The organism is Pseudomonas sp. FW305-E2, assembly GCF_058782925.1.
In genome coordinates, this window is the sequence record NZ_JBYSYE010000024.1 from 1 (window position 1) to 54,649 (window position 54,649).

A 54,649-nucleotide genomic window follows, 5' to 3' on the forward strand; every position below is an offset into this window, starting at 1 on the left:
ACTTGTACCTGCGGCGACAGGGCGACGACCTCGTTCCAATCGGCCTCGCGCACGGTGCGCATGTCGTAGCCCCAGCGCTCGAAATGCGCTCCCACGCCCAGGCCCACGATCACCTGCTTGACTTTGGGTTTGAGGGCCAGGATGGAGGGATAGTCCAGGTGGTCGTAGTGGTCGTGGCTGATCAGCAGCGCATCGACCTCGGGCATGTCGTCGGCCGTGTAGATGCTGGTGCCCTCGAAGGCCTTGTTCGCTGCCGGTATGGGTGCGGCGTTGGTGCTGAAGACTGGATCGATCAGGATGCGCTTGCCGTCCAGTTGGATGAAGTAGGCGGAATGGCCGAGCCAGACCACCAGGTCCTGCGCGGGGTCGAGCGCCTTGAGATCGGTCTTGATGGCGGGAATCGCGCCAGGCGGACGGGGTTGGCCCTTCTCCCCAAAGAGGGTCTCCATCCACATCGACAGCTCGGACTGGTCTGTCGTCTTCATGGGCGTGTCGATCTGGTTGCGGAACACGCCATCGGCATGGTTGGGCGAGTGTTCGATGCGCGCCAACCGTTCGCTGCTGGGCAGCTCCCCGAACACGGGTTGCTGCAAGTAGGCGAACACACCGACGACGCCGAGGATGGCGATACCGACAAAGGCCATGAGAAGTCGAGTCCAGAATCTTTTCATGCAGGGGATACCGTGGTGGGGGCCATCACGACAGCTTCGTGCCGGTGGCGCGGGCGAGTTCGGTCAGCAGCAGATCTTGGAACCGGGTGTCGTTGATGGCGGCATGCGGCTGCTCGCGCCGCTGGTGGTGCCAGTAGCCGCCGCTGGTCAGTGCTTCGGGATCGCCGCTGGTGGCGAGCCATTCCTGGGTCAGGTGGCCCAGTCTCAGGTCGTCGGGCGCGCTTGGGCCGCCCATCCTGGTCGGCACCCAGCCCGGATCAACGGCGTTGCTGTACACCTCGGGCCACAGCCGTGCGACGGCCGCTGCCAGCGTGGTCACGAAGAGCTTGCTGTCCGAGTAGCTCCCGGTGGACGTGCGGCCGGTCCAGTCCATGCCGGCCAGGCTGGCGCGTCCGCCCCGGTGCATGCTGCTGCTCAGGTAGATCAGGCGCTTGGGGCGCTGGATCAGCGACGTGAGCAGGTATGGTGCGACGACGTTGACGACCAGCAGTTGCGCGCCATTGAGGACGCCCGCGTTGTGGACGATGGCATCCATTGCGCCGATCGCATTGACCTGGCGGGCGAGATCGCGAATCTGCGCAAGGTCGGACAGGTCGCCGACCGTGGCGACGGCGCCATGGTCCACGAGTTCCTTCACGGCCGACATACGGGCTTGCGAGCGCACATGCACGACCACTTCGTGGCCCTGGGCCATCAAGGTCTTGGCCGTGGCGTAGCCCAGTCCATCGGCCGAGCCGGTAACGAAAACGCGCGCCTTGCCGCCTCGTTGTGCGTTGGGCATGAAAGCCTTATTTCGGGAGTCCGCCGGTGTCTGTGCCCTGGATGTCGCTGCACCCAGGAGTGAGCCGGCCATCAACGCCGAACCCAGTCCGACGCCTGCTGTGAGAAATGTTCGACGGTCCATGGGCATGTCCTCCTATCAGGCCGCCTGGGTTTGGATAGCCCGCGGCGGCATAACGTTATCGAGATGAAGCAGACGGCAGCCCCTTGCTGAACGCCTTGGCATGGAACACCGTCGCCCCTTGTCCTTTGTCCATGTCACTGGTGACGACGTACAGGTCGTTCCTGTCCGGGTGGATGGCCAGGCTGGTGGAGGCCAGGTTGTGGCCGCCATCGCGTCCGGGCAGCAGTACCTGGCCGATGGGAATGCCGTTGCGGTTGAAGACCAGCACGCGGCCTTGCCCGTAGATCGCTACGTACACATTGCCATCGGCGTCTGCGCGCATCGAGTCCGGTGCCGGGCCGACGAAGTGGTAGGCAATGGCCGAGCCGATGGGCGCGATGGTGGTGGCATCCGCCAGTTCGATTCGGTGCAGCAGGTTGCGACCAAACTCCGTTGCCCACAGCGACTTGCCATCGGGACTGAGCGCAAGGCCGTTCGCCATCGCAAGGTTGGGCAGGACGGGCTTGATGGTCAGGTCCGGCGAGGCGTAGTACACGCCGCCCTTGGGCTCGGTCGCATTCCCCTTGAAATCGGTGAAGTAGAAGCCGCCGCGCGCATCGAATACCAGGTCGTTGGGCATGTACCCGGCCACGGGCGGCACGATCGGCTGCAGGCCCGAGCCGTCCGGGTTCACCGCGTAGATCGCGCCCCGGTTCTTCTGGATGTCCAGTGCCGCGATGAAGAGGCGCCCGTCAGGATGGAAGGCCAACCCGCCCGGATGAAGGGCATCGAGGGTGACCACGGTGGACAACTGCTTGTCCGGCGTCAGGCGCAGCACGCGACGACCGCTCACGTCGCAGAAAAGCAGGTTGCCGCTGCCTTTGAAAATCGCACCTTCGAGGATCAGGCCCTCGTGGGAAACCTTGAACCAGGGTTCGGCCACGACCGTCTGCAAGGCGCGTTCCGAGGGTGGAATCGGAACGGCACTCTGCGTCTGTGCGTCGTAGGCCAATCCTGCGGCAGCGCCTTGCTGCGCCGATGCGGCCGACGTGAAGCCCATCCCGGCAACCAGGCAGACGGCGACCACCACTGCGCTTGCTCTGGATTTCTTGTTGGCGCCAGGCCTGCGCACGTGTGCGCAGGCCGGTTTGCAAATGGACGTCCGAATCATGGCGCCGCCCTTACCAAGGCTGGTTCGCAGGACCGATCGTGAACTCGTTGACTGTCGTGTCCTCGGGAAGATCGATGGCGAAGGCGACGACATCGGCGATCCGATCCGGGGAAATACCGTATTTGTCGTAGATGCCCTGCATCTGGTGGAGCGATTCCTTGTCGCTGAACGTGCTCAGCAGTTCGGTGTTGATGGCGGCGGGGTAGAGCGTCGCGGTGCGGATGTTCGTGCCTTCCATTGCTGACTCCATGCGCAAGACTTCCATGAAGTCACGCACGAACCACTTGGTACCGCCGTACACGGCACCGCCCGGGTAGGCCTTGAGCCCGGCGACCGAAGACACGGCGATCACGTGGCCAGACTTCTGCGCCACGAAGGACGGCAGCACTGCGGCCACGCCATTTAGCACGCCCTTGATATTGACATCGACCATTTGGTGCCACTCGGCGGTTTTAAGGGCCGACAGCGGCGCGTTCGGCATCAGACCGGCATTCAGGAAAACTACGTCCACGTGACCGAACGTGTCCTTGGCTAGCTTGACGATCGCGTCGTTGTCTTCCTGCTTGGTGACGTCCAGGGCCTGATAGATCGCCTGGCCGCCGCTTTGCTGGATCTCGTGCGCGATGCGCTTGAGGTTTTCTTCGCGGCGCGCACCTAACACGACCTTGGCGCCCTTGCACGCGAGCAGCTTTGCGGTTGCCTCGCCGATGCCGGCGGATGCGCCGGTGATGATGACGACTTTATCTTTGATCATGATGTTTCTCTGCCTCTGGTAGGTGCGCCCGCAAGGTCTGCCGGCGCGAAGAATCGTTGTTTCGCCTCAGTACACGGTGAAGCCGCCATCCACGACGAGGGCCTGGCCGGTCACGAAGCTCGAACCGGAACTGCACAGCCAAAGCACCGCGCCGGCGATCTCGTCGCCCGTGCCCAGTCGCTTCATCGGCAGGTCGCGCAGCAGGTCGTCCATCGCCAGCATTCCGCTGTCGAGCATCTTGGTGACCATTGGTGTGCTGATCGTGCCGGGGCACACGGCATTGACGCGCACGCCGCGGGTGGCGTATTCGAGGGCTGCGCTCTTGGTCAGTCCGATCACGCCGTGCTTGGTGCCGTGGTAGGCGGCCATCATGGCCCGCCCCGTGATGCCGCCGATGGACGAGCAGTTGACGATCGCGCCGCTGCCTTGCTTGCGCATCTGCTTGAGTTCGTGCTTCATGCAGGCCCACACGCCGCGCTGATTGATGGCGCTGATGAGGTCGTAGTCCTGCGCCGACTGATCGGCGATTTCCGAAGCAGGAACCTGGATGCCTGCGTTGTTGTAGGCGGCATCCAGGCGGCCGAAGGTGGCGACGGTACGCTCGACCATAGCCGCCACCTGGTCTTCATCAGCGACGTCGCAGACCACGGCGATGGCCTTGCCGCCAGCGGCGGTGATCTCTTCCACAGCCTTCAGCAGCGGGGCCTCCTCGCGGCCCGCCAGGGTGACAGCGGCGCCCGCCTTTGCGAACGCGCGCGCCGTATCCAGCCCCATGCCAGAACCAGCGCCGGTAACCAAGGCGACCTGCCCGGTGAAGTCGTAAGTGACGCTCATGGAAATCTCCTTGTCAGATCAAAAAATCAGGCCGCCAGCGATGCGTTATCGATCACGAAGCGGTACTTCACGTCGCCCTTGAGCATGCGTTCATAGGCGTCATTGATCTGGTCGGCACGGATCATTTCGATGTCCGCGACGATCCCGTGCTCGGCGCAGAAGTCCAGCATTTCCTGCGTCTCGGGAATCCCGCCGATCGCCGAGCCAGCCAGGCTGCGGCGCTTCAGGATCAGGTTGAACACCTCGGGCGACGAGTGCGGCGAAACCGGCGCGCCGACCAGCGTCATCGTGCCGTCGCGCTTGAGTAGCACGAAGAACGCATCGAGGTCATGAGGGACGGCCACGGTGTTGAGGATGAAGTCGAAGCTGTTGGCGTGCGCCGCCATCTCTGCGGGGTTGCGCGAAACCACCACCTCGTCGGCGCCTAGCGCCTTGGCCGCCTCGCGCTTGGATTCCGAGGTGGTGAACGCCACCACGTGCGCGCCCATGGCATGCGCGAGCTTGATGCCCATGTGGCCCAGGCCGCCGATGCCGACCACGCCCACCTTGTGGCCCGGTCCCACCTTGCAGTGGCGCAGCGGCGAGTACGTGGTGATGCCCGCGCACAGCAGCGGCGCCACGGCGGCGAGCTGCGCCTCGGGGTGGCGGATGCGCAGCACATAGCGCTCATGCACCACGACCTGCTGCGAGTAGCCGCCCAGTGTGTGGCCCGGCGCGTCGGACGTGGGGCCGTTGTAGGTGCCGACCATGTGGTCGCAGTAATTCTCCAGGCCTTCATCGCAGTCGGCGCAGTGCTTGCAGCTATCGACGATGCAGCCGACGCCCACCAGATCGCCGGGCTTGAAGCCCGACACGTGTGCGCCCACCGCCGAAACGCGGCCGACGATCTCGTGACCCGGCACGCAGGGATAGAGCGTCCCCGCCCACTCGGCGCGCACCTGGTGGATGTCGGAATGGCACACGCCACAGTAGGCGATGTCGATCTGTACGTCCTGCGCACCCGGCGCGCGACGGGTGATGGCTATGGATTCGAGGGGGTGGTCGCCGGCGGGGGCACCGTAGGCTTTGACTGTCATGTGTGATTCCTTGGATTGAGTGGGCTGGCCTCGCAGTGCTGGCCAGAATCAGTACGCCAGAAAGCGGCCCGCGACGATGACCCCCGCCCATACAAAAGCCGACACCAATGCGGAGACCTTCGCCGACAGCGGAGGAAGGGCATGCACATCCCAATCGGCCACCGTCCGGTAGATGCCCTTGTGGAAGACCAGCACATTGATGCCTGCGACAGCGATGAGTCCGAATTTCCATGGTGCAGCCTCGGCAGCGGCCACCACGGTCGCCTGGGCACTGAGCAGTGCGATACCCGTGGTCGCGACGATGGTCAGACCGATGTGGGAGACAGGCAGCAGACAGCGCGCGGCCATGGTCACGGGCACGATGCGGTGCCCGGTTCCCAACAGTCGAAGGTCGAAAGTGAAAGCTGGGCCGACAAGGAGCGCGATCCCAAGGATGTGGATTGACTCCAGCGCGGGATAGAGGTACTGGGCATTGCGTACCGTCTCGCCGAGTGCAGAGTCCTGCAGCACCATCAGCCACGCGCTGAGAAGTTCAGGCATACGCAGCAGCTCAGTTCCGTCCAGAGTTCGACAGCGGTGCGCGTACCGGGAGCGTGTTGCCGAGCACCTGGTTCACCGGCACGGCGTCATCCCCGTACCAGAACACGACCGGGCGAAACATGCCCTGATCCGTCCGATTGATGTAGCCGACCGCCTGGAAGCGCTCTCCGACGTTCAGCGCACGCCCCAAGCCCCATCTGCCCGACCAGGCCGGCGGGGCAATGATGACCTCCAGCTTCTGGCGGCTGCCCTTGTAGGAGGGCGCGGCGTTGACCCGCACACTGTCCTCGGGGTCCTGCAACTGCTCGGGAATCGCCAGCTTGGGCGTCTGGGCAGGCAGGTTGCGATCCAGGGTCACATCGAAAAGGGAGTGCGGGTTGCCCCAGACTCCTTTCGATGAGACCGTCCCGGAAATATAGACGAGCCGATCGGTGTCGAAGGCGGCCCAACCATGGTGCGCGAACGCCGGCGTTGTCGGCAGCAAGGCCAGGAAGAACGACGCGATCATCGCAAGCCTGGCGAGGCTGGGTAGGCGGTGAGTGTTCATGGTCTCTGCACTCCTGGCGTTCACTTGGCTGCGACCTGCTTCAGGTGTTCGCCGAAGAAGGCCGTCATCTTGTCGAAGGGGATCTTGTCCACGCGGTCGTACAGATCGATGTGGCTCGCTCCCGGGACGATCACCAGTTCCTTGGGCTCGGCAGCGGCGGCATAGGCGGTCTGGGCGAAGTACAGCGAATGGGCCTTCTCGCCATGCACGAACAGGATCGGACGCGGCGAAATCTCCTTGATGTAGGTCAGGATCGGCATGTTCATGAACGACAGCGGCGTGGTGATGGTCCAGGCATTGCCGGAGTTGACCGCGCGCGGGTGGTAGCCGCGCGGCGTCATGTAATACTCGTGGTAATCGACCATGAACTGCGCGTCGCCAGCCTTCACGTCCTTGTTGTAAGGCGGCTGGTAGGCAGGCTTGCCATTCGCGGCGTCCTCCCAGCGCTGCCGGCTCAGTTGCTCCAGCGTCTGCGCGCGCTGCTCCGGGGGCACGACGTCGTTGTAGCCCTTGGACATGATGCGGGTCATGTCGTACATGGTGCTGGCGACAACCGCCTTGACGCGCTTGTCGGCGGCCACCGCGTTCAAGGCGAAGCCGCCCCAGCCGCAGATGCCGATGACGCCGATGCGCTCGCGATCGACGTAGGGCTGCAGGCCGATGAAGTCCACCGCCGCCATGAAATCCTCGGTGTTGACGTCCGGCGAGGCGACGTTGCGAGGCTCGCCGCCGCTCTCCCCGGTGTACGAGCCGTCGAAGGCCAGCGTCACGAAGCCGCGCTCGGCCATGATCTGCGCGTACAGGCCCGAGGACTGTTCCTTTACCGCGCCGAACGGACCGCCGACGACGATCGCCGCCAGCCGCCGGTTCGCCCGGTTCTTGGGCAGGTACAGGTCGGCCGCGAGGGTGATGCCGTAGCGGTTCTTGAAGGCCACCTTCTTTTGATCGACCTTCTCGCTCTTGGGAAACACCTTGTCCCACTGCTGCGTAAGCCGTAAACCGCCAACGTCTTTGGTGGCAATTTCCGCAGAAGCTTGTGCCGTCTGTTCACCAAAAAACGCTGCCAAACCGACAAATATTGAGCCTTGGATAAGGCGCTTCAGAGACGGTCGTTGATCGCTATTCGAGATTTTCAGCGTGACTGTGTTCATGACTTCTTCCTATAACGTGAAGAGGTGTTTTCCAGGCGGCCGACACGGCTCATGTCTGGGATCAGTGATACCGTTTGGGCCGCCTGCTATCGGGATGCAGGCCTTGAGAGCGTACGCAGGTTGATTCGCGCGAGCGCCTTATGCAGAGCGATCTTTTCCATGAAGGGGCGTCGCAAACCGGGCTTTCTAGTTTTTGTCGAAAACGATTCGGACATCATCGCCACCAAGGACCTGGGCCATTCCGACAGGATCATCTATACGGCCGAGGCGTGTGTACGAATAAGGTGAGTCGAAGGTCAGATAGAAAACGACCAGTGTTTGTGAGCCGTAGAGCATCAGATCGCCGTTATGGATCGTGCCAGGTCGACTTGTACGGGTCGGAAGTTCTTTCGGCAGCTTCGCATGCTTTTCGTTACCATTTAGGTCGGCCATGTCGATCGTGAGCGGCAGTAAGGTGGCGAACACGGGCGGCTTCGGTATCAGCCAAGGTGATTGCGAATCGATGTTCACCGACCATCATCCACATATGTACCTCCGCTGATTGAACAGTGTCTGCGATGCCGGAAGGCGCAGCCGACATCTTGGGTTGGGCGGCGTCGCAGCTTCCAAGCACGATCAGACCAAACAACAGGCTCAGACCGTGTAGCGTTTGCCGATACGAGGCGTTGCGGCGCTTGGCGGGCATATGACGGCCACTGCAAGGAACACTATGCTTCATGCTCATCGCGGTCTCCTTGTGTCATGCGTGGTTCAGGCTGACGCTAGTCGGGTTTTCGATCGCGATGTCAGGAATGTCAGGAAGGCCGCGCCCAGCAGCATGGCTGCGCTTGCCACGAAAGTGCTTTGGTAGCCTGTTGAGTCAAACAGTAATCCGCCGATGGTCGAGCCCAACGCGATGGCCAGTTGAATGACCGCTACCATCAGGCCGCCGCCGGCTTCGGCATTTTCAGGCATGACCTGGGCAACCCAGCTCCACCAACCTACCGGTGCAGAGGTCGCCATCAGCCCCCATAAGCCGAGTAGCACCGCGACCGCTGCGGCCAGGGCACCGAATGGAATCAGCATCACTGCGACGCCTGCCATCAAGACAGGAATAGCGACCAGCGTCCCATACAGGCTGTGCCTGAGGACGTTGCCAATTAGTACAGTACCGATGAAACCAGCAATGCCTATCACAAGCAGGATGAGCGAGACCGCAGAGACGCTCACAAGGGGCACGGTCTCGAGGAACGGCCGTACGTAGGTAAATAGTGCGAACTGGCCCATGAAGAAAGCGCCGCATGCGGCCATGCCCAATGCAATTGATCGGTTCTTGAGCACTTTGAAGACATTGGCGGAACCCGTAGACCGGTTCGTATGTTTCATGGGGGGCAGACTGGCCCACTGCCAAACCAGGGCGATTCCTGCCACCGGTACCAAGCAAAAGAAAGCGCCACGCCAGCCTATGATCGAGCCGAGATAACTGCCTAAAGGGGCTGCGATTACCGTAGCGAGCGCATTGCCACCATTGAAGATCGCTAGCGCCTTCGGCACTTGCGCGGCCGGCACCAATCGCATGGCTGTTGCGGCGGACATCGACCAGAAACCACCAATCACCACGCCGATAAGCGCGCGACCGGCCATATACACTGCATAGTTCGAGGCCAGTGCGACCACGGCTCCCGATAGTGCCATGACACCAGTCAGCATCAGCAACAGGGTCTTGCGATTCATGCCTCCGGCCAATGCGGAGATCGACAGACTAGTGAGCACTGCGAACGCGCCGGAGATCGCAATGCCTTGACCAGCCATGCCCTCGGAGACATTCAGATCTGCTGCGATTGGGGTGAGCAAGCTCACAGGCATAAACTCGGATGCAATCAGTGCGAAGATGCACAAAGACATCGCAAACACGCCTGCCCAATTGGCGGGCTGGCCACTGGTGTCTTGCTGTATGTGGGTCGCCTTTGCGGCTACGGTACTTTTGGGGGAAGCCATGATCGTCTTCGTTATCTCGATTGACTGGTAATCCTTGCCACAGCTTGGTAATCCACGACCTTCGTGTGAGCTAGCCGTCCGGACGATGGGGGAGGGCGAATGGAGCTACTTAATCACTTCGATCCGAACGCTGAACTCGCCGTCCATACTTGCCAATTGCTTCAGCCCGGAGGTGAAGCGGCCAAGGTGGATCAGATCATTGGAATGTCGAAAGTCACGGTAATAGGCGACCAGATTTCCCCACGGCGCATACAAGGCGAAGTCACCCACTGATGGGGTCAACCCGAAAGTAGCGCTTGTGGTCGAGAGCTTGCGTGGCGGATAAGCAATCTTCTCGACGCTGTTGTAGTCGCTGAACTTCAATGTCAGCGGCAGCATGGAGACCAGGTCGCGGGTGCTCGGATTGTCTATTAGCTCCACCAGTGCTTCGCCGCCGTTGAAGCTCATCTTTATCGTGGTCACTTCATTCGTCCTGTTCGACAGGGTTGCATTCTCGTGAGTGGGCGCAGTCTGAACAGTGCCTGTATGGGTCTGATCTTGCCGTGCAACTGCGCCAAAACTCACAGACAGGGTGGCTGCAAGCAGGGCGCCGGTCAGCGCGTTGGTGCGCCTTCTCTTCGTTTTCACTCTCCAGGCTCCAGTGGCTTACGAGCTGATTACGCACCGCCCCCAATGCCTCGGCTAGGAGCTCCTAGTTCATGCAGGACGGGTACACTTCGGCCATGTCGAAAAACGGATGTCACGACCGGAAGCATCGCGAATTGTTCGCAGGCTCGTCGCACGGTCCGCGCCGCGATCGTAGTGACCGGGGCTGTTGCCCATCCAGTCAACGTCAGGGTCAGAGACCTGAAGGCTACGGGTAGGCAGCCAAGTGAAAAGGCCGCTCCTAAGGCTGCTATTCCCGTAGTTTCCTAAAAACCGCGGCGACCTGCCGTTACGGTAAATATTCTTGCAGCCTTTTGATCATTTGGAGGTGAAGTCATGTTCGATCCCTGCAAGTCATAAGGAAGCAGAAAAGCCTTCGGCCCTGCGGTACGCATGCTCCTGATTATGGGCCCATACGGTTCTGAGAATTCCAAGAAGGAGTTTTATGTAAACACTTACTTTGGCATGTCGCTAGCTAATCGATTCTTAAAGGGCCTATTAGCTGCACTAATCAGTATTTTGTGGGACACTTGAGCGATGGTCAGGCGTAATCTCAACGATCTTTTGTCATTCGTAACGATCGCTCGCGAAGGCAGCTTCACACGGGCTGCTTCGGTATTGGGCGTGACTCAGTCTGCCCTCAGTCAGGCGATCAGCGGGCTTGAGGCCAGGTTAGAGATTCGTTTGCTCACGCGAACCACGCGTAGCGTGTCGCCTACGGCAGCAGGTGAGCGCTTACTGAAAGCGATCGGTCATCGTTTTGACGAGATCGAGGCAGAGCTCGACGAACTGACCGAAATGCGCGATAAGCCTGCAGGTACTGTGCGTATCACCTGTGGAGAACACATTCTTAGAGCGTACCTACTCCCCAAGCTCACGCACCTGCTGCGCGAGTATCCCGATATCAAGATGGAATTCGATATCAATTATGGTTTTCGAGATATCGTGGCCGACCGTTTCGATGCAGGCGTACGCTTAGGAGATACCATTGACAAGGACATGATTGCGGTGCCAATAGGTCCTCGATTGCGGATGGCTGCTGCGGCCTCTCCGATGTATTTTGAAAGCCAGCCCATTCCCAAGAGTCCACGCGACCTGTTGAAGCACAGCTGCATAAATCAGCGTATGCAAACAGCGGGAGGGTTGTATGTCTGGGAGTTCGAGCGCCAGGGGCAGCAGTTGAATGTACGGGTGGATGGCCAGCTGGTTTTCAACACGTCTCCCAGCATGGTTGATGCAGCTTTGGCAGGTTTGGGCATCGCATTTCTCCCGGAGGAGGAATTCGCACCGCATCTGGAAAATGGCCGCCTCGTTCGAGTGTTGGAGGACTGGTGCGCTCCGTTCCCCGGTTACTTTTTGTATTACCCAAGCCGCCGTCAGCCGTCGCGTGCCTTCACTTTAGTGATGAATGCCCTTCGCATGTGAGGCAACGTGATCGAGGCGGTCAGCGTTCATGCTTACCACGGTTGGCGGAAAGCTCGAGCGGTGTGTCTACATCCAATCGCACGCCAGGGTCATCGACCTCGATCATGATACAAGCATGCAGGTTGCTCTGGATCACCTGTTTGCTGTCCTGATGCCCTTGCAATTGTGTCAGCGCTCGCCAGAACTGACGGCCGAAGATCACGGGATGGCCGCTTCCCCCGGTAAAGGGGAACGATGATCCGTGTGCTGCTGGCATGCCTGCGCAGACGTTGCAGTGTTCCAAGGCATATCCAGGGCACGTCCCCAGCATCACTGCTACTGCTTCGGTCTGGCTTGTAGCGAAGAACTTCAAAGGTCTTTGGGCGCCTAAGGATGACACCGATTCCAGTCTTCAGCAGGCATGTTCAGCCAGCGCATCCAGCGGCAGGTGCAAACTATCGTCAGCAGCAAATGCTTCTAAAAGATACTCCACCACCACGCGTACACGAGGGGCGATCAGGGCGCGATGGGGATACTGGATCACCATCTCATAGCTACCTGGATGATGCTGCATGTGGAGTACGACCTTCAACCTGCCGGCCATCAAATATTTCCAAGCCAGGTGAACAGCGACCTGTGCTACGCCAATGCCGTCGCATGCCGCTTCGACCAGAGTTTCCGGTGCGGAGAGCGTCAAGACCGCCGAATCCGTCGGGTCAAGGGTGGTGATGCTGCCGTCGGCTGCCCGGAAGCTCCAGGCATCCACCATGCCGCTCAGGAACCGCCGTGCGACCAGTCGGTGGTGCGCCAGATCCTCGACGGCGCGCGGCACTCCCTGGCGAGCGAGATACCCGTCAGACGCGACCAGCACCGTGTTGAGGTGACAAACCGGACGCGATACCAGCGCGGAGTCCCGGATGTGGCCACCACGCAGGCCCAGGTCATAACCGTCCCCCACGAGATCGACCACGCGGTCGTCGAAATCTACGGCGATCGACAATCCCGGGTAGCGCGTCAGCAGGCCGGGCAGGACGGGCATTAAATGCTCCCGGCCAAAGGCGGCGCTCGTGGAGATGCGCACACGTCCGTTAGGTTCGGCGCGCTGCGCAGCAACCGCATCGACAGCGGCATCGAGAGCTTCCAGGGCTACCCGTGCCTGGCGAAGAAATACGGTGCCCTCATCCGTGAGGCTGAGGGTTCGCGTCGTGCGGTTCAGCAGACGCACTCCTAGGGCGGCTTCCAGACTGGCGACGGTCTTGCTGACTGCGGCGGACGAAACACCCAGCACGCGCGCAGCGGCCGCAAAGCTGCCGGCGTCCACGGCCTGGACAAAGGAAAGGATGGCTCTTACCCGATGCGACGAATCCATGAAATCTCCCTTGCTGAGGCCGGTCCACGCGAAGCGGCCGCACTACTATCAACCCTAGGTTAATAGTACAACAACCAACTCCCTACTTACGGTTGATTGTTAAGGCCGGCACCATGCACACAGCATCTGCAAAAGGAGAGTTCCGATGTCTGTTTGCATCATCTACGACAGTGGCACCGGCCACACCAAGAAACAGGCCGAGGCCATCGCCCAAGGCGTCCGCAGCGTTCCCGGCGCTGAAGCCCAATTGATCGCCGTGGCTGACGGCCCGATCGACTGGGAAGCGCTGGCGGCCAGCGACGCCATCATCTTCGGCTCACCCACCTATAACGGCACGATCAGCGCCCGGTTCAAGAAGTTCATGGAGGACTCGACCCGGACTGCCTGGGTGCCGCAGACCTGGCGCAACAAGATCGCCGCCGGCTTCACCAATTCCGGTTCGATGCATGGTGACAAACTCAATTCGTTGATCGCTCTGGCGCTATTCGCGGCGCAGCACGGCATGGTCTGGGTCGGCCTGGACCTGTTCCCGGGCAAGAGCAACGACGAGCTGAACCGCGTGGGCGGCTGGCTGGGCGCGATGGCGTTCTCCAAGGACGAATCGCCCGAACTGTCCCCCATCAAGAGCGACTTGGACACGGCCCAGCACCTGGGCAAGCGCGTGGCCGAACTGGCCCAGCAATTCAATGCTGGACGCGGCTGATACAGAAAGGACCTCATTATGAAGACCTTGAGCTATGCAGCTCCATCCGCGACGGATGCCTTGGCTCCGTTCCAGTTCGAGCGGCGTTCACCGCGGCCCGATGACGTCGTGCTGGATGTCCTCTACTGCGGTGTCTGCCACACCGACCTGCACATCGCGCGTAACCACGGTGGATATACCCGCTATCCGGTCGTGCCCGGTCACGAGATCATCGGGCGCGTGACCCAGGTAGGCAGCGGCGTCACCCGCTTCAAAGTCGGCGACATCATCGGCGTCGGCTGCATGGTCGATTCCTGCCAGCACTGCAATCCGTGTCAGCAGGGCTTTGAGCAACACTGCGTGGAAGGTGCCACCTTCACCTACAACGGCACCGATCGACACGACCACCAGCCGACCTACGGCGGTTACTCGAAGCAGATGGTCGTGTGCGAAAAATTCGTCCTTCGCATCCCCGATGGGCTCGACCTAGCCGGCGCTGCGCCGCTGCTGTGCGCCGGTATCACCACCTGGGATCCGCTGCACCAGTGGGGCGCGGGTCCCGGCAAGAAGGTTGCTGTCGTTGGCCTGGGCGGCCTGGGCCACATGGCCCTGAGGCTGGCCAAGGCACTCGGCGCCGAGGTCACGCTGTTCACTCGTTCGCCCGGCAAGGAAGAGGATGCCCGTCGTCTTGGGGCCGGTCACGTCGTGCTGTCGAGCGATGCACAGCAGATGGCGGCCGTGGCCGGCCAGTTCGACCTCATCGTGGATACCGTGCCCTACGAGCACGACGTCAATCCCTACCTGCCGACGCTGACCTTCAACGGCACGCTGGTACTGGTCGGCTACATGGGGCCGCTGAATGAACCCGTGGCGGCGGGCGCGCTGGTGTTCGGCCGCAAGGCCATCGCTGGCTCCTTCATTGGCGGCGTCGCGGCGACGCAGGAGATGCTGGATTTCTGCGGCAAGCACGGTGTCGTGTCGGACGTCGAGGTGATCCCGATGCAGCAGATCAACGAGGCCTACGAGCGCATGCTCAAGAGCGACGTGAAGTATCGGTTCGTCATCGACATGGCATCGCTCCAGCAGGAAGAAGCGTGAGATGAGTACGGCGGCTGGCATCTCGGTACCGGCCCCGACCACAAGAAGCACAAAGCATGAGTAACAACCCTGACATCCAGGAGACCGACCCGTTGTTTCGGATGATCGGCGCCGTCACCCCGGTCCTGGTGCCATACACCAAGGGCCGGATCGTCGATGAACTCTGGAGCCGGCCCAGTCTCGCGGCACGGGAGCGCGCCATCGTCTCGGTGTCAATCCTGGTGTCGCGCAATGCCAGCAGCGCTTATGTCCACTACCTGAACAAGGCGCTCGACAGCGGCCTGCAGCCGGCCGAGCTGTCCGAGCTTCTGGCGCACCTGGCGTTCTATACCGGCTTTGGCTACGCCTTCGGCGCGGTCGGCGTGCTCAAGGGCATCTTCGATGAGCGCGGCATTGGCGTCGATCAGTTGCCGGGGACTGCGCCCGAACTGCTGGCGATGGAAGATGTCCTGCCCGATGCGGCCGAGCGCACTGCCGTGCTGGCGGCCGACGCCGCCCCGGCTTCAGAGGCATTGCAACACTTCACCGACGAGCTGCTGCATGGCGAGGTCTGGCGGCGCCCGAGCCTGGCAGCACGTGACCGCGCGCTGGCGACGATTGCCTCCCACTCTGCCCAAGGGCAATCGGCATCACTGCCGGCCTACCTGGGCCATGCGCTGAAACTCGGAGTGACCAAGCAGGAGATCGGCGAGCTGCTGGCTCATGTCGCCTTCTACAGCGGATGGGGCAATGCGATCCAAGCAGCTCGAGTCATCACTCAGCACTACGGAAGCGATTCTTTCTGAGCGAGTGGAAATCGGTACGCCGTCATGCTTGGGTGAGGCGGATGATCTGCTTCGCGCAGTAAGCACCAGCAAGGATCACTCCGAAGAGCCTTAAAGTTTGCATGGCAAGAACGAAACTCACGTCGGCATGGGTTTCGATCGCGATGATCGCCATTATGTCCATACCTCCCGGACTGGTAGCGAGGTACATGGAGAGAAAGTCTCTCTCGAGCATGTGGGCCAACAACCATGCGCAGGCCGCGCAGAGCAGGATAAGCCCCAGTGCGCTCACAATCATTGTCGGTAGAAGCTTCCATACATAACGCAACGTCGGCTGATCGAAACGCAGACCCACATAACAACCAATGACACCATAGGCAAAGGCAAGCAGCCAGTCGGGTAGGGCGACAGTCGAAATATCACTCAACTGCAGGGTGCTACCGAGCAATAGGGGCACTAGAAGTGACCCGGCAGGTAGTTTCGATCCCATCATGATGCCCACGATTATCACCGAAAGGCTGATGATTAGTTGGACCAGTCCGGGCGCAGTGGGCAGAGAGGAGACGTTGATGTTCGCCTGTGCAGGGCCGGTAGCGCCGAGCAAGTGACTGACGAGCGATCCTAACATGATGACGCAAATGACTCGTACGTATTGCATAGAGGCGACAACACGTGAATCCGCACCGTATTCTTCGGCCATGGACACCATCGCGGAGGCGGCGCCAGGGGCAGTGCCCCAAGCAGCAGTGCTGCCGGATAAACCACCAAAGCGTACCGAAGCCAATCCTACGATCATGCTCAGGCCCATCGTGACCACCGTCGCTGTCAGCATGATGGGCCACGATTTCGCCAGCGCTCCCAACATCGACCAAGTCACCGAGTGCGCTACCAGCAATCCTATGCAACCCTGGCCGAATCGGAATGCATAGCGGTGCAGAGTGAGGCCCATCCCACATACGCCAAAGATAATGGCTACCAACAAGGGACCGAGGAACAGGCCGGCTGGAATTGCGAAAGTATGGAGCAAATGGCCTGCAACGGCAGCGCAGACCGCCAAAGCCAACCATTTGGTGAAATGGCGATAGGTAGCCAAGCTAGGGCCCAAGGTCAGCAACGTCGATCACTCCAGGAGTGGGAAGGTATGAGAGTCGTGTGAAAAGTATCGACGTGTGAAACTTTGAAGTCTATTTTCTACTTTTGATTAATTCATAACTGGCATTCATGAATCATGGATCTCCGTGACCTGACCTATTTTGAAACGATTGCCGAGGTGGGGCACCTCGGGCGGGCGGCCGAAAAGCTCAACCGCAGTCAACCAGCTTTGACGAAAAGCATCCAGCGGTTGGAGGGGGCCCTGGGCGCTCGGTTGTTTCAGCGCGAAGGTCGTCGGATCAAGCTGACGGAGGTAGGAAAGCTACTTCTCATGCGCAGTCGACAATTGCAGTTGAGCATTGCGCAGACCCAACGGGAGGTCCGGGATTTTGCTAGTGGAGTAATTGGCAACATACGTTTGGGATGTGCGGCCAGCATGGCTGACTATTTACTGCCACAGCTCACTGCGTCTCTGCTGGAGCGAGCACCTGAGGTCACTTTGAAGCTGTCCATTGGCATGGACGATGTATTGAGGGAGTCGTTGAGATCGGGGCGGCTTGACGTCATCATTTGCCCGTTGGTCATGGAGGATTCGCAGTTCCGTACCTATCCGATTCTGCAAGACGAGGCCATTGTGGTTGCGAGTGCTGACCATCCCATTTTTTCGAGCGCCATTGGGCTAAAAGACTTATGTCAATACCGTTGGGTACTGCCAGCCCCTTCGGTTACTGCCAGGCGATGGATCGACAATATTTTTGTTTCGCGACAACTGCCTCCACCCGTTGTACAAATCGAGACCAACTCGATTTCCTTGCTTCCCCGTCTCATCGCGCAGACGCAGCTGCTCAGTTTCCTTGCGAGGGAAACATTACAGCAAGGTCAGGGGATGTCGAGATTGCGAGAGGTACCTTTGCTTGAAACAACGCGGACTCGAACAGTGGCTGTCACAGTAAGGGCCGATGGGTATTTATCGCCGGCGACCCGTGCTTTGGTCGAGCTTTTGACGGAAGGGGAAGGGCGTTTTTTTAGTGAGGGTTAAGCGCTCCCCAACGATAGGTATCTAATTTCTGAAAACGTTGTGAGCACCGCCTCCTTCTGAGGGCGAAAGAACATCACAGTCCCAGCTTATCCTTTCCCTGTAGCCATTGACTCAAATGCATACGAAAATCCTGTGCTGCTGGTGTCAGTGAGTGAATGCGTGAGTGATAGAGGCAAACCTTTCGTACGACGTGAGGTTGCATGATCGGTCGCATAATTAGATTGAGCCGACTGGCTAGTAGGCCGACATAAGCCGGGGCTATGAGCACTCCCAACCCTTCGACAGCCATCCCAAAGGCAGTTGTTATGTGTTCTACTATGTGCACAGGGGTGATGCGGTCTTTTTCATCGTATTCGCCATATGTCAACGAGATCGTACGTTCATAGTCTCGTCCGGCAACAATAAGTGCTTGATCTCTCAAATCTGACCATGACACGACTTGGCGATCAGCGAAGCTATGGCTCGGTGAAAACCAAAGTACCCATTGGCTTTCGAAAAGGTCAAAACGTTCGACATCGTCGTTGACTGGCCAATCGGGACCGATGGCCAGTTCTACGGAGCCGTTGCTGACATTCTCTACCAGGTTTTCAACCGAAGAGTCCCGGATGCGAATGAGCACATCGGGATTTCTTAATGTATAAGCTTTTACAGCGGCGGGTAAAACGGTGCTGGCCAGAATTAGAGGTGCTGCGACGCGGACGATTCCGGCGGTGCAGTCTCGCACATTATCCGCCACAGCTTGCGCGAGCTCCATATGCGCCAATACGCTTTTAGCGGAGGTGTAAAACTCTCCGCCAGCCAGAGTGATCGATACGCTACGCGTTGTCCGGTCGAACAAACGAAAACCTATGGCAGATTCCAGCTCGCTAACTAGCTGGCTGATAGCTGAAGAAGATAAGTTCAACTTTTGGCCCGCTTTTGCAAAGCTGCCCATGTCGGCGACAGCGATGAAAGCTGTTAGTTGTCTCGTCGTGAATCTAGGCAATGGCATAGGGGTTTCGTATTGTCAAAATTTTCTTAAGAATACATTAGAAAGCATTGCTTGTCGATCCGAGACGCTCCTAGCAGACTTGGAGTCAGCCCGCGGCAAAGAGCAAAAACACTCTGCTGTACGCTTGGCGCCACCGTCGAACGATCGGTGCGTGGAGCGTCTGTAATACCGCTGTGCATAGGCAAACTGTGTGAGAGCCGACTCTGTTCGCTCAATGAACGTTCTACAACAATAAGGAATAGATGCATGAGACGTTTCGAAGGTAAGACTGTTGTGGTTACAGGTGCCGCAAGTGGTATTGGGGCGGCCTGTGTGCGCCGTCTCTGGGAAGAGGGCGCATCCATCGCACTGGCAGATCGCGACCAAGCCGGTATCGAGAGCCTGCTGCTAGAACTCAATGACGACGCACGAGTCTTCGGATCGGCATTGGATGTCGCCGATGAGCAGCAAACCACGGCATTCGTCGAGCAAGCGAGAAATAAGTTCGAGCATTTGCACGGGCTGATCAATTGCGCAGGTATCAAGGGTGTCGGCAATGTCCTGGACTGCGATTCTGATAACTGGAAAAACGTGATGTCCGTAAACTTGGATGGTACATTTCTCATGTGCCAGGCGTTTGCACGTGCCGTACAGCACGATAATACGTCGCGCGCCATTGTGAATATTTCGTCAGGCGCGGGTGTAATGGGTGTGCCGAACCGGCTACCCTACGTAGCCTCGAAATTCGCTGTGTCGGGTATAACCCGTACCATGGGCGCGGAGCTGGGGGCTTACGGTATTCGTGTCAACGCCATAGCCCCCGGCATGATTCAGACTCCATTCACTGCCTACATGTTGGATGATCCTGAGAAAGCCAAGCGCATCGGTGCGGCTCATGCCGTAGGGCGAGTGGGGCAACCAGCCGAAGTTGCTGCGGTGGCGGCATTTCTCTTGACTGATGATGCAAGTTTTATGACAGGCGCTGTTGTTGCGGTAGATGGTGGCCAGACAGCTTGCCTTCCTGCGGTATGACGGTCGGGGGAAAGTTTGACCTTCACTTATGATCGCTACAGCTGCCCTTGCTGACTCACCTTGCTTTGGTTCGCAGCTCATGTGTCTCTTATTTGCGACCTGAGTTCACTAGCGGCAGATGGTAGTGATTTCATATGTTTTCTGATGAGGGATGGTTATGCCATATGTGATTACTTTTTTTGATGACCCTGGTGTGATCGAGAAGAAGCGAGAGCTTCGCGCAGTTCATTTAGAATATGTAGAAAAAAATTCGAGCCGTATCATTGCCAGTGGCGGTTTTTTTCCCGATGGCGATGATTTTCCGGTAGGAGGGCTGATCATTTTGGATACAGAAAATCGACAAGGGGCTGTCGAGTATATTGAAAATGATCCTTTCTATCTTCATGGAATATTTTCCAGCTATAAAGTTAATCGCTGGAAGAAATTTGTCTTTGATCACAAGCGCGTGACGCCTTAAATAGTTGGGCAGCACTGCGAGAAATAATAGAGTTGTGCAGTCCTGTACCTGCATGACCAAGAACAAAATCAGCAGGAAGGAGTGGGCACTGTGAAGACGTATTCGCACTGGATTGACGGAGCATTTCAAGCGCCGGCAAGTAATGCTTGGTTAGATACCTTTGATCCCTACCATGGAGAGGCATGGGCGAAGATTCCGAAAGGTAATGCCATTGACGCTTCGGCCGCTGTGGCGGCAGCCAAATACGCCATGCGCCAGGGGCCTTGGGCGTCCATGAGTGCAACGGAGCGAGGAAAAACCTTGCGCCGTATCGGTGATATCACCCTTGAGAACATCGAACGGCTTGCTGACCTTGAGGTCAAGGACAATGGCAAACTTCTAGCGGAGATGCGTGGAGCCATCCGCAACGTCGCCGAGATCTGGTACTACTATGCGGGACTGGCCGACAAGATCGAAGGTTCGGTCATGCCAATGGAGAAAGCCGGCATCATGGGTTTCACCATGCGTGAGCCGATTGGGGTTGTGCTTGCGTTGACTGCTTGGAATGCACCGCTCAATTTTTTGGCGCTCAAGTGTGCACCGGCTTTGGCGGCAGGCTGCTCAGTGGTTATCAAACCATCTGAGTTTTCCTCAGTTAGCTCTCTGGAATTCGCTGCGCTCACGAAAAAGGCGGGCCTCCCTGACGGTGTGCTCAATGTCGTGACAGGCTTGGGCCATGACATTGGTGCGCCTTTAGTGGAGCATTCGGATGTGGCCATGGTCACGTTCACTGGTTCTGATACGACTGGCGCTAAAGTTTACGCCGCTGCTGCGCAACATATGAAGCGCGTGACGATGGAGCTTGGAGGCAAATCGCCTAATATCATCTTTGCAGATGCAGACCTCGATTTGGCGGTCGGTGGGGCCATTTCTGGGATTTTTGGTGCGGCCGGTCAGATGTGCACCGCAGGTTCTCGGTTGTTGGTACAGAACTCTATCAAGGGGCGGTTCACCGATTTACTACTCGCCGCAGCACGTTCGGTAAAAGTTGGTGACCCCATGGACCCATCGACACACATGGGGCCTATGTCAACCGCTCCGCAGTACCAGAAGGTGCTGGATTATATCGACATCGCACTTTCCGAGGGTGCCAAGTGCTTGCTAGGCGGTAAACCTGCTTCTGGTCCAGGGATCAAAGGTGGACAGTTTATAGAACCGACTGTATTCACAGATGTTTCCAATGATATGCGAATTGCCCAAGAGGAAGTGTTCGGGCCGGTGCTGTCTATCATTGGATTTGAGGATGAAGCAGAGGCGATCGAGATCGCGAATACGACACTTTATGGCTTGGCTGCTGGTGTATGGACTGGTGATGTCGGTAGACTTTTCAGGGTTTCGAAAGCCCTAGACGTGGGAACCGTATGGGGAAATACATATCGGACCTATAGTTATATGATGCCCTTCGGAGGTATGAAGCAGTCAGGTATTGGTCGGGAAAGCGGTATCGAAGCCGTGAATGAATATCTGGAAACTAAAAGTCTCATGGTGTCGATTGCTGAAACTCGGCCGGAAAACAATTTCGTCCCTCGGTGAGCTCCCTAAGGCGCGTTACGCTTAAATGCTGTGTCTTGGTAGACCGGCTGCTCCCGCCCCGTAACGCGTCTATCATTTAACTGGTTCGGCCCGTTAGTGTTAGTTGGTGATGCACTTATCTTTCCATCATGGGCGATGACTAAGTCGGCTTGCCGTTGACGCATTTTCATATTGTGTTAGCAGATAACAATATTAAGGAAGATTGCTATGAGCTATTTTCGCTGTGTTGTGCTAGCTTCCTTTTCTGCGATGCTGTTTCCATTGCATGTCCACGCTGGTGATGTAATGCCAACACTGAGTTATCCACCTAGTGGGAAACAGCTATATGAAGTACCGTTTGCTGAGCGTCAATTGCCGGCCATTACAGCTAAACGTTGGCTCAAGGTTTCAGACAGCGAAATGCAGACAGAGTCCCCAGCTTTCGATCGAGAAGGCAACCTGCTCTTCGTCGAGGTATTTGGTGGTCAGGTACTGAAAGTCGACAAGCAAAAGCGTTTGAGTGTTCTAGTACCGAGAAACGCCCGAGGTTCTGCAGGGTTGGCCATCCACAAAGACGGTCAGCTGTATGTTGCGGGGCTAGGGAGTTCTCAAGAATCTGGCAGTATTACGGCATATTACCCTAATGGAGATCTTGCACGGTCCATAATTGATGTCGATAAGAATTTTGTCGTGGATGATCTGGTGTTCGATAGTGCAGGTGGATTCTATTTTACCGACTTCAAAGGTACTCCCACGCAACCGACAGGGGGCGTTTACTACAGCTTTGCTGATGGCAAAACAGTCGTTCCTATACTTCGTAATATGGCACTTCCTAATGGCATAGCGCTATCGCCTGATGAAAAAACGCTCTGGGTGACCGAATTCGCTACTGGCCTTTTGCACAGAGTCGAGTTGAGCGATCCACAAACGGTTGTGCCCTTCGGCGAAGCCGTCGTTTACAGATTCAATGGCCCATCTCCGGACTCCATGCGGGTGGATGCCGACGGCAATCTGTATGTTGCGATGTATACCCAAGGACGCGTGCTGGTACTTAACCAAAATGCGAATCCGATCGGCCAGATTCTTATTCCAGGGCGCGAAGAAGGGCATTATCTCCGAACTACAAGTCTTGCCATCAAACCCGGAACAAATGAGCTTTTTCTTATCGCGAATGATGGAGATAAAGGGGGTGGTGCCGCGATATTTCATGCGAAAGGATTTGCAAAGTCCCTGAGTTTATACTCTCATCAATGAGTCCCGTAGCAGTTAATGCCATCATGATATTTTTGTTGGAGCATTGACTGCTTGTTTTTGAGGGGGTAATCACATTTTTACTAAGGGGTATTGTGAGGTGTGACAATGATTGTGCGACTTTCGCTGGTGCAAGTATTTCCCTCGTTGCAATATTTGCAGCATCTGCTGCGCCGATTCCCCTTTACAATTTTTATCGTCTTGAAGATGGTTTAAGCTACAGTCATCTATCGCTGAGTGCGGTCTTTTATTTTGTAGGGGCGATATTTGCATTGCTGATATTTGGGCGCTTGTCCAGTTTCATTGGGCGCCGACTAGTTTCGTTACTTGCTATATGCCTTGCCGCATTGGCCTGCCTGATTCTCATGACTGTACACAGCCCTCAGCCACTGATGGTGGGCCGTCTTTTGCAAGGGCTAGCATGCGGATTGGCTTCAACAGCACTCAGTGCCTGGCTAATCGATACGGCGCCGGCTTCGCCGGCTTGGCTGAGCAGCTTCGTTACAAGCTGTGGACCCATGACCGGGTTGACGATCGGCGTGTTGGTTGCTGGAGTAATGGTCGACTTCAGTGGCCTCGCGCGGCATTTGATGTTCGCGATTATCTTCATGATCTTGTTGCTGTGCGTAGCGCTCGTCGTAAGAGGACGAGAAACCATTGCGCGGCAGCATGGTGCGTTGATCTCGCTACGACCCGAGTTCGCTCTGCCAATCTCTTCTCGCAGAGCCTATCCAGCAGCGGCTTGGGTTTTTGTCAGTACTTGGGCATTTGGGGGATTTTATCAAGCTTTTGGGCCTGCTATGGCCAAGGAACAAATGCATTCCGTAAGTGCGGTAGCTGCGGGTGCAGTATTTGCATCTCTTATGGCACCGAGTCTAGTGGGAGCGTACCTGGCAGGGCGCTTGAAAAGTGTGCAGGCTCAACGGTGGGGTATATCGCTTTTCGCCTTAGCTGTAGGTGGAACTGCGTTGGCGCTCGCGCAGGAACGACTATCTTATTTTCTTGTCGCGAGTACTTTGGCTGGTGTTGCTCAAGGCCTTACCCTGACTGGCAGCATACAAACGATGGTAGATGGTATTTCAGCTGAAGAGAGAGCAGGAGTGATGTCCGTGATTTATGCAACTTCTTACTGCGGCGCTGCTTTTCCAACCTTAGTTGCTGGACAGTTGGCGAACCACGTGAATCTCTGGCAGCTCGCCACAGTGTACTGTGTACTGGCCTTCGTAGGGAGTTGCGCAGTTATGTTGTTGACACGCACGAATAGAACTATATCAATCGTCCCTGATTGACGAAATGGCCGCTCACCCAGGCGGGGAGTGCAGACTGACGATTGCCGCCACTGGTGGTTGCGGGCTTCCAGTGGATGATCCCATCAGTAGGAGCTGCATCCCATCCACTGCGACCAATGTCACGAGCCGAGTCGGTCTTACGATTCTCAGGGATATTCGACGAAAAGCCGCTTCCGTCAGGTGCCGCGGTGTCCTCAACCGCACCTCAGGACGCAAACACCACACCCGTGCGCGCCGCCGCATTGCGGATATGCTCTTGCATGGCGCGTTGCGCCCCGGCCTGGTTGCCGCGGGCCAGCTGACGCAAGATCTTGCGGTGTTCCTGCCAGGTTTCCATGGCACGTTCCGGGCGAATGAACGGCAGTTTCTGGCTTTCCAGGAAAATATCCTGGCTGGCGGTGATTACCTGCAGCATGGCGAGATTACCGCTGGCTTCCAGCAAGCGGCGGTGGAAGGCGAAGTCCAGGCGCGCGGCGTCGATGAAACGGCCAGCGCGCAGCTCCTGGCGCATCGCGTCGACATTGGCTTCGAGTTCATCGATGTCGGCGGCGGTCAGGTACAGCGCGGCCAAGCCGGCGGAGAACCCCTCTAGGGCATAGCGCAATTGAAAGGTATCGACCGCAGAAACCTGTTCGGCATAGGGCCAGGAGAAGTCGGAAGCAGGGGGGGAAGGGGGCGCCTGGACGAAGACCCCTTTGCCCGGCTGAACACTCAACAGGCCCAAGGCACTCAAGGATGATAGTGCTTCGCGCAGCGAGGCACGGCTAATACCCAGCTGTTCCGCCAGGTCGCGCTGGGACGGCAGGGCATCGCCGGGCTGGTAGTTGCCCGCGTGGATCAGCTTGCGGATGGCTTGCAAGGCAATTTCCGGAACTGCGCGGGGGAGGGTATCGAGCATCGGTTCAGACCCGTTGGAAAGCGATCTGCGCTTTGTAAAGGCTTTACCCGCTGCCTGGCAAGTCTCGCCCCGCGCTGGCGCAGAGGAAACGAGGGTTGCGCGAAAGCGAGGCACCGATCTGGCGGGGTGCTTGACTGTTCAGACCAGTAAGACCTCGCGCGCCCCAGGCGGCAAAGGCCTTGGACGTGCCGAAGCGCAATGCTGGCATGGCCTGTGCAATTTCTGGGGAGGCAACTTCTTACATACCACGAGGGCTTTTCATAAAAAATATCCGTTTCCTGTTTCTGACGACCCTGCTGTGCGGCGGCGCCCTGGCCGTTTCTCCTGCGCAGGCCGACGCCCTGGCCGACATCACCGCCCGTGGCGTACTCAAAGTGGCGGTGCCCCAGGACTTCCCACCGTTTGGCTCGGTAGGACCGGATCTCAAGCCTCGCGGCCTGGACATCGACACCGCGCAACTGCTGGCGGACAAGCTCGGCGTCAAGCTGGCCCTCACGCCCGTCAACAGCACCAATCGCATTCCGTTCCTCACCACCGGCAAGGTCGACCTGGTGATCTCCAGCCTGGGCAAGAATACGGAGCGCGAAGCGGTGATCGATTTCTCCCGTCCCTATGCGCCGTTTTACCTGGCGGTGTTCGGGCCTGCGCAGGCGACGATCGAGCACATCGATGCCATCGCTGGCAAAACCATCAGCGTCACCCGCGGTTCGATCGAGGACATGGAGCTGTCTGCCGTGGCCCCGCAAGGAGCGATCATCAAACGCTTCGAGGACAACAACTCCACTATCGCCGCCTATTTGTCTGGCCAGGTCGAACTGATCGCCAGTGGTAGCGTGGTGATGGCCGTCATCGCCGAGAAGAACCCGGCCAAGGTGCCGGTGATGAAGGTAAAGCTCAAGGATTCGCAGGTCTACGTGGGCCTGGCCAAGCAGGAGCCGGCCTTGCTCGAAAAAATCAACACCACCCTCGACGCAGCCAAGGCTGACGGCAGCCTCAATCGCAATGCAGAAAAATGGCTGAAGCAGCCACTGCCGGCCGACCTCTGAACGGCCTCTGGAGTCGCTGATCCATGGCCTATCAATTCGATTTCGCTCCTGTATTAGCCCAGGGCAGCCTGCTGCTCGAGGGCGCGGTGTTCACTCTTCAACTGACGGTGATCGGTACCTTGTTCGGAGGCGCCATTGGCGTGCTCGGGGCAGTGGTGCGCGCCTGGCGGCTGCGGCCATTCGATGCCCTGTTCGGCCTGTACGTGGAGCTGATCCGCAATACGCCCTTCATCGTCCAGTTGTTCTTCATCTTCTTCTGTTTGCCAGCGCTGGGCGTGCGGCTGACTGAGTGGCAGGCGGCGGTGCTGGCCATGGTGATCAACCTGGGAGCTTACTCCACCGAGATCATTCGGGCTGGCATTCAAGCCATTCCCAAGGGGCAATTGGAGGCCGCTGCGGCCCTTGCCATGAGCCGCGCCGAGGCGTTCCGTCACGTGGTGCCGCAGCCGGCGCTGGCCAAGGTCTGGCCGGCCCTGTCGAGCCAGATCGTGATCGTGATGCTGGGGTCGGCGGTGTGCCCGCAGATCGCCACCGAGGAACTGTCGTTCGCGGCCAACTTCATCCAGTCGCGCAACTTCCGCGCGTTCGAGACGTACCTGCTGACCACCGCCTTGTACCTGGTCATGGCCATCCTGGTGCGCCAGTTGCTGGCCTGGCTCGGGCAGCGCTTGCTGATGGGGAGACGCTGAATGGATTTCACCTTGTGGGACATCGTGCGCAACCTGCTCGTGGGGTTGCAATGGACCTTGCTGTTGTCGCTGGCGGCCTTCCTCTGCGGTGGTATTGCTGGCCTGTTGCTGCTATTGGCGCGGATTTCCGACAACCCGCTCCTGCGTAACCTCGCCAAGGGCTACATCGAGCTGTTCCAGGGCACGCCGCTGCTGATGCAATTGTTCATGGTGTTTTTCGGCATCGCCCTGTTCGGCATTGATGTGTCGGCATGGATGGCGGCCGTCATCGCCCTGACGCTGTTCACCAGTGCCTTTCTCGCCGAGGTGTGGCGGGGTTGTGTCGAGACCATTCCGCGTGGCCAATGGGAGGCGTCCGGCAGCCTGGCCATGAGCCGCCTGGAGCAATTGCGCCATGTGATCCTGCCTCAGGCCTTGCGCATCGCCGTCGCGCCCACCGTGGGGTTCTCGGTGCAGGTGGTCAAGGGCGCGGCGGTCACTTCGATCATTGGCTTTACCGAATTGACCAAGACCGGCGGCATGCTCGCCAATGCCACCTTCGAACCTTTCCTGATCTACGGCCTGGTGGCCGTGGGTTACTTCACCCTTTGCTATCCGCTCTCGCTGAGCGCCCGTTACCTGGAAAGGAGGCTGCATGCCCCTGCTTAGAGTGTCCGCGTTGCACAAGTACTATGGCGACAACCATGTGCTCAAGGGGGTCGACCTGACCATCGAGGAAGGCGAAGTGGTCGCCATCATCGGCCGTAGCGGTTCTGGCAAAAGCACCTTCCTACGGACCCTGAACGGCCTGGAGTCGATCAGCGACGGAGTGATCGAGGTGGATGGCGAATACCTCGACGCCAGCCGTGCCGACTTGCGTGCATTGCGCCAGAAGGTTGGCATGGTGTTCCAGCAGTTCAACCTGTTCCCGCACCTGACCGTGGGCGAGAACGCCATGCTCGCACCGCAGGTGGTGAAGAAGGCCAGCCGACCCGAGGCGCTGCAACTGGCCCAGCAGATGCTGGCCCGGGTCGGCCTGGCCGACAAGTTCGATGCCTACCCCGATCGCCTTTCCGTTGGCCAGCAGCAGCGGGTAGCCATCGCCCGCGCCCTGGCCATGTCGCCGAAGGTCTTGTTGTGCGACGAGATCACCTCGGCGCTTGACCCGGAACTGGTCAACGAGGTGTTGGGCGTGGTGCGCCAATTGGCCAAGGAAGGCATGACGCTGATCATGGTCACCCATGAAATGCGCTTCGCCCGGGAGGTGGGTGACAAGTTGGTGTTCATGCATGACGGCAAGGTGCATGAAGCAGGTAAGCCTCAAGAGGTGTTCGCGGCGCCAAGGACGCCAGAGCTTATGAACTTTATCGGTAACGTGGTGGGAGAATGAGCCCTTGCAGAGGGCTCGAAACTTGGTGTCATCTACACACTGTGGAGGATAATCAGCGTTACCGGGCTGTCGAGCCAAGTTAGTCGCTACGGTCGCCCTGATTAGGATCGGCGAAGTACCTGGTCCTTTCGGACTAAGGCGCGTCCATTGTGGCCTAGTAGCATCGTCCGTATCGTTGGAGGAGGACGAGGCACATGCACTCAAGGCAAGATAAAGAGACTTGCATTTAGTTCTGGCGATAGTCTCTATGTCTCAAGGGTATTTGCAGAATCAACATCGCTATACTGTGATCGTTCGAGTTTATCAGAAGATGTGAGAATAGTTGTGAGCCGCTGCCCCAGGATGTGCCACGCCTCAGTTTTTTCCTTGGCATAATCATAATGGAGGTAATGTCGACGGACTTTCGAGCCACTCAAGAGGTGGTTCTGGCAGCGGTCGATGATTTCCAGTGTGATACCAAGCTCTTGCATCATTGTTGCGCCAGTCCGGCGAAGGTCGTGAGGGGTCCATTCGCCCTTCGCGCCGTGGCCGAGCACCAGCGAGTCGTTATGATGACGACCTGACAACGGTTTACTGCGTTTTTTGAAGCGGCACTGTCGGTCGCCTATCAGTTTACTCACCGTTTTGGTGTCTACATGACATTCACCATTTCTACTCGGGAAGCAGTACGGGCTGTCTCCAGTTTCTATCTTCAGGCGCTTAAACTGCCTCAAAGCGAACTCCGAAAGAAAGACATGGTGATCCTGGCGCTTGCCTTTACGACCTTTCGTGGTAAGCGCTGGGATAAGCCAAGTGCCTTTGCCCAGATCTACATTCTTCCATTCGGCCTTGAGTAACTCACCAATGCGGCAAAGGGTGCTCAGGCAGATCCATACCGCGCACTGCACGCGAGAGCTGACAGCTCGGATGCCGGAGTATTTTCTACCGGCGGGTAACGCCTCGTAGTCGTGCTCCAGGCGGACGAAGATATCTGCCAGTTCACGGATTTCGCTGGGGGAGAGCAGGCGGTCACGCTCTTCCTGATAGTAGTCGTCCAGTAGTGTCTGCACATCGACCAAGTCGATGGGGTTCCCGTCAATCATCAGCGATCGCCAGGGTTTGCGCTTTTCGGCCCAGCGCAGCATCTGTCCAATGTCGTTGTACAGGATCACCACGGTACGGTTAAGACCGCGCGCACGAACTGCACGCAGGACAGTCAATAAATCTCTTTCTGTCAGGGCACGCACCGGCTTCTTGCCAATGGCAGGAAGTACGTCCTTCTTGAAGCTGCGGTGTAACTCCGCGTTTCCATCCTGGCGAGAAACGCCGTCGATTACCCATTCGTTGAACAAGTCTTCAACAGTCTTATTTTCCGCTGCCTGCCGTTCGGCCTCGGCAATCGTGTCAGCAATGGCGGTTTGCGCTTCGATTTTGGCTGCCTTCTTGGCAGATGTCGGATCAATACCTTCAGCTACTCTTCGGCTCGCGTTCCTATGTTCGGATCTTATTTCGGACAGGGATTTACTTCTGCTACCAGTCTTGGCCCATGTACCGCAGGCGAAGTCTTTGAATTTTCCGTCCCACTTGAAACGATAATAAAAGCTCACCGAGACGCCTTTCTGACGAGCAATCACTTTGCCTATCAAGTTCCCGTCGTCGCGCAGGGTCTTCCCATTATCCTCAACGGTGAGCGATTCCAGTTCTCTGACGGTTATTTTGGCCATTCTCTACCCCTTGCACACCTAGAGGGAATCGAAAAATACCCCTACTTATACCCCTACCAAGGCGACGGCTCTCGGTGGAAAGCTTTGGGCTGAGGTAGATAGAATACTAGCCTGAAACCCCTGTGCTTGCTAGGTCAGTGACGTGCTTCTGTGTTCTGTCGATGTCCACTAAAAACCAATAAATAATCGAATGGGGTGCAAGGGGTCGAGTGTTCGAATCACTCCGTCCCGACCATATATTTCAATGACTTAGGCCATTTCCGAAAGGAGTGGCCTTTTTCATGTGCGTGACTTTTGCGTGACTTCTCAGGGTAACACCACCGCGAATTCGCATGCCGTCAACCTCGTCAGGATCGGCGTGGGTGTAGAGCGGAATGCTGTAGTCGTTGACCGCCGAGGCAGGCGCTCCACCGAATTTGAGGTTGTGCTGCTTAACCTCGTTCGAGATCGTGGCGTACGCCTGAGGTTAGCGTGATTCCATCCATGCCACCGGCTCGGCCCGGTGCTGGGCCGGCAGGTGCTAAACCGGAGATCGGTCCAAGGCCAATTACAGACTGGCCCATCGGCGCCGCATCCACCATGGCACTGGTACAGAGTGATACGTCCCCTCAGCTGCCAGCAGCCCACTGGCGCCGCTTGTCCATGATGAAGTCGACGAAGGCCCGCAGGCGCAACGGCATGTGCCGGCCTTGGGGATACAGCAGGGTGAACGGCCGCGAGCGGCCCGCGAAGGGCCGCAGCACCTCGACCAGCGAGCCCTCGGCCAGCTCGCGCTCGACGATAAAGCGGTAGGTCTGGAACAGTCCCGCGCCGTGCTTGGCCAAGGTCACGCCACCGAGCACGTCGTCCGAGCAGATGTAGCCGCCCTCGGTGAGTACTTCCCGTTCGCGGCCCTCCTCGTCGAACAGCCAGGCGATGCGCCGACCGCTGCTGGGCAGTTCGAACTGGATGCAGTCATGCTGCGCCAGTTCTTCAAGGCTCTGCGGTTCCCCCGCGTGTTCCAAGTAATCTGGAGTGGCCACCACCACCAGCCGGGCGTCTTCCAGCGGCCGGGCGATCAGAGTCGAATCCGGCTGTGCACGCACGCGGATGGCCAGGTCGTAGCCCTCGCCGACAAAGTCGATATTGCGGTTGCCCAGGTGGATGTCGACCTGCACCTTCGGGTAGCGCCGGCGAAACTCGGGCAGCAGCGGCAGGATGCGGTGGTGCCCGTAGGTCGTGGGCAGGCTGATGCGCAGTGTGCCCGAAGGCTCCTGCTGCTGCCCGGTCACCACCCGTTCGGCCTCCACCAGCTGGGTCAGCGCCTGACGACACTGTTCGTAGTAGCCTCGCCCGCCCTCGGTCAGACGGATGCTGCGGGTGGTACGGACGAACAGTCTGGAGCCCAAGCGCTCTTCCAGGCGGCTGATCGAGCGACTGACCGCTGCCGGCGTCACGCCCGCCGCGAGACCGGCCGCGGTGAAGCTGCCCAGCTCCGCCGCCAGGCAGAACAGCTCGATGCTGCCGAGTAGGACGTCGTCGAAATGCCGCTGCATTGATTACACCATGTATCAACTGAAGTTCTCGCTGCCATATTTATCCTTATCTAAAGCAAAAATATAGTCCTCCCAACGGCGCTCTTCTGCGTCACCTGATTGGGAGAAACGACATGAGCAACAGCAAAACGGTAGTGATCACCGGCGCCTCCAGCGGCATCGGCTTCGGCCTGGCCAAGGCTTTCCTCGCCAGTGGCTTCAATGTGGTCGGCAATGCCCGCTCCGCCGGACGCCTCGCCGAGGCCAAGGCACAACTGGACAGCCCCGCCTTCATCGGCGTGGCCGGTGACATCGCCAAGCCTGAGACCGCCCGCCGCCTGATTCAGGCCAGCATCGACGCCTTCGGCCAGGTCGACGTGTTGGTCAACAACGCTGGCTTCTTCCTGCCCAAACCCTTCGTCGACTACAGCCCGGAAGACATCCAAAGCATGCTGGAGACCAACCTCAAGGGCGTGGTCTACGCCTCCCAGGCCGCCGCCGTGCACATGATCGAGCGGCGCCAGGGTCACATCATCAACATCACCGCTGCCGTGGCGCTGCAACCCAACATCGCCGTGCCCGCCGCCTTGCCGGTGCTGATCAAGGGGGGCCTCAACCAAGTTACCCGCGCCCTGGCGCTGGAGCTGTCGTCGCACAACATCCAGGTTAACGCGGTGGCTCCCGGCATCATCGAGACGCCGATGCACGATCCGGCCAGCTTCGACTTCCTCAACGGCCTGCAACCGGCCGGACACATCGGACGCGTCAGCGACATTGCCGACGCCGTGCTTTACCTGGCCAACGCCGGGTTCACCACGGGCGTGGTGTTGCCGGTCGACGGCGGTATGAGTGTCGGCAAATGGTAATAGGCTGAACGTAACGGGGAGGCATCCCGCCTCCTTGCCCTGATTTCCCCACCCCATAGGAGTAATACCATGCCCTTCGTCAGCGTCCGCATCACTCGCGACGGCGTCACCCGTGATCAGAAAGCCCAAGTCATCAAGGAAATCACAGAGACCTTGCAGCGAGTGCTCGGAAAGAAACCTGAGCTCACCCATATCGTGATCGATGAGGTCGACACCGATAACTGGGGCTACGCCGGCATGACCACCACCGAGTACCGCAGCAAAAAAACTCAGGGATGAGCTCCGAACTGCCCCGGCGGCGCGAATCAGCGCCTCCAGGGCGGCCTTGGCTCGACACGCTTGCGAAGGAGAACCCACTTGGAGACCGGGGTGGCCAATACGCTAGCGCATCTCGTATAGGGAGAGTCTCGCCCCCATGTTACCGAGTCTCAACTTCCTCAGGATAACGCTGGCACATAGACAACCTGGTCACGCCCCCCATGTTTGGCCGCATAGAGACCGCCGTCAGCGCGCTTTATTGCATCATCAATCTGCTCACCCTGGGTGAGCAGGGCGCATCCGATGCTCATGGTCATCTTCCGAGGGACGCCGGGCAACAAAAACGGCGCGCTGCCAATTGACTGACGCAAGCGCTCCGCAATCTGCGTTAATTCTTGGCTATCTTTAACCCGTAGCAGGGCCACAAACTCCTCTCCTCCCTGGCGTACCAGCAGGTCATCTGGCCGCAGCGTAGCCCGCAGTCGGCGAGCACACTCGCAGAGCACTTTATCGCCGGCATCGTGGCCATGCTCGTCATTGACGGATTTGAAACGGTCGAGGTCTGCGTATACGGCACCTAGCTGTAAACCTCGCTCCTCAGCCAAACGAAGCTCTCGGTTCTGAAATGCTGCCAACGCCCCGCGATTCCATAGTTGTGTCAAAGGATCAAGTAAAGCCCTGCGCTGCCCGCGATCCATTTCAACACGCAGAGCGCGATTGACCTGCGCTAGGCTCCGCAGTTGCAAATAACCCTCGGTGAGCGTGGCTAAGTCCCGAAAATGAGCCTGTTGCGCCTCGCTGAGCTTCCGCGGCCGAGGATCGAACATGCACAGGGTGCCAATGGCTTTGCCATTTGAGGCACGTAACGGGTGGCCCGCATAGAACCGGATATAGGGTGGGTTCAGCACGAGGGGATTGTCCTCGAAGCGTGTATCGCACCTGGCGTCGGAAACCATCAAGGTATCTTCACCGAGAATCGCGTAGCCGCAAAAAGACACATTACGCTTCGTCTCGCTTACCTCGATACCGATTCGAGCCTTGAACCACTGCCGGTCCTGATCGATTAGGCTGACCAGAACGGTCTCCACCTGGGCTAGTTCTTGGGTGAGTCGTACCAAGGTATCGAGATAATGCTCGGCCGGCGTATCGACCAAGTCCATATCATCAAGTGTGCGCTGACGAAGTGCTTCATCAGCGGGTAGGGGACAAGCTGGCATATCTGTTACTCCACTCCTTGGTTCGTTTTTTCCACAAACGCGGATAGAAAACTCTCAAGCATCTTGACCAATGCCGCACACGCTCGGCGCCTTCAGGCCAGGCCAGCCGGAATAGAGAGCATAGCAAACCGGTTGGCTCTATCCCGGATCCTCCAGTGGGCATTACCTGTGGTGTTGATCGGCGCGGCTCGGTCGGTCGCCCAAGACCTCGACAAACTTCTCAGACCTACAGACGGCTTGAACAAACGGTTGAGGTTGTCGCCCCTGCCTGCCTTATTGGAAATCCGGTATTGACCTCGAGTTAAGTCAAGGTTTTAGAGTGGCGTCCGGACGCTCTCGCTGCTTTCGGAAACGAACTCACAAAGGACCCGGAATGGACACTCCGACTTCACTGCTGATTTTCCAGATCACCTGCTGCATTGGCTTGAGCCTGTGGCTGAGTATCAGCCTGATCAACAACCTGCAGGCCTTTGCCAGCTCAGTCGGGGCGATCGGGGAGACCATGTCGATGGCGCCGCTGGCCCAACCTCCCAGAATCAGCCTCCCTTTGCTGGTGCGAGCAATGACCTCTCACGCCATCCATCGCTTGGCCTTGTCGATCATCGTGCTGACACAGGCAGCCGCCGTTCTCGCGGCTTGGGTTGGCTGCTATGAACTGCTGCTTGGCGCCGGCCTGGAGGTGGCGCGGCCCTGGTTGAACCTGGCCTTGAGCGCAACGCTCGGGTTCCTGTTCGCGATGCTGCTGGGCGGGATATGGTTCGGCTACTGGATCCGCCAGGAAGGGTTGCAACTGACCCATCTGCTGTTGATGGTCTGGATCCTGCTGCACTTCGTCGTACTGAATGTCCGCTGGAGTTGAGCGGCCTAGGGAAGCTTGGAGCATTTCAGTTAAAAGGAGCAACAGATGAAGATGATGATCGTAGGCGCCGGCAGAGGTTTGGGCCGGGCTTTGCTCGAAGGGCTCGGCAAGCCAGGGGACACGCTGATCGGCGTATCACGCAAACAGCCGTCAGACTTGGCCCTTGCCCCGGGCATCGATCTGCACTGGGTCGATGCCGACCTTGCCAAGCCAACGGCGGCTGTGGCACAGATCGCGGATCGGGCACCTGCCGATCTGGATGTCCTGATCTACAACGTTGGCATCTGGGAAGAACACGCCTTCAGCGAGCACTATGCATTCCTTGACGACAGCGACGAATCGATCACCAGGCTGGTCGAGGTGAACATCACGGCCACGCTGCTTTTACTCAAGCGCCTGGTGCCCAAGTTGCTTGGTGCGCCCCGGCCGCAGTTGATCCTCACCGGTTCGACCTCAGCTCTTCGCCAGAGTGGGCGCCCGGAGGTAGCGTTCGGCGCCTCAAAGTTCGCCCTCAACGGCATGGCTGATGCGCTGCGCGAAAGTTTCAGGAATGACAACCTGGCGGTGACTGTGCTTCAACTGGGTTATCTCAATACCGACGACTCCCTGAACACGCCATTGGCGCAAGCCGCAGCACGTGGCGAGCGGCGCCAGGTACCGGTGCATGATGTGGTCACTATGGTCGACGCGCTGTTGCGCTTGTCCGGGGCTTCGTTCGTACGGGAGCTGATCTTGCCGGCTATCGGTGATGAGCGCTTCTGACGCCAAATCACTGGAGCCTTTGCGTGAGGGTTCGGCTTTGATGTCGCAATCGATGGAACTGAGTCTTGGATCACGTCTAGCAAGAACGGGGCAGGGGGTAGGTCGCTGAGTCGCCTTCAAAACCGGGAGTCGCATAGGTCTTGAAGGCACCCAGTCGATGATGAGTCATTCAGCGCATCATGCCCAGTTCAGCATCATCCATCAGTGCCTTGGCTAACGCGCAAAGGTAGTGCGAAGCCCAGATCAACTGAGGTTTATCTTCCATCAATCCATCCAGGGTCATGTCCCGTGCATAGCCCATCAGCTCGGACGCCTGTTCACGGGCGCTTTGGCAAGGGATGCCGGCTTCGATGCGGAAGAGGGGATGGGTCTGGTTTTTACCTTGGTAGAAGGTGGTTTTGCCGACGGTGAATTTGGTTTCTTCTGTGGACATTGTTCAGTTTCCCCAAGAGTGCTTCAGCCTGTACGGGCCTATTCGCGGGTGAACCCGCTCCTACAGGAGCACGGCAGTCTTCAAGGCTGAGGGAGTGCCTGGAAGGGGGTATCCGCAAAGACGCCGGCCCAGGCAGTGCATCAGCGAGACGTCAGTGCGTAGTGCGAGGCTCCGTGGGCATCTGCACTTGGGCTATTGCGGACTCGAGCAAGGCTCTCAAGGTCTCCAGTTCATGCATCGAGGTCATCATCAAAATCGACGCGGGGGACTTGGGCTGCAGCAGCATTGCCTGATGCACGACAGTTGCAGCGCAAAGCGCGTAATCCGTGGCCTGAATCAGGGTGTCTTCAAGGCAGAGGGTTCTGTGGGGTGGATCTGGAACGATCTTGAGCATGGCGTAACTCCAACGTCGGAAAGTGGAGCTACCTCAACCTTGCTGTCAAACAAGATGGTGGCAGCTGTACGCGGGTTGACAGACCGAGACGTTGGCACTCGGCGCACCACAGGGTGCCCACACGTACAGCCGCCATGAAAGCGAGCACATGAGGACAACGTCAGCGGTCTGTCAAAACCGGTCGCTGAATTGGCAGCGACAGGCCGAGACTAGGGCTGACTATTTCCATGTGCAACGAAAATCAGGCGCGAGGAGTATCTTTGGGAAATGGCCTACAAGGAAGGGGTTATTTCTGATTTTTCGACCCGCTCCCGTTCCCCAAAACGTCGACAGGAAACATGCGGGCAAAAGAAAGCCCGCCGAGGCGGGCTAAGTACTATCACGTAGGGATAGCTTCATCCTGCCCAAGCCACTGTGAAAATTGGGTGAAAGAAAGGTCCCCATAACGTGATCATCCAGAGCGCCCCGCGCCCTTTAAAGCTCGGCTTTCTGCCGCTGGTGGCGCTGAAAGCGGGTAACCGCGATCTGGACGGCAGCTGCAACGAGGCACAGTAGGCCGACTTTCCAGCTGCCCTCCAGGCCGTAATGCTCGGCGATCTTCCCTGTGATGATGACGCTAACGAAGATGGCGAAAGGCAGGATCAGTTTGTTCATCGGGTCTTCCAGCAGGCTGCAGATGGCTCGGGTGAACATGCAGTTCACCCAGCGGAAAGGCCGCGATCTTAGCAAATCCGGTTGCGGCGTTGTGGTCACTTCCAGAGCGGTTGCAAGGTGTGTTGTCTGTATCGCGATAATGGCAAAGGGTCAGTATGGACTTGCGCGACCCAGCCCTCGAAACTGATCCATTCGCATCTGGACCAGGGCCGGTCATGAATAACCTGCAACGCACACTCTCTCTCATGCTGCTGCTGGCAGCCGCTTCATTGACCGCCTGCGTCCCCTGGAAACGCGAACGCGCCGCCTACGCGGACCTTTGCGAATCCGAGTTCCAGTTCAAAGTGCCAGGCCCGCAGGGGGAGACCACCCTCTACCTGGAAACCTACCTCTACGACCACGCCGCCCTATGGGGCGAAAAGCGCTATGAGCAAAGCCTGTACGTGCAGTACCCGGGCGAGAAGTACTCGCGGCAGGAATTCTTTGTGCAAATGATCGCCTACAACAAAGACCGCCAACGCCCGTCGACCGATGCCAAGCGTGGCGAGCCGCCGATACCGGTGCTGTACGACAGCCGTCAGGCTTACATCACCTTCGAAGACGGCTTGCGCCTGAATGCGCGGCCCGAGGTGTACTTGGGCATCAACGAGACCTACGACTTTCCGTTGGTGAATGAGAAGACCGCCCGGCCATCGCCATACGACATCAACAGCGATGAAGTGCACCGGATGATTCCCAGGATGACCAACAACAAGCGCTATGGCTCGGCTTACGTGATCTTTCAGACGGACAAGTTCGAGGCAGATTCCAAGTGGACGATTCATCTGGGGGCACTGGATGTGCAGGGCCGCAAGGTGCAGATTCCGCCGCTGAAGCTCTGCTATCACCCCGTTAAGAAATGGATCGGGATCGAGCCGCTCATGCGGCCTTGAGTGGAAGGTGTCGGCCATGGGAGGTTTGGCGGCGCTCGATCTCACCGGCAATACAAACCCACCGGCGAACACCTCCCAGCCCCCATTGCGAATTTCCTGGTTTCAGCTAACTTATACAAAAAACTGTACAAGCATGAGGGGTTGTACATGTATTGCGAGTGGCCCTTCACCCTGTACTTTGACGGCGCCTGCCCATTGTGCGCTCGGGAGATCGCCTTCCTGCGCAGGCAATCGACCGGGGGAAAGCTCATCCTGGTTGACATCAGTGCTGATGATTTCGATGCAGGGGCATTGGGCTTCACGGTTGAACAACTGAGGTCGTGCCTGCATGGAAGGTTCGCGAGCGGGCACTGGGTTACAGGCTTGGACGCCACCTTGTGGAGTTGGCGTGCTGCGGATGTGGGCCTGTGGGTCGCGCCACTGGCTTGGCGTCCGCTACGTCCCCTGTTTTCAGTGCTTTACAGGCTGTTCTGTCGATTGAGGCCACACTTGGCCTGGCTACCACATCCCGATGGCGGGCACCGCTGTAGCGGTGAGGAGTCCAAATGTCACATTCGTTAGCCGAGCACTATCATGAAATCCTGGTCGGTATTGGTGAAAACCCGCAGCGCGAAGGGCTTCTGGACACACCCCAGCGTGCGGCAAAAGCGATGCAGTACTTGTGCAACGGGTATGCCCAGGATCTTCACGAGGTCGTAAACGGTGCTCTGTTCGAGAGTGAAAACGATGAAATGATTGTGGTGCGTGACATTGAGCTCTACTCATTGTGCGAACACCACATGCTGCCGTTTATTGGCAAGGCGCATGTCGCGTACCTGCCAACAGGACGCGTGTTAGGCCTTTCCAAGGTTGCACGCGTGGTGGACATGTTCGCCCGTCGTTTACAGATACAGGAAAACCTCACGCGGCAAATTGCGTATGCCGTGCAGGAAGTCACGGATGCCGCAGGGGTAGCGGTCGTGATCGAAGCCAAGCATATGTGCATGATGATGCGCGGTGTAGAGAAGCAAAACTCGGTGATGATTTCATCCGTGATGTTAGGTGCATTTCGCGACGCCCCCTCGACGCGGCACGAATTCCTTAACCTCATTGGACGACACAGTTGACGTCCGGTCCTGAACCGTCGCGAAGGGGCGCCCAGATGAGTTCCGTTGCTACCGCTTTATCTCCAAGCCGCTTCACTGTCCTGGGTTACGGCGGTCTGCTGCCGTTTATTGGTTTGACGGCGCTCATCCTCTTTTGGGCTGAATATCGAGCGTTTTTCTCGATCATGCTGGTTGGCTATGGCGCGGTGATACTGAGCTTCGTCGGTGCCCTGCACTGGGGATTTGCCATGACGTTGCAGGGTTTGACCGCGAAGCAGCGTCAAGAGCGACTGGTGTGGAGCGTTATACCCGCCCTGATCGGTTGGGTTGGCACGTTGCTGCCTGTGCCATTGGGGTGTCTGGTGTTGACCTTTGGTTTTGTCGGCCATCTTTGGCAGGATCGCAAACTGGCGCAAGCGATGCCTGGGTGGTATCTGCCGATGCGCGTGCATCTAACGGCTGTCGCGAGCCTCTGTTTGCTGGTCAGTGCACTTGCGGTGTCCATTCATTTTTGAAACCCCAAGCAACCATTGATGAGTCACTTCTGCGGCCCACCCCAAATATCTCGCCCGATGCACACAACCCCGTCAAACAGCAAACGCGCCGTCCTCACCAACCCGCACCCCTTGATCACGCCATGTTCCAGGCTGATTTCCACCGTAAATTCCCCACTCGGATGCTCCACCGCCAAACGCTGACGATCACCGCCGGACGTGCTGGCAAGGCCCTGTGCAACCGACCCTTCAATCAAACAGGCCGTAGCAACACTCACCGCACCAAACACCCCGATGGACGCATGGCAGCGGTGCGGGATGAACGAGCGCGTATTGACCGTGCCGCCGTTGCGCGGTGCTGACAGCAGGCACATTTTTGGCACATTGCGCTGGCTGACATCACCCAGGTTCATGCGTGGGCCCAGTTGCAGGCGGATGGCTTCCAGGCGTGTTTTCAGGGCGCTGTCGGCCTCCAGCGTTTCGCACGGCTCGTAACCGGTCACGCCAAGGTCTTCTGCACGCAGCAGCACCACGGGCATGCCGTTGTCGATGCAGGTGACTTCCACACCCTCGACACAGTCGCGGCTGTTGCCGGTGGGCAACAGGGCTCCGCAGCTGGCGCCGGCCACGTCGGCAAACGTGACCACCAGCGCCGCCCCACGGCCCGGCACCCCATCAATACGGGTATCGCCGGCATACTCCACCTGGCCATCGGCGGTCGGCACCTGGGCGACGGCGATCTGCCCGGTGTTTTCCATGAAGATGCGCACCGGTGTGCTCGCGCCGCTGGCGGCCACCAGGCCGCGCTCGAGGGCGAACGGCCCTACGCCGGCCAGAATGTTGCCGCAGTTTTGCCCATAGTCCACCCGCGCCTCGTCCACCACCACCTGAGCGAACAGGTAGTCCACGTCGGCGTCATCGCGCTGCGAAGCGCGGATGATGGCGACTTTGCTGGTGAGCGAGTCGGCGCCGCCGATGCCGTCAATCTGCCGGGCATCGGGCGAGCCCATCACCGCCAGCAGCACCCGGTCACGTAGCGGGCCAGGGGCGGGCAGGTCGTCATGCAGAAAATAGGCGCCCTTGGAGGTGCCGCCGCGCATCAGCAGGCAGGGTATGCGGGTCTGGCCCATGTTCAGCCTTCCAGGTCGGTGAGGTGGTCGACATAACGCAGGCCCTTCGCCGCCAGGCGCGGGCGCATCTCGTAGATGTCCAGGCCAAGCTCGCCGGCGGCCAGGCGCAGGCGTTTGCGTTCTTCCAGGTCGGCGCGCTGGGTGGCGGCTTCGAGTACTGCCTGGGCTTCGCCATGGCGCACCACCACTACGCCGTCGTCATCGGCCACCACGATGTCACCGGCATTGACGAGCTGCCCGGCACACAGCAGCGGCAGGTTCACCGAGCCCAGCACCTCTTTCACCGTACCTTGGGCGTTGATCGCGCGGGACCACACGGCAAAGCCCATGTCGCGCAGTGTCTGGCTGTCGCGCACGCCCGCATCGATCACCAGGCCGCGCACGCCGCGGGCCTGGAGCGAGGTCGCCAGCAGGTCGCCGAAATAGCCATCGCTGCACGGCGAACTGGGCGCCACCACCAGTACGTCGCCTGGGCGGCACTGCTCCACGGCAACATGGAACATCCAGTTGTCGCCAGGGGCCACCAGCACGGTTACCGCGCTGCCGGCCACCGCCACACCTTGCTGGATAGGGCGCACGGCAGTATTGAGCAGCCCCTTGCGACCTTGGGCCTCATGCACCGTGGCGACACCCAGGCGGCCCAGGGCATCGATGATGTGTGGCTCAACGCGTGGGATGTTACGCACGACGATGCCGGTCTTGCCGATCAGCCCGCTCATGCCAGGTTCTCCGTCACGCGTGGGAACACGCTCTGCAGGCCTTCGGCGTAGACGATGTTGCGTGCACTGGTGATGCCCACGTTACGCTTGGCTTGCACGCCGCGCTGCAGGGCCACGCGGGTGTAGTACTCCCAGAGGTGTTCCTGGCCGGCCATGCACTGGATGGCGGCATACTTTTTGTCCCACACCGGGGTAATGTCCAGGAACGTGTCCGGGCGCCATTCGCACTGCTCGGGCTGGTGCGGCTCAAAGGCGTACACCGGCGGTGCGCCAACGATCTTCTCGCCCGGCTTGTAGCCTTCAGCCTGCGCGATGATGCGGGCTTCCTGGGCCAGGTGCATGGCCAGCGGGTGGTCGTAGTTGTAAGGATCTTTGAGGGAGTGGCTGAGTACGAACTCCGGTTGTACCCGGCGATACACATCGGCCAGGCGGAACAGGGTGTCCTTGTCGGCGCGCATCGGATAGTCGCCGATGTCGAAGAACTCCACGCTGGCACCGAGGATTTCGGCCGCGGCCATGGCCTCTTCACGGCGTGCGTCCTTGACCTTGGCTTCGGTCATTTCACCCTTGCGCCACAGCTTGGCAGACTCACCACGCTCACCGAAAGACAGGCAGACCACGTGCATGGCATAGCCTTGCTTAGCGTGCAGCGCAATGGCGCCACCGGCACGCCAGACAAAGTCGGCCGAATGTGCGCTGACCACCAGGGCGGATTTTTGTGGGGTATTCATGGTTCGTTGGCTCCTGCAGTGGGGGTGGGCGCAGGATGTCATTGGCCTGTGCAGGGCACTAATGCGTTCATTTGCAGCGGCTATGCGTTTTATTTATTGCCGGGCAAGCGGGGTAGAGGCATAGTCGCCGCAGTCACGAGCCGAGCGCCGGGAGCCCTTATGATCGATGTCGAACTGCCCAACCTGATGCAAGTCCGCGCGTTCATCCGGGTAGCCGAGCTGGGCAGCGTTTCGCGGGCGACGGAGGTGCTGTTCCGTGCTCAGTCCGTGGTCACTCGCGCCATCGCCGAGCTGGAGGCGCGCTTTGCCGTGCCCCTGTTCGAGCGCCATGCCAATGGCATGCGCCTGACCGACTATGGCGAGTGCCTGCTGCCGCGTGCACAGCGCGTGCTGGCGGAACTGGACGGCGTGCCGAGTTTGCTGGGCACCGCGCAGGGCGAGCCCCTTTACCTGTTTCAGGCGCGGCGCCTGCAGGTGTTCGTGAAGCTCTGTGAAACACGGCACATGCAAACCGTGGCGCGGCACTTCGGCCTTAGCCAGCCGGCGGTCAGTGCTGCCTTGAAAGTGCTCGAAGGCGGCTGCGGACAGCCCTTGTTCGTGCGCACGTCGCGCGGCCTGCAGCCCACTGTGGCCAGCCGGGACATTCTGTTCCCCATCCGCCGGGCGCTGAACGAGTTGCGCCTGCTGGACAGTGACCTGAGCGCGATGCAAGGCACCCTGCGCGGGGTGGTGCATGTCGGCGCGTTGCCATTGGGCCGCTCGCGCATTCTACCGGACGCCATTTTACGCTTCACGGCCCAGCACCCACAGGTTCGGGTGGTGACCAACGAAAGCCCGTTCGACCTGTTGGCAACCGAGCTGCGGGTAGGGGATGTGGATTTTGTGCTGGGGGCCTTGCGGCCTCACGACTATGCCAGCGATCTGGTGGGCGAGCCGCTCATTAACGAGGAAATGGTGTTGCTGGCCCGTCGAGGGCACCCGCTGTTGCACACACACCTGACGCTCAAGGGCGTGCACCAGGCGCGCTGGGTGTTGCCGCGGGCGGGCTCGCCGGCCCGCCAGCTGCTCGACAACTGCTTCGCCGTCGCGGGCCTGACAGCGCCGTGGCCGGTGGTGGAAAGCGCTGATCTGGCGGTTATCCGTGGCCTGCTGGTGCGTTCGGACATGCTGGCGGCGGTGTCTGCGCACCAGTTGGCTTACGAGATTGCCAGCGGCGAACTGCAACGCCTGCCGCTGGCACTGCCCGGCACTGCCCGCGCCATCGGGCTCATGCAGCGCAGTGGCTGCCTGCAGTCACCGGCAGCAGTCGCGCTGATGACCTGTATCCGCCAGGTCATCACTGAGCAGGCGTAAGCTCGGGAGGGGCCTCAAAGCAGGCTCAGGGGGTAGCTGACGATCAGCCTGTTCTCATCGAAACTGTTGGTGCTGCCCCAGTCCCGGCGCTGGCTGGAGTTGCGCCACTTGAGGTTCAGGGCCTTGAACGGCCCGGACTGGATCACATAGGCCAGCTCGCTTTCGCGGCCCCACTCGGTGCCGTCCTGGGTGCTGGCGTTGTGCACGTTGTCGCCGTGGATATAGCGGTTCATCAGGGTCAGGCCGGGTATGCCAAGCACCACGAAGTTGAAGTCGTGGCGCACCTGCCAGGAGCGCTCGCGGGCGCTTTCGTAGCTGGAGCCGAAGGCGTCGTTGGCCAGCGTGCCGCCGCTGGTGCCGTTGACCCGGAACCATTCATCATCGCCCATGACCTTCTGCAAGCCGACGTAGAACGTGTTGCCACCCAGCTTCGCCGAGAACAGGCCCGAAGCGGTGCGGTTGTCCAGTTCGCCGGCTTTGGCGCCACCGTCATCCTTGCCCCAGAAATAGCCCAGGTTGGCGCCCAGTACCCAGTTGCCCAGCGGCTGTTGATGCTGCACCTGGAAGTAGCGCTGCTGGTAGATGTCTTCCAGCTGGGCATACCAGGCGCCGACCAAGGTGCGCTCCTGGTTGAAGCGGTATTCGCCGCCGGCGAAGTTGAAGCGGTCCGAGGTGAAGGCTGTGCGCGTGAACAGGCTCATGTCCTGCATGCTGGCGTCGTTGCGCGGGCTGTTCTGGCGGAACTGGCCGCCATACAGGGTCAGGCCGGCCAGCTCGTTGGAGGTGACCTGCGCGCCCTGCAAGGTTTGTGGCAGCGAGCGGCCGTCATCGGCGCGCAGGATGGGCAGGGTAGGCGACCACTCACCGACTTTGAGTTCCGTCTTGGACACCCGCATCTTGCCCGCCAGCGCCGTGCGGCCAAAGTCGTCCGCCGGGCGCCCGTCGTCATGAACAGGCAGCAACTGCGTGCCGGCGGTGCCCTTGCCGCCATCAAGTTTGATGCTGTAAAGGCCCAGCACGTCAACGCCGAAACCGACCACGCCGGGGGTGAAGCCGGACTTGAAGTCGAGGATGAAACTTTGCGTCCATTCCTCGGCTTTGCCTTGGCTTGCCGTGCCCGTGTAGTCGCGGTTCATGTAGAAGTTACGCAACGTCAGGCTTGCCTTGGCATCGTCGACGAAGCCTTCGGCCAGGGCTTGCAGTGGCAGGCTGGCTGCCAGTGTGAATGTGGGGACGAGCGGGTACAGGGTGCGGCATTTCATTATTTTTATTCTCCAGGGACGGGCAAAGCGCTGCCTGCCAGCGGCGCATCGGCGCTGGGCAGGTTGAATCAGGGAGCGGTGGGGGTGGCGGCGCGGGACGCGCCGTCACACGATCAAGCGGGTTGCATCGGTCAGTTGGGTGCTTTGCCGGCCACCGAGTAGCGAACCTGCTGGTTACGGGTCTTCATGAAGTCTTCGATGCTCTGCCCGCGCATGGCGGCGTAAATGTCCAGGTTGGACACACCCAGTACGGCGCCCAGCTTCTCCAGTACGAAGAAGATCACCCCGTAGTGGATCAGCCCACGCCAGTCGCGGCGGCGCAGCAGGTCGCTTTCCTCTTCGCTCAGGCCTGCCTCGCGGTACAGCGCTTCGGGTTCGCTCAGGAAGCGCTGGCGCCACTGCGGCTCGATCATGCGATGCAAGAACTTGTTCAGGCGGTAGCCTTTGGCACTGCGCTCCAAGGTGTAGGGATAGGTGCCCTCAAGCTGCTCAGCCCCTGCCAGCTGATGCTGCATGTGCTGGCGGTGGCGTTCGTTGACCGGTGCCGGCAGTGCCTGGTCGCGGTTTTCCAGCAGCAGGGTGGCAATGCCGGTCATCGACGGCAGGTAGTAGCTTTGGTGCTTGCGCTCAACGTTGGCAGACAACGCGCCACGCATGATCAGCCAGGTAATCACCTCGGCACCTTCCATGCCGCCGAGCGTGGCGTACTCGGCCAGTGTCATCTCGGTAAGGCGCTGTGGGTCGTTCACCAGCAGGTCAAGGAACTGCGCGTCCCACTCCGGGTTGTTGAAGCCGCAACGCTCGCCGTGCACCTGGTGTGACACCCCGCCGGTGGCGACGATCGCCACCTTGAGGTCTTCGGGGTAGCTCTCGATGGCGCGGCGCAATGCCTGGCCCAGTTTGTAGCAGCGCCGGGCCGTGGGGATCGGCAGCTGCAGTACGCCGACCTGCAGCGGCACGATCTGTACGGGCCAGCTTTCATCGCAGGGCAGCAGCGCCGACATGGGCGAGAAGAAGCCGTGGTCCAGCGGCTTGTCGCGGAAAAAGCTCATGTCGAACTCATCGGCCATCAGGCTCTGGCCGATGTGCCGCGACAGCGCTGCGTGGCCGCCCACTGGCGGCAGGTCCCGCGGATTGCCCCCTTCATCGGCCACGCCATACTGCTCGTCTACGCCCAGGGTGAAGGCGCTGTAATGGTCAAAGAAGAACGAGGTGATGTGGTCGTTGAAGATATAGAAGAGTACGTCCGGCTGGCGCTGCTGCAGCCACGTGCGGATCGGCTCGAAGCTTTCGAAGATCGGCGCCCAGGCGGCTTCTTCCTGTTTGTCGTGGTCGACTGCGAAGCCGATGGTTGGGGTGTGGGAGACGGCCAGGCCACCAATGATACGAGCCATGCGAAAGTCCTCTGTTACAGGTTACGGCGCGGTTACTGCGGGGGTCGCGCGCAGCCGGGCGTGGCCGTTGGCCAGGATCGCCAGGGCAGCGGCGAATGCCGGCAGGCCGAGGAGGGTGAACAGCAGCGGCAGGCCCAGCCCCAGGCTGAGCACGGCACCACCGATGAGGGAGCCGAAAATGGCCCCGAAGCGCCCGATACCGAGCATCCAGCTTACGCCTGTGGCGCGGAACTCGGTCGGGTAATAGCCAGGGGCGAAGGCGTTCAGGCCGGTCTGCGCACCGCTCATGCAGAACCCGGCAGCCGCCACGCCCACCACCAGCAGGCTCGACTCCAGGCTCAGGGCGCCCAGTGAGACGATGCACAGGCCGCCGAGGGCGTAGGCGATGGCGATGACCCGGTTGGGGTTGCGTCGGTCCATGATCCAGCCGACCACGATTGCGCCCACTGCGCCGCCAATCTGGAACAGGCCGGTAATGGTGGCGGCGCGCTCGATGGACAGCCCGCCATCACGCAGCAGCGTCGGCAACCAGCCCATGGTCAGGTAGATCACCAGCAGGCCCATGAAATAGGTCAGCCACAGGGCCAGGGTGCCCAACCGGTAGCGCTCGCTGAACAGCTGCCGGGCCGGTGCCTTGTGCTGCGTGGTTGGCTCACTGACGGTAAAGCGGGTGCCGGCAGCGAAGCGGCCGCCAAGCTTGGCCAAGGCTGCCGCAATCTGGCTGGCCGGTGCCTGGCGTGCAGCCAGGAAGCGGGCGGACTCTGGCAGCAGCCACCACAGCAGTGGCAGCAAGGCCAGTGGCAGCAGGCCGCCGGCCAGCAGTACCGACTTCCAGCCGTGATGAGGTATCAGCCAGGCGGACAGGAAGCCGCCCAGGCCCGAGCCCATGTTGAAGCCGGTGAACATGATGGTGATCATCAACGAGCGGTTGCGGGTAGGCAGGTATTCGGCGAGCAGGGTGGTGCAGTTGGGCATGGCCGCACCCAGGGCAATGCCGGTCAGCAGCCGTAACACAGCCAGTTCATAGGGGTTGCGGGCGAAGGCGCAGGCCAGGCTCAGCAGGCTGAAACCGCTGACCGCGATCAGCAGCACTTTCTTGCGGCCCAACCGGTCGGCATACGGGCCGGCGGTCAGTGCGCCGATGGCAAGGCCGACCATGCCGGCACTCATCACCGGGCCAAAGGCGGCGCGCGACAGGCCCCAGTCCTGCATCAGCGAAGGCGCGATGAAACCCATGACGGCGACATCGAAGCCATCGAACAGCACGATCAGGAAGCACAGCGACAGAATCAGCCACTGGTAGGCAGCAATGGGGCGGTTATCGATCCAGTCTTTGACATCGATAGGGGCATCGACAGGAGGCTTAAGCATGCGTGGTCACCTTTGTTCTTGTATTGGTGTGAATTGCGCCGGGTTCCGGTAAGGCTTCGAACGCGTAATGGCCCAGCAGCAACCACCCCGCCGGACGACGGCGTGGGGCGGACTGTAATCCCATGGTCCAGGGCAGCGCCTGCGGGATTTCTTTAATGAGATATCCAATTTTTTTATCGCAGACTTCGTGGCGCTAATGTCGCGTCAAGCTGTGCCGCTCGGCAGCAAGCTGTTGCCCTGTAAAAGACCTGATGCGCTGCTGGCGTCGTCAGGCTTCCGGGTGATGAAGACGCTGACGGTGATTTGTTTCTGAATGTGTGATCTCTCCCGCTCAGTCTTCGTCAAGAAGACTGCCCCTCGCCGTCGTCTGGGGATTGATACAGGGCCTTCCATGCAAACGCTGTTGAACGAGATTCTCGAAGAAGTACGTCCCTTGATCGGCAAGGGCAAAGTCGCTGACTACATTCCTGCGCTGGCGGACGTGCCGGCGAACCAGCTGGGCATCGCTGTCTATGGCAACGATGGCAGTTATCACTGCGCAGGCGACGCGCGGGTGCCATTCTCGGTGCAGAGCATTTCCAAGGTGTTCAGCCTGGTTCAGGCCATTGGCCATTCGGGAGAAACCATTTGGGAGCGGCTGGGGCATGAGCCTTCGGGGCAGCCGTTCAACTCGCTGGTGCAGCTGGAGTTCGAGCGCGGGCGGCCGCGTAACCCGTTCATCAATGCAGGGGCATTGGTGATCTGCGATATCAATCAGTCGCGCTTCGCTGCCCCCACGTTGTCGATGCGCGATTTTGTCCGACGGCTTTCAGGCAACCCTCACATCTCGATCAATACCCGGGTCGCTGATTCGGAATATCAGTTTCGCGCGCGCAACGCTGCCATGGCGTACCTGATGCAGTCATTTGGCAACTTCCATAACGAAGTCGAGACGGTGCTGCGCAGTTACTTCAGTTACTGCGCACTGCAAATGAACTGCCTGGACCTGGCGCGGGCATTCTGCTTCCTGGCCAATGATGGGTTCTGTAAGCACAGCGGTGAGCAGATCCTGACGCGGCGCCAGACCCAACAAGTGAACTCGATCATGGCCACCAGCGGGCTGTATGACGAGGCGGGGAATTTCGCCTTCAGGGTGGGTTTGCCTGGCAAGAGTGGCGTGGGTGGCGGGATCGTGGCGATCGTACCGGGGCAATTTACCGTATGCGTGTGGTCGCCAGAGTTGAACGCTGCGGGCAACTCCTTGGCCGGGATGGCGGCGCTTGAGCTGCTCAGTTCGCGGATCGGATGGTCGGTGTTCTGATCTGCGAACTCAGGGGCCATCAGGCGTCGCCTTGGCGGGTCAGAACGCGTACACCAACGTGGCCGTGGCGCTGCGTGGGCTGCCATACCAGCCGCGCGCGCCAATCGCCGTGTAGTAGGTTTTGTCCAACACGTTGTTGAGGTTCAGTGAAACGCTGGTCTGCGGCGTGAAGGCATATTGAGCCATCAGGTCGACCACACTGTAGGGGGCCTGGGTGAACGTTTCGTTGTTGGGCCCGGCGCTCTTGTAATACTCGGTACCCTGCCAGCGCACACCACCCCCTACCTTCAACTGTGGCAGGGTCGGCAGGCGGTAGCTGGTGAACAGTTTCAAGGTGTCTCGCGGTATTTCAGTGTTCAGGCGGTCGCCATCCGAATCCTTGCTCACCGCATAGGTGTAGCTGGCCGAGACCTGCCAATCAGGCAAAATCTCGCCCGCCATTTCCATCTCGAAACCACGTGTCTTGGTACCCGATTCGGCACGGTAGGCCTGGTTGCCGTCTGGCGCCAGGTTGCTTCCGTCGGCTACCGCCAGGTTGTCCTGGTGCACCTCGAAAACGCTGAAAGCCGCGGTCAGGCGCTGGTCCCAGAACTCACTCTTCAGACCGAGCTCGTAGTTAACGCCTTCCAACGGGTCCAGGTAGGTCCCGTTGATATCCTTGTTGCTCTGCGGTTTGAAAATGGTGGTGTAACTGGCATAGGCCGACCAGTGCTCGTTGAGGTCATACACCAGGCCAAGGTAGGGCGTGACGACCCCGGTTTCGCTACGCGAGGTGCGGCTTGTCGCGCCGGACGACAGGGTGGTAGAGGTTTCGTCGCGTTTCCAGTCGATCAGCCGCGCCCCGGTAATCAGCGACAGGTCATCGGCCAGGCTCCAGCGTACCGAAGCCACCAGGCCGTCCTGGGTTTCATCCAGCGCATCTTCCGAGGACTTGGCATGGATGGCGTCTGGTATCGCCAGCGAACCGTCCCAGGTGTAAATGTTGTCGATGGTCTGGATCGCCCACAGTGGGTAACCGTCGTTGCGGTAGTAGGCGCGGTAGTGACTGGCCCCGAGGTAGGCCTGGTGCTCGCGTGACAACAGCGCGAACGGGCCCGACGCCGACAGGTCGAACGAGGTCTGCCGGGGCTCGCCGGCCCAACGCCCCGTCCAGGTGCTGATGCCACTGCCATCGGGCTTGACGGTGCCGCTGGCAGCGGTGGCGAAGGCGTCGTCATAGCTGCGACGGCTGTGTTCGGCATTCAGTTTCAACTGCCAGCCGTTGTCCAGTTGATGCTCCAGCGTAGTGAATACCGTCTTGGTGCGACGCTTGTGATAGCTCCAGTCCGAAGCCGAATTGAACGCGCGGGAGGGGCTGAAGTGACTGCCATCTGAATTGAACATCGGGAAGCCGTGGTTACCTGCCCCGTCGTTGTCCATCTCCTGATATTCCGCACCTGCTGTCAGCATCGTGCTGTCGGTGATGTCCCACTCCAGCACCCCATAGGCCACCTGCCGTTCCAGCGATTGGCGGTCGACGTAGCTCTGGCTGTCGGTATTGGAGGCGACAAAGCGCCCGCGAACATTGCCGCTTTGCGTCAACTTGCCAGAAACGTCCAGCTCGGTGCGGTAGTTGTCCCACGAGCCCGCTTTCAAGGTCAGCTTGCGTTGTGTTTCCAGGGTCGGCTTCTTGCGGATCAGGTTGACGGTGGCGCCCGGGTCGCCAGTGCCGGACATCAGGCCCGTGGCACCGCGCACTACCTCTACCCGGTCATAGGACACCATGTCGGAGAGGTCGTCCCTGAAGCCAAAGGTATCGGGGCGGTTGATGCCGTCCACCTGGATGCTGCCGACCTCGAAGCCGCGCACGTAGATATGGTTGGCGTCGCTTCCGGCGGGCCCCATGCTGTCAACGACCACGCCTGGTGTCTGTTCAAGCACCTGGGCAACATCGTTCAGGTTCTGGTCTTCAATCTGCTGGCGGGTGACCACGCTGACCGATTGGGGTGTCTCGCGTGCAGACAGCCGCAGCCCGGTTGCGGTATTGACCGAGCCGGTGGTGTAGCTGCCGGTGCCTTCGGTGGTGGCACCCAGGGCCATGCTGGAGACGGTGGTTGCCGCAAGCTCCATGGCGCCATCCTGCTCAGCGCTGACCAGCATGAAGTGCTTGTCGCCCGCTGCCTGCACCTGCAAGCCACTGCCTTGCAGCAGTTCTGCCAACGCCTGATGCAGCGCGTAATTGCCGTTCAGCCCTTTGCTGTGCAAGCCTGCGACTGCTTCATGGCTGAAACTGATGACTGCCCCGCTGGCGTCGGCAAACTGGTCGAGTGCGTGAGCCAATGACCCTGCCGGGATGCTGTAACCCACAGGCTCGACCCAGGCATGTGCAGTGCCCAGCAGCGAGCCCGCGAAGCTGACCGCTAGCGCGGTTTGGCGAATACGGGTGGCGGGGGAGGAAAAGCGAGCGGACATCCATTGACTCCTTGCTGATCGAATACAAGTGCTCCCAGTAACAAACGTGTTGTTGACGGAAATACTTAGTAGCAAGGTGCAGATAGGGCTGAGGATCTACTTTGGCAGTAATATCCTCATCGCAGCACAAGGCTGCTCCTGCCAGTGCTGTACAGGCTTTGAAACCGACATGCAGGCTCTCGGTACTTGCCCAGGCAGTGTCCGGACGGCGCCCGTGACCCCGCGCATTCACCGGAAATGGAACCTACCGAAGATGACCCGCCAAGCGTTTGCCCCTTATCAGAGCCTTGCCACTGACTTGCTGAAGTATCTGCCGTCCGACCAGCGTGATGGCTCCCACGACTTGGCCCATATTCAGCGCGTGTGGGTCAATGCGCACCGGATTCAGCGGGTAGAGGGTGGCGACCTTGAAATCTTGCTTGCGGCGACGGTGCTGCACGACTGTGTGGCGGTGGAAAAGCATTCGCCGTTACGTGGGCAGGCCTCGACGTTATCGGCGAACAAGGCTGCATCAGTCCTTGCTGAGATGGGCTGGCCGAGTGGGCGTGTTGAGCAGGTAGTGCATGCGATCAAAACGCACAGTTACTCGGCGGGGTTCGAACCGCTGACACGTGAGGCCTGCATCCTTCAGGACAGTGACCGGCTTGACGCCATAGGCGCGGTGGGTATTGCCCGGTGTTTTTACGTCGCCGGGCGAATGGGGTCGGCGCTCTATGACGTCGAGAATCCTTTCGCGCAGCAGAGGGCGTACCAGGACGGGGCGTATGCCATCGAGCACTTCCAGACCAAACTGCTCAAGCTCGCTTCGGGCTTTAAGACCCAAGAAGGGGCTCGCCTTGCTGCCGAGCGTCATACCCGGCTTGAAACCTTTCTTACCCAGTTCATGGACGAGATTACCGGGGCCGGTTAGTCATGCCGGGCTCATACCGTCCTTGAATTCAGTCAGCCCAGCGCCACAGCGGCTCATCCAGCAACCCAACCCCCCGCAGCTGGGTTTGCCCTTGTATTTTTTCCAGCTCTAGCACATTGCACCCGTCACAGGCTGCCAGCGCGTTGATTAATGGCGCACTGTGCGATACCACCCAAACCTGGCTACGGCGTGATGCACGAATGATCAGCCGCGCCAAGGCCGGGAGCAGGTCCGCGTGCAGACTGGTTTCCGGTTCGTTCAAGACCATCAGCGATGGCGGCCGTGGTGTGAGCAGGGCGGCCATCAGCAGAAGATAACGCAGGGTGCCGTCTGACAATTCAGCACCCTCGAGCGGGCGCAAAAGACCGTGCTGGTGCAGCCGTACACTGAACAGCCCGCCAGGTGGCGCATTGACCTCCAGACGGCTGCCGGGAAACGCGTCATTCAGCGCTTCCACCAGATCCTCCACATCGCCAATTTCGATAATGGTCTGCAACGCCGAGGCAAGGTTGCGCCCGTCGTGATGCAGTACCGGCGAGCGAGTGCCCAGTTGGGGTTGACGGCAAGGCGCATCACGGTCAATCCGGAAGTGATCGTAAAACCGCCAGCTGTTGATGAACGCGCGCAGGTCACCGATTTCCGGTGCCTGGCGTGGCCGGCCGACGATGTTGAAAAAGCTCTCGCCGCTGTCAGCATGCTGATCGAGCACTGCCCAGCGGTTACCCTCGCGGGCCCGCACCAGGGCATTCTTGCGCTCGACCAGCAAGGAAGAGGGGCGATAGGCGCCAGCGCCCCAGATGGCCTCGCACTTTATTTCAGGGTCGAGCATGAACGCGCTCGGATACGGCAGGGGAATTGGCAGGCCGAGGGTGATGGCAAAACCGAGGTCTTCGGTGGCAAAGCCCAGGCGCAGGCGCCTGACTTCGCTCGGATGCTGGCCTTGGATGGGCACTTCGCCGCGCCGCATTCGTGCGCTGGTTTCTGGGCCGGCCCACCAGGTCGAATCCAGCCCGCCTTCACGGGCGAGGGCTTCGACCACACCGCCCTGTGCGGTTTCGGCCAGCAGGCGCAGCGCCTTGTACAGGTTGGATTTGCCGCTGCCGTTGGCACCGGTCACCAGGTTGAGTTGGCTCAGCGGCAGCACCAGGTGGTTGATCGAGCGGTAGTTGCCGATGGCGAGGGTAGTGAGCATGCAGTGCTTCCCAGCGTGGACCAGGCGACCGATTGTGGCCGAAGCGTGCCTCCCTTGTCAGCCATCCCTGCTGAGGCGGTTGCAAGTGAAGCAGGCGTGCGCACCGTCTATAGTGTGGGGCAACCTCTCTCGCAAAGGATGCTCACATGGCCAGATCAACAATCATGACAGCCGTTGTCACCTCATTGGCGGTGGCCTTGGCCTCTGGCCCGGTGCTCGCCGACCCGGGTAATGGCAAAGGCCAGGGCCAAGGTCAGGGGCACGGCAAGGGCCAGGCGCCGCACGCCCAGGGCCAGGGCAATTCGGGCGGCCACAAGCAGAGCGTCGGCGGCAATGACTGGCACGGCGGCCCGTCCATCGACCGTGGCGATGTACTGGGCATCCTCGGTGGCCACCGCAACTACTGGAGCCCGGGCCCGGCATTGCCTCCAGGTATTCAGAAGAACCTGGCCCGCGGCAAGCCCCTGCCACCTGGTATCGCCAAGAAACTGGATGGCCGTCTGTTGGGGCAGCTGCCTCACTACGACGGGTATGAGTGGATGCAAGCGGGCGCAGACCTGATTCTGGTCGCCGTGGCGACCGGGATCATTTATGAGGTGTTGAACGGGGCGTTCGACTAAGGCCGCAGGTGCGAGCAGTCCGCTCGGTCCCTGCAGGCGTTGGCGTGCCTGCGATGGGCTGCGCAGCAGCCCAACGGCCTATCAACGCCGCCGCAACACCGCGGCCAGCCCAAGGGTCAGCACCACAGCGCACAGCATGGCCAGCCCGATGGTAACGCCAACGCCCCACGTTTCCAGCAGCCCCGCCAATACCAGATAGAACGCAATCACCCCCACCGCGCCGATCGCATTCCCCCGCACCATCGCCGCCATCCCGGCTCGCCCGCCCTGCACATGGGCGAACACCACCAGTGGCCAGGCAATCACCGGAATCGGCGCCAGCATCCCGCTGGTCGCCGGGCCCAGCCAACTGGCCAGGCTGGTGGTGATCATCAGCAGGGAAGTGGCAGATACCATGCGCAACGGGATTTCCCAGTGCCGGTGCCGGGGGCGGGCCAAGGTATCAGGTTTGGGCTCGCGGCCGCTGGCGCGGATCAGCACGCCGATCAGTACCAACGCCACTGCAATCGACAGGTACAGGCTGCCCCAGTGGGTAAAGGCATAGGCGGCCAGGCCATAGAACAGCAACGCCAGCAGTACGGCCACGGCGATGCCGAGTGTGCGCGTGGCCAGCAGGTAGACGGTGTAGGTGGCCTGCACCGCCGCCAGGCCGCCCAGTGCGCCGGGCAATGCGCCCAGGGCGAAGGCCGTGCCCTGTTCCAGGCACAGGAAGGTCATCACCAGCGCCGAGGTGATCGGCAGGCCGGACAGCAATCCGCCTAGCAGGCCGCCCCAGCGCCGGGAGGCGAGGGAGATG

General features: G+C 59.7%; 58 protein-coding genes (1 of these 58 cut by a window edge). 26 read left to right on the forward strand and 32 right to left on the reverse strand.

The window, feature by feature from the left end:
- From AC3WLP_RS17580 to AC3WLP_RS17635, 12 genes are all read right to left on the reverse strand, one after another.
- Window positions 1–644: MBL fold metallo-hydrolase (locus AC3WLP_RS17580; protein ID WP_492576167.1), on the reverse strand; the 644-nt coding region annotated here is incomplete at its 3' end.
- 52 nt (window positions 645–696) lie between these two features.
- A complete protein-coding gene (locus tag AC3WLP_RS17585) occupies window positions 697–1,452 on the reverse strand; it encodes an SDR family NAD(P)-dependent oxidoreductase (protein WP_256596088.1) in 756 nt (251 codons plus the stop codon).
- A gap of 178 nt (window positions 1,453–1,630) precedes the next feature.
- Window positions 1,631–2,725, reverse strand: a complete 1,095-nt coding sequence (locus AC3WLP_RS17590) for an SMP-30/gluconolactonase/LRE family protein (protein ID WP_207238227.1) — start codon at window positions 2,723–2,725, stop codon at window positions 1,631–1,633.
- 10 nt (window positions 2,726–2,735) lie between these two features.
- A complete protein-coding gene (locus AC3WLP_RS17595) occupies window positions 2,736–3,479 on the reverse strand; it encodes an SDR family oxidoreductase (protein WP_088512804.1) in 744 nt (247 codons plus the stop codon).
- A gap of 66 nt (window positions 3,480–3,545) precedes the next feature.
- Window positions 3,546–4,313, reverse strand: a complete 768-nt coding sequence (locus AC3WLP_RS17600) for an SDR family NAD(P)-dependent oxidoreductase (protein WP_088512803.1) — start codon at window positions 4,311–4,313, stop codon at window positions 3,546–3,548.
- A gap of 26 nt (window positions 4,314–4,339) precedes the next feature.
- Window positions 4,340–5,389: an NAD(P)-dependent alcohol dehydrogenase gene (locus tag AC3WLP_RS17605; RefSeq protein WP_088512802.1), complete on the reverse strand. Its 1,050-nt coding sequence runs from the start codon at window positions 5,387–5,389 to the stop codon at window positions 4,340–4,342.
- Window positions 5,390–5,437: 48 nt separating this feature from the next.
- Complete coding sequence (locus AC3WLP_RS17610) at window positions 5,438–5,929, reverse strand: DUF6644 family protein (protein WP_088512801.1); 492 nt, start codon at window positions 5,927–5,929, stop codon at window positions 5,438–5,440.
- Between the two features lie 10 nt (window positions 5,930–5,939).
- Window positions 5,940–6,476, reverse strand: coding sequence for a DUF6152 family protein (locus AC3WLP_RS17615; RefSeq protein WP_088512800.1), 537 nt, complete (start codon window positions 6,474–6,476; stop codon window positions 5,940–5,942).
- 20 nt (window positions 6,477–6,496) lie between these two features.
- Window positions 6,497–7,627: an alpha/beta hydrolase gene (locus AC3WLP_RS17620; protein WP_088512799.1), complete on the reverse strand. Its 1,131-nt coding sequence runs from the start codon at window positions 7,625–7,627 to the stop codon at window positions 6,497–6,499.
- Between the two features lie 186 nt (window positions 7,628–7,813).
- Entirely contained in the window at window positions 7,814–8,137 is a 324-nt protein-coding gene (locus AC3WLP_RS17625) for a cyclophilin-like fold protein (protein ID WP_306299047.1), read from the reverse strand.
- 240 nt (window positions 8,138–8,377) lie between these two features.
- Window positions 8,378–9,511 (reverse strand): MFS transporter, encoded by a 1,134-nt coding sequence (locus tag AC3WLP_RS17630; RefSeq protein WP_207238230.1) that lies wholly within the window; start codon window positions 9,509–9,511, stop codon window positions 8,378–8,380.
- A 198-nt stretch (window positions 9,512–9,709) separates the two neighbouring features.
- Window positions 9,710–10,231, reverse strand: a complete 522-nt coding sequence (locus AC3WLP_RS17635; protein WP_256596087.1) for a cyclophilin-like fold protein — start codon at window positions 10,229–10,231, stop codon at window positions 9,710–9,712.
- Between the two features lie 555 nt (window positions 10,232–10,786).
- Here AC3WLP_RS17635 and AC3WLP_RS17640 point away from each other — a divergent pair.
- Window positions 10,787–11,674 (forward strand): LysR family transcriptional regulator, encoded by an 888-nt coding sequence (locus AC3WLP_RS17640; protein WP_088512797.1) that lies wholly within the window; start codon window positions 10,787–10,789, stop codon window positions 11,672–11,674.
- Between the two features lie 19 nt (window positions 11,675–11,693).
- Here AC3WLP_RS17640 and AC3WLP_RS17645 read toward each other — a convergent pair whose 3' ends face one another.
- On the reverse strand, window positions 11,694–11,957 hold the full coding sequence (locus AC3WLP_RS17645; RefSeq protein WP_143516715.1) for a glycosyltransferase family protein: 264 nt from the start codon (window positions 11,955–11,957) through the stop codon (window positions 11,694–11,696).
- Between the two features lie 108 nt (window positions 11,958–12,065).
- Window positions 12,066–13,022, reverse strand: a complete 957-nt coding sequence (locus tag AC3WLP_RS17650) for a LysR family transcriptional regulator (RefSeq protein ID WP_088512795.1) — start codon at window positions 13,020–13,022, stop codon at window positions 12,066–12,068.
- A gap of 145 nt (window positions 13,023–13,167) precedes the next feature.
- Here AC3WLP_RS17650 and AC3WLP_RS17655 point away from each other — a divergent pair, with 145 nt between their 5' ends.
- Genes AC3WLP_RS17655 through AC3WLP_RS17665 form a run of 3 tightly spaced genes read left to right on the forward strand, consistent with a single transcriptional unit; the run spans window position 13,168 to window position 15,587 of the window.
- Entirely contained in the window at window positions 13,168–13,725 is a 558-nt protein-coding gene (locus tag AC3WLP_RS17655; RefSeq protein ID WP_088512794.1) for a flavodoxin family protein, read from the forward strand.
- 15 nt (window positions 13,726–13,740) lie between these two features.
- Window positions 13,741–14,802 (forward strand): NAD(P)-dependent alcohol dehydrogenase, encoded by a 1,062-nt coding sequence (locus tag AC3WLP_RS17660; RefSeq protein ID WP_218279753.1) that lies wholly within the window; start codon window positions 13,741–13,743, stop codon window positions 14,800–14,802.
- Between the two features lie 56 nt (window positions 14,803–14,858).
- Window positions 14,859–15,587 carry a carboxymuconolactone decarboxylase family protein gene (locus tag AC3WLP_RS17665; protein ID WP_088512792.1) on the forward strand — a complete coding sequence of 243 codons (729 nt, stop codon included), beginning with the start codon at window positions 14,859–14,861 and terminating at the stop codon, window positions 15,585–15,587.
- Between the two features lie 22 nt (window positions 15,588–15,609).
- On the opposite strand, the gene AC3WLP_RS17670 is transcribed toward AC3WLP_RS17665, so the two are convergent.
- The gene (locus tag AC3WLP_RS17670; protein WP_371919710.1) at window positions 15,610–16,659 is read right to left on the reverse strand and encodes an AbrB family transcriptional regulator; all 1,050 of its coding nucleotides are present in this window, start codon (window positions 16,657–16,659) and stop codon (window positions 15,610–15,612) included.
- 135 nt (window positions 16,660–16,794) lie between these two features.
- Here AC3WLP_RS17670 and AC3WLP_RS17675 point away from each other — a divergent pair, with 135 nt between their 5' ends.
- A complete protein-coding gene (locus AC3WLP_RS17675) occupies window positions 16,795–17,697 on the forward strand; it encodes a LysR family transcriptional regulator (RefSeq protein WP_088512790.1) in 903 nt (300 codons plus the stop codon).
- 73 nt (window positions 17,698–17,770) lie between these two features.
- Here the strand turns inward: AC3WLP_RS17675 and AC3WLP_RS17680 are convergent, their stop codons facing one another.
- Window positions 17,771–18,688, reverse strand: coding sequence for a LysR family transcriptional regulator (locus AC3WLP_RS17680; protein ID WP_088512789.1), 918 nt, complete (start codon window positions 18,686–18,688; stop codon window positions 17,771–17,773).
- Between the two features lie 246 nt (window positions 18,689–18,934).
- Between AC3WLP_RS17680 and AC3WLP_RS17685 the strand changes: the two genes are divergently transcribed.
- The 5 genes from AC3WLP_RS17685 to AC3WLP_RS17705 all read left to right on the forward strand — a co-directional run bounded on the left by AC3WLP_RS17685 (window position 18,935) and on the right by AC3WLP_RS17705 (window position 24,247).
- The gene (locus AC3WLP_RS17685; protein ID WP_088512788.1) at window positions 18,935–19,699 is read left to right on the forward strand and encodes an SDR family NAD(P)-dependent oxidoreductase; all 765 of its coding nucleotides are present in this window, start codon (window positions 18,935–18,937) and stop codon (window positions 19,697–19,699) included.
- Between the two features lie 157 nt (window positions 19,700–19,856).
- Entirely contained in the window at window positions 19,857–20,156 is a 300-nt protein-coding gene (locus AC3WLP_RS17690) for a YciI family protein (RefSeq protein WP_088512787.1), read from the forward strand.
- A gap of 90 nt (window positions 20,157–20,246) precedes the next feature.
- Entirely contained in the window at window positions 20,247–21,728 is a 1,482-nt protein-coding gene (locus AC3WLP_RS17695) for an aldehyde dehydrogenase (RefSeq protein WP_088512786.1), read from the forward strand.
- A gap of 207 nt (window positions 21,729–21,935) precedes the next feature.
- Window positions 21,936–22,961: an SMP-30/gluconolactonase/LRE family protein gene (locus AC3WLP_RS17700; RefSeq protein ID WP_256596086.1), complete on the forward strand. Its 1,026-nt coding sequence runs from the start codon at window positions 21,936–21,938 to the stop codon at window positions 22,959–22,961.
- Window positions 22,962–23,053: 92 nt separating this feature from the next.
- Window positions 23,054–24,247 (forward strand): MFS transporter, encoded by a 1,194-nt coding sequence (locus AC3WLP_RS17705; RefSeq protein WP_088512785.1) that lies wholly within the window; start codon window positions 23,054–23,056, stop codon window positions 24,245–24,247.
- Window positions 24,248–24,452: 205 nt separating this feature from the next.
- Here AC3WLP_RS17705 and AC3WLP_RS17710 read toward each other — a convergent pair whose 3' ends face one another.
- Window positions 24,453–25,145, reverse strand: coding sequence for a FadR/GntR family transcriptional regulator (locus AC3WLP_RS17710; RefSeq protein WP_088512784.1), 693 nt, complete (start codon window positions 25,143–25,145; stop codon window positions 24,453–24,455).
- Window positions 25,146–25,405: 260 nt separating this feature from the next.
- Here AC3WLP_RS17710 and AC3WLP_RS17715 point away from each other — a divergent pair, with 260 nt between their 5' ends.
- From AC3WLP_RS17715 to AC3WLP_RS17730, 4 genes are read left to right on the forward strand one after another with little or no spacing between them, the layout of a single operon-like run.
- Window positions 25,406–26,191, forward strand: a complete 786-nt coding sequence (locus AC3WLP_RS17715) for a transporter substrate-binding domain-containing protein (protein ID WP_088512924.1) — start codon at window positions 25,406–25,408, stop codon at window positions 26,189–26,191.
- A 23-nt stretch (window positions 26,192–26,214) separates the two neighbouring features.
- Complete coding sequence (locus AC3WLP_RS17720) at window positions 26,215–26,880, forward strand: amino acid ABC transporter permease (RefSeq protein WP_088512783.1); 666 nt, start codon at window positions 26,215–26,217, stop codon at window positions 26,878–26,880.
- Window positions 26,881–27,528, forward strand: a complete 648-nt coding sequence (locus AC3WLP_RS17725; protein ID WP_088512782.1) for an amino acid ABC transporter permease — start codon at window positions 26,881–26,883, stop codon at window positions 27,526–27,528.
- A complete protein-coding gene (locus AC3WLP_RS17730; RefSeq protein WP_088512781.1) occupies window positions 27,515–28,249 on the forward strand; it encodes an amino acid ABC transporter ATP-binding protein in 735 nt (244 codons plus the stop codon). The genes AC3WLP_RS17725 and AC3WLP_RS17730 overlap by 14 nt, the downstream gene beginning before the upstream one ends.
- A 245-nt stretch (window positions 28,250–28,494) precedes the next feature.
- Here AC3WLP_RS17730 and AC3WLP_RS17735 read toward each other — a convergent pair whose 3' ends face one another.
- Both AC3WLP_RS17735 and AC3WLP_RS17740 read right to left on the reverse strand, forming a co-directional pair.
- Window positions 28,495–29,952, reverse strand: coding sequence for a tyrosine-type recombinase/integrase (locus AC3WLP_RS17735; protein WP_088512780.1), 1,458 nt, complete (start codon window positions 29,950–29,952; stop codon window positions 28,495–28,497).
- Window positions 29,953–30,560: 608 nt separating this feature from the next.
- A complete protein-coding gene (locus AC3WLP_RS17740) occupies window positions 30,561–31,487 on the reverse strand; it encodes a LysR family transcriptional regulator (RefSeq protein ID WP_014753567.1) in 927 nt (308 codons plus the stop codon).
- 113 nt (window positions 31,488–31,600) lie between these two features.
- Between AC3WLP_RS17740 and AC3WLP_RS17745 the strand changes: the two genes are divergently transcribed.
- Both AC3WLP_RS17745 and AC3WLP_RS17750 read left to right on the forward strand, forming a co-directional pair.
- Window positions 31,601–32,332 (forward strand): SDR family NAD(P)-dependent oxidoreductase, encoded by a 732-nt coding sequence (locus AC3WLP_RS17745; RefSeq protein ID WP_088512779.1) that lies wholly within the window; start codon window positions 31,601–31,603, stop codon window positions 32,330–32,332.
- Between the two features lie 69 nt (window positions 32,333–32,401).
- Window positions 32,402–32,611 carry a tautomerase family protein gene (locus tag AC3WLP_RS17750; protein WP_088512778.1) on the forward strand — a complete coding sequence of 70 codons (210 nt, stop codon included), beginning with the start codon at window positions 32,402–32,404 and terminating at the stop codon, window positions 32,609–32,611.
- A 158-nt stretch (window positions 32,612–32,769) separates the two neighbouring features.
- Here AC3WLP_RS17750 and AC3WLP_RS17755 read toward each other — a convergent pair whose 3' ends face one another.
- Window positions 32,770–33,807 (reverse strand): sensor domain-containing diguanylate cyclase, encoded by a 1,038-nt coding sequence (locus tag AC3WLP_RS17755; protein WP_088512777.1) that lies wholly within the window; start codon window positions 33,805–33,807, stop codon window positions 32,770–32,772.
- A 373-nt stretch (window positions 33,808–34,180) separates the two neighbouring features.
- Here AC3WLP_RS17755 and AC3WLP_RS17760 point away from each other — a divergent pair, with 373 nt between their 5' ends.
- Window positions 34,181–34,666, forward strand: a complete 486-nt coding sequence (locus AC3WLP_RS17760) for a DUF2165 domain-containing protein (protein WP_088512776.1) — start codon at window positions 34,181–34,183, stop codon at window positions 34,664–34,666.
- Between the two features lie 45 nt (window positions 34,667–34,711).
- The gene (locus AC3WLP_RS17765; RefSeq protein ID WP_088512775.1) at window positions 34,712–35,428 is read left to right on the forward strand and encodes an SDR family NAD(P)-dependent oxidoreductase; all 717 of its coding nucleotides are present in this window, start codon (window positions 34,712–34,714) and stop codon (window positions 35,426–35,428) included.
- Window positions 35,429–35,597: 169 nt separating this feature from the next.
- Here the strand turns inward: AC3WLP_RS17765 and AC3WLP_RS17770 are convergent, their stop codons facing one another.
- The 3 genes from AC3WLP_RS17770 to AC3WLP_RS17780 all read right to left on the reverse strand — a co-directional run bounded on the left by AC3WLP_RS17770 (window position 35,598) and on the right by AC3WLP_RS17780 (window position 36,948).
- Window positions 35,598–35,861: a DUF3077 domain-containing protein gene (locus AC3WLP_RS17770; protein WP_014753560.1), complete on the reverse strand. Its 264-nt coding sequence runs from the start codon at window positions 35,859–35,861 to the stop codon at window positions 35,598–35,600.
- Window positions 35,862–36,012: 151 nt separating this feature from the next.
- Window positions 36,013–36,255, reverse strand: coding sequence for a hypothetical protein (locus tag AC3WLP_RS17775; protein WP_014753559.1), 243 nt, complete (start codon window positions 36,253–36,255; stop codon window positions 36,013–36,015).
- 474 nt (window positions 36,256–36,729) lie between these two features.
- Window positions 36,730–36,948, reverse strand: coding sequence for a hypothetical protein (locus AC3WLP_RS17780; RefSeq protein WP_014591528.1), 219 nt, complete (start codon window positions 36,946–36,948; stop codon window positions 36,730–36,732).
- Between the two features lie 176 nt (window positions 36,949–37,124).
- Here AC3WLP_RS17780 and AC3WLP_RS17785 point away from each other — a divergent pair, with 176 nt between their 5' ends.
- From AC3WLP_RS17785 to AC3WLP_RS17800, 4 genes are all read left to right on the forward strand, one after another.
- On the forward strand, window positions 37,125–37,841 hold the full coding sequence (locus AC3WLP_RS17785; protein WP_088512774.1) for a hypothetical protein: 717 nt from the start codon (window positions 37,125–37,127) through the stop codon (window positions 37,839–37,841).
- A 147-nt stretch (window positions 37,842–37,988) separates the two neighbouring features.
- Complete coding sequence (locus AC3WLP_RS17790; RefSeq protein WP_019751942.1) at window positions 37,989–38,402, forward strand: thiol-disulfide oxidoreductase DCC family protein; 414 nt, start codon at window positions 37,989–37,991, stop codon at window positions 38,400–38,402.
- On the forward strand, window positions 38,387–38,947 hold the full coding sequence (folE, locus tag AC3WLP_RS17795) for a GTP cyclohydrolase I FolE (RefSeq protein ID WP_019751941.1): 561 nt from the start codon (window positions 38,387–38,389) through the stop codon (window positions 38,945–38,947). Before AC3WLP_RS17790 ends, folE begins: the two co-directional genes overlap by 16 nt.
- 35 nt (window positions 38,948–38,982) lie before the next feature.
- Window positions 38,983–39,441, forward strand: a complete 459-nt coding sequence (locus AC3WLP_RS17800; RefSeq protein ID WP_088512773.1) for a DUF3429 domain-containing protein — start codon at window positions 38,983–38,985, stop codon at window positions 39,439–39,441.
- Window positions 39,442–39,464: 23 nt separating this feature from the next.
- Here the strand turns inward: AC3WLP_RS17800 and AC3WLP_RS17805 are convergent, their stop codons facing one another.
- Genes AC3WLP_RS17805 through galB form a run of 3 tightly spaced genes read right to left on the reverse strand, consistent with a single transcriptional unit; the run spans window position 39,465 to window position 42,042 of the window.
- Window positions 39,465–40,550, reverse strand: a complete 1,086-nt coding sequence (locus AC3WLP_RS17805) for a 4-oxalomesaconate tautomerase (RefSeq protein ID WP_012052865.1) — start codon at window positions 40,548–40,550, stop codon at window positions 39,465–39,467.
- Between the two features lie 2 nt (window positions 40,551–40,552).
- Window positions 40,553–41,269 carry a 4-carboxy-4-hydroxy-2-oxoadipate aldolase/oxaloacetate decarboxylase gene (locus AC3WLP_RS17810; protein ID WP_012052864.1) on the reverse strand — a complete coding sequence of 239 codons (717 nt, stop codon included), beginning with the start codon at window positions 41,267–41,269 and terminating at the stop codon, window positions 40,553–40,555.
- Window positions 41,266–42,042 carry a 4-oxalmesaconate hydratase gene (galB, locus tag AC3WLP_RS17815; protein WP_103340266.1) on the reverse strand — a complete coding sequence of 259 codons (777 nt, stop codon included), beginning with the start codon at window positions 42,040–42,042 and terminating at the stop codon, window positions 41,266–41,268. The genes AC3WLP_RS17810 and galB overlap by 4 nt, the downstream gene beginning before the upstream one ends.
- Window positions 42,043–42,159: 117 nt before the next feature.
- Between galB and AC3WLP_RS17820 the strand changes: the two genes are divergently transcribed.
- Window positions 42,160–43,353, forward strand: coding sequence for a LysR family transcriptional regulator (locus tag AC3WLP_RS17820; RefSeq protein ID WP_088512772.1), 1,194 nt, complete (start codon window positions 42,160–42,162; stop codon window positions 43,351–43,353).
- 14 nt (window positions 43,354–43,367) lie between these two features.
- Here the strand turns inward: AC3WLP_RS17820 and AC3WLP_RS17825 are convergent, their stop codons facing one another.
- The 3 genes from AC3WLP_RS17825 to AC3WLP_RS17835 form a co-directional block, all read right to left on the reverse strand.
- Window positions 43,368–44,615 (reverse strand): OprD family porin, encoded by a 1,248-nt coding sequence (locus tag AC3WLP_RS17825; RefSeq protein ID WP_012052861.1) that lies wholly within the window; start codon window positions 44,613–44,615, stop codon window positions 43,368–43,370.
- A 131-nt stretch (window positions 44,616–44,746) separates the two neighbouring features.
- On the reverse strand, window positions 44,747–46,009 hold the full coding sequence (locus tag AC3WLP_RS17830; RefSeq protein WP_004575382.1) for a gallate dioxygenase: 1,263 nt from the start codon (window positions 46,007–46,009) through the stop codon (window positions 44,747–44,749).
- Window positions 46,010–46,030: 21 nt separating this feature from the next.
- Window positions 46,031–47,380: an MFS transporter gene (locus AC3WLP_RS17835; protein ID WP_047603958.1), complete on the reverse strand. Its 1,350-nt coding sequence runs from the start codon at window positions 47,378–47,380 to the stop codon at window positions 46,031–46,033.
- Window positions 47,381–47,771: 391 nt separating this feature from the next.
- Between AC3WLP_RS17835 and glsB the strand changes: the two genes are divergently transcribed.
- Window positions 47,772–48,680: a glutaminase B gene (gene glsB / locus AC3WLP_RS17840; RefSeq protein WP_088512771.1), complete on the forward strand. Its 909-nt coding sequence runs from the start codon at window positions 47,772–47,774 to the stop codon at window positions 48,678–48,680.
- Window positions 48,681–48,719: 39 nt separating this feature from the next.
- Here the strand turns inward: glsB and AC3WLP_RS17845 are convergent, their stop codons facing one another.
- A complete protein-coding gene (locus AC3WLP_RS17845) occupies window positions 48,720–51,131 on the reverse strand; it encodes a TonB-dependent siderophore receptor (protein WP_088512770.1) in 2,412 nt (803 codons plus the stop codon).
- Between the two features lie 253 nt (window positions 51,132–51,384).
- Between AC3WLP_RS17845 and AC3WLP_RS17850 the strand changes: the two genes are divergently transcribed.
- Window positions 51,385–52,041, forward strand: a complete 657-nt coding sequence (locus AC3WLP_RS17850; protein WP_047603956.1) for an HD domain-containing protein — start codon at window positions 51,385–51,387, stop codon at window positions 52,039–52,041.
- 28 nt (window positions 52,042–52,069) lie between these two features.
- On the opposite strand, the gene AC3WLP_RS17855 is transcribed toward AC3WLP_RS17850, so the two are convergent.
- Window positions 52,070–53,233, reverse strand: coding sequence for an AAA family ATPase (locus tag AC3WLP_RS17855; RefSeq protein WP_012052856.1), 1,164 nt, complete (start codon window positions 53,231–53,233; stop codon window positions 52,070–52,072).
- A 146-nt stretch (window positions 53,234–53,379) separates the two neighbouring features.
- On the opposite strand from AC3WLP_RS17855, the gene AC3WLP_RS17860 reads away from it, so the two are divergent.
- The gene (locus AC3WLP_RS17860; protein WP_012052855.1) at window positions 53,380–53,853 is read left to right on the forward strand and encodes an anti-virulence regulator CigR family protein; all 474 of its coding nucleotides are present in this window, start codon (window positions 53,380–53,382) and stop codon (window positions 53,851–53,853) included.
- 81 nt (window positions 53,854–53,934) lie between these two features.
- Here the strand turns inward: AC3WLP_RS17860 and AC3WLP_RS17865 are convergent, their stop codons facing one another.
- A protein-coding gene (locus tag AC3WLP_RS17865; RefSeq protein ID WP_003250736.1) for a hypothetical protein crosses the window boundary here: on the reverse strand, window positions 53,935–54,649 show its 3' portion. It continues 50 nt past the right edge of the window; the window shows 715 of its 765 coding nt (coding positions 51–765); its start codon lies off the right edge, out of view; the stop codon is at window positions 53,935–53,937.

What these genes read in the sequence shown, in the direction of transcription:
- AC3WLP_RS17585 (WP_256596088.1), bottom strand. Translation starts at nt 1,452, where the DNA reads ATGCCCAACGCACAACGAGGCGGCAAGGCGCGCGTTTTCGTTACCGGC.
- AC3WLP_RS17590 (WP_207238227.1), bottom strand. Translation starts at nt 2,725, where the DNA reads ATGATTCGGACGTCCATTTGCAAACCGGCCTGCGCACACGTGCGCAGG.
- AC3WLP_RS17595 (WP_088512804.1), bottom strand. Translation starts at nt 3,479, where the DNA reads ATGATCAAAGATAAAGTCGTCATCATCACCGGCGCATCCGCCGGCATC.
- AC3WLP_RS17600 (WP_088512803.1), bottom strand. Translation starts at nt 4,313, where the DNA reads ATGAGCGTCACTTACGACTTCACCGGGCAGGTCGCCTTGGTTACCGGC.
- AC3WLP_RS17605 (WP_088512802.1), bottom strand. Translation starts at nt 5,389, where the DNA reads ATGACAGTCAAAGCCTACGGTGCCCCCGCCGGCGACCACCCCCTCGAA.
- AC3WLP_RS17610 (WP_088512801.1), bottom strand. Translation starts at nt 5,929, where the DNA reads ATGCCTGAACTTCTCAGCGCGTGGCTGATGGTGCTGCAGGACTCTGCA.
- AC3WLP_RS17615 (WP_088512800.1), bottom strand. Translation starts at nt 6,476, where the DNA reads ATGAACACTCACCGCCTACCCAGCCTCGCCAGGCTTGCGATGATCGCG.
- AC3WLP_RS17620 (WP_088512799.1), bottom strand. Translation starts at nt 7,627, where the DNA reads ATGAACACAGTCACGCTGAAAATCTCGAATAGCGATCAACGACCGTCT.
- AC3WLP_RS17630 (WP_207238230.1), bottom strand. Translation starts at nt 9,511, where the DNA reads ATGTCTTTGTGCATCTTCGCACTGATTGCATCCGAGTTTATGCCTGTG.
- AC3WLP_RS17640 (WP_088512797.1), top strand. Translation starts at nt 10,787, where the DNA reads ATGGTCAGGCGTAATCTCAACGATCTTTTGTCATTCGTAACGATCGCT.
- AC3WLP_RS17650 (WP_088512795.1), bottom strand. Translation starts at nt 13,022, where the DNA reads ATGGATTCGTCGCATCGGGTAAGAGCCATCCTTTCCTTTGTCCAGGCC.
- AC3WLP_RS17655 (WP_088512794.1), top strand. Translation starts at nt 13,168, where the DNA reads ATGTCTGTTTGCATCATCTACGACAGTGGCACCGGCCACACCAAGAAA.
- AC3WLP_RS17665 (WP_088512792.1), top strand. Translation starts at nt 14,859, where the DNA reads ATGAGTAACAACCCTGACATCCAGGAGACCGACCCGTTGTTTCGGATG.
- AC3WLP_RS17675 (WP_088512790.1), top strand. Translation starts at nt 16,795, where the DNA reads ATGGATCTCCGTGACCTGACCTATTTTGAAACGATTGCCGAGGTGGGG.
- AC3WLP_RS17680 (WP_088512789.1), bottom strand. Translation starts at nt 18,688, where the DNA reads ATGCCATTGCCTAGATTCACGACGAGACAACTAACAGCTTTCATCGCT.
- AC3WLP_RS17685 (WP_088512788.1), top strand. Translation starts at nt 18,935, where the DNA reads ATGAGACGTTTCGAAGGTAAGACTGTTGTGGTTACAGGTGCCGCAAGT.
- AC3WLP_RS17690 (WP_088512787.1), top strand. Translation starts at nt 19,857, where the DNA reads ATGCCATATGTGATTACTTTTTTTGATGACCCTGGTGTGATCGAGAAG.
- AC3WLP_RS17700 (WP_256596086.1), top strand. Translation starts at nt 21,936, where the DNA reads ATGAGCTATTTTCGCTGTGTTGTGCTAGCTTCCTTTTCTGCGATGCTG.
- AC3WLP_RS17710 (WP_088512784.1), bottom strand. Translation starts at nt 25,145, where the DNA reads ATGCTCGATACCCTCCCCCGCGCAGTTCCGGAAATTGCCTTGCAAGCC.
- AC3WLP_RS17720 (WP_088512783.1), top strand. Translation starts at nt 26,215, where the DNA reads ATGGCCTATCAATTCGATTTCGCTCCTGTATTAGCCCAGGGCAGCCTG.
- AC3WLP_RS17725 (WP_088512782.1), top strand. Translation starts at nt 26,881, where the DNA reads ATGGATTTCACCTTGTGGGACATCGTGCGCAACCTGCTCGTGGGGTTG.
- AC3WLP_RS17730 (WP_088512781.1), top strand. Translation starts at nt 27,515, where the DNA reads ATGCCCCTGCTTAGAGTGTCCGCGTTGCACAAGTACTATGGCGACAAC.
- AC3WLP_RS17735 (WP_088512780.1), bottom strand. Translation starts at nt 29,952, where the DNA reads ATGGCCAAAATAACCGTCAGAGAACTGGAATCGCTCACCGTTGAGGAT.
- AC3WLP_RS17740 (WP_014753567.1), bottom strand. Translation starts at nt 31,487, where the DNA reads ATGCAGCGGCATTTCGACGACGTCCTACTCGGCAGCATCGAGCTGTTC.
- AC3WLP_RS17745 (WP_088512779.1), top strand. Translation starts at nt 31,601, where the DNA reads ATGAGCAACAGCAAAACGGTAGTGATCACCGGCGCCTCCAGCGGCATC.
- AC3WLP_RS17750 (WP_088512778.1), top strand. Translation starts at nt 32,402, where the DNA reads ATGCCCTTCGTCAGCGTCCGCATCACTCGCGACGGCGTCACCCGTGAT.
- AC3WLP_RS17755 (WP_088512777.1), bottom strand. Translation starts at nt 33,807, where the DNA reads ATGCCAGCTTGTCCCCTACCCGCTGATGAAGCACTTCGTCAGCGCACA.
- AC3WLP_RS17760 (WP_088512776.1), top strand. Translation starts at nt 34,181, where the DNA reads ATGGACACTCCGACTTCACTGCTGATTTTCCAGATCACCTGCTGCATT.
- AC3WLP_RS17765 (WP_088512775.1), top strand. Translation starts at nt 34,712, where the DNA reads ATGAAGATGATGATCGTAGGCGCCGGCAGAGGTTTGGGCCGGGCTTTG.
- AC3WLP_RS17770 (WP_014753560.1), bottom strand. Translation starts at nt 35,861, where the DNA reads ATGTCCACAGAAGAAACCAAATTCACCGTCGGCAAAACCACCTTCTAC.
- AC3WLP_RS17775 (WP_014753559.1), bottom strand. Translation starts at nt 36,255, where the DNA reads ATGCTCAAGATCGTTCCAGATCCACCCCACAGAACCCTCTGCCTTGAA.
- AC3WLP_RS17780 (WP_014591528.1), bottom strand. Translation starts at nt 36,948, where the DNA reads ATGTTCACCCGAGCCATCTGCAGCCTGCTGGAAGACCCGATGAACAAA.
- AC3WLP_RS17785 (WP_088512774.1), top strand. Translation starts at nt 37,125, where the DNA reads ATGAATAACCTGCAACGCACACTCTCTCTCATGCTGCTGCTGGCAGCC.
- AC3WLP_RS17790 (WP_019751942.1), top strand. Translation starts at nt 37,989, where the DNA reads ATGTATTGCGAGTGGCCCTTCACCCTGTACTTTGACGGCGCCTGCCCA.
- folE (WP_019751941.1), top strand. Translation starts at nt 38,387, where the DNA reads ATGTCACATTCGTTAGCCGAGCACTATCATGAAATCCTGGTCGGTATT.
- AC3WLP_RS17800 (WP_088512773.1), top strand. Translation starts at nt 38,983, where the DNA reads ATGAGTTCCGTTGCTACCGCTTTATCTCCAAGCCGCTTCACTGTCCTG.
- AC3WLP_RS17805 (WP_012052865.1), bottom strand. Translation starts at nt 40,550, where the DNA reads ATGGGCCAGACCCGCATACCCTGCCTGCTGATGCGCGGCGGCACCTCC.
- AC3WLP_RS17810 (WP_012052864.1), bottom strand. Translation starts at nt 41,269, where the DNA reads ATGAGCGGGCTGATCGGCAAGACCGGCATCGTCGTGCGTAACATCCCA.
- galB (WP_103340266.1), bottom strand. Translation starts at nt 42,042, where the DNA reads ATGACATCCTGCGCCCACCCCCACTGCAGGAGCCAACGAACCATGAAT.
- AC3WLP_RS17820 (WP_088512772.1), top strand. Translation starts at nt 42,160, where the DNA reads ATGATCGATGTCGAACTGCCCAACCTGATGCAAGTCCGCGCGTTCATC.
- AC3WLP_RS17825 (WP_012052861.1), bottom strand. Translation starts at nt 44,615, where the DNA reads ATGAAATGCCGCACCCTGTACCCGCTCGTCCCCACATTCACACTGGCA.
- AC3WLP_RS17830 (WP_004575382.1), bottom strand. Translation starts at nt 46,009, where the DNA reads ATGGCTCGTATCATTGGTGGCCTGGCCGTCTCCCACACCCCAACCATC.
- AC3WLP_RS17835 (WP_047603958.1), bottom strand. Translation starts at nt 47,380, where the DNA reads ATGCTTAAGCCTCCTGTCGATGCCCCTATCGATGTCAAAGACTGGATC.
- glsB (WP_088512771.1), top strand. Translation starts at nt 47,772, where the DNA reads ATGCAAACGCTGTTGAACGAGATTCTCGAAGAAGTACGTCCCTTGATC.
- AC3WLP_RS17845 (WP_088512770.1), bottom strand. Translation starts at nt 51,131, where the DNA reads ATGTCCGCTCGCTTTTCCTCCCCCGCCACCCGTATTCGCCAAACCGCG.
- AC3WLP_RS17850 (WP_047603956.1), top strand. Translation starts at nt 51,385, where the DNA reads ATGACCCGCCAAGCGTTTGCCCCTTATCAGAGCCTTGCCACTGACTTG.
- AC3WLP_RS17855 (WP_012052856.1), bottom strand. Translation starts at nt 53,233, where the DNA reads ATGCTCACTACCCTCGCCATCGGCAACTACCGCTCGATCAACCACCTG.
- AC3WLP_RS17860 (WP_012052855.1), top strand. Translation starts at nt 53,380, where the DNA reads ATGGCCAGATCAACAATCATGACAGCCGTTGTCACCTCATTGGCGGTG.